The 47,681-nt window shown below is 62.4% G+C and carries 30 protein-coding genes; 14 read left to right on the top strand and 16 right to left on the bottom strand.

What is annotated here, in order from left to right; translation table 11 throughout:
• Positions 1-316 (bottom strand): cyclic nucleotide-binding domain-containing protein (locus OUZ52_RS06820; RefSeq protein ID WP_266157629.1); only part of this gene is annotated, 316 nt, incomplete at its 3' end.
• 435 nt (positions 317-751) lie between these two features.
• On the opposite strand from OUZ52_RS06820, the gene OUZ52_RS06815 reads away from it, so the two are divergent.
• A complete protein-coding gene (locus tag OUZ52_RS06815) occupies positions 752-1,060 on the top strand; it encodes a UBP-type zinc finger domain-containing protein (RefSeq protein WP_266157628.1) in 309 nt (102 codons plus the stop codon).
• A gap of 214 nt (positions 1,061-1,274) precedes the next feature.
• A complete protein-coding gene (locus OUZ52_RS06810; RefSeq protein ID WP_266157627.1) occupies positions 1,275-2,408 on the top strand; it encodes an FAD binding domain-containing protein in 1,134 nt (377 codons plus the stop codon).
• 62 nt (positions 2,409-2,470) lie between these two features.
• Here the strand turns inward: OUZ52_RS06810 and OUZ52_RS06805 are convergent, their stop codons facing one another.
• The 6 genes from OUZ52_RS06805 to OUZ52_RS06780 all read right to left on the bottom strand — a co-directional run bounded on the left by OUZ52_RS06805 (position 2,471) and on the right by OUZ52_RS06780 (position 13,414).
• The gene (locus tag OUZ52_RS06805; RefSeq protein WP_323135321.1) at positions 2,471-4,747 is read right to left on the bottom strand and encodes a TonB-dependent receptor; all 2,277 of its coding nucleotides are present in this window, start codon (positions 4,745-4,747) and stop codon (positions 2,471-2,473) included.
• A 541-nt stretch (positions 4,748-5,288) separates the two neighbouring features.
• Positions 5,289-5,738: a hypothetical protein gene (locus OUZ52_RS06800; RefSeq protein ID WP_266157625.1), complete on the bottom strand. Its 450-nt coding sequence runs from the start codon at positions 5,736-5,738 to the stop codon at positions 5,289-5,291.
• 451 nt (positions 5,739-6,189) lie between these two features.
• Positions 6,190-6,510 (bottom strand): hypothetical protein, encoded by a 321-nt coding sequence (locus tag OUZ52_RS06795; protein ID WP_266157624.1) that lies wholly within the window; start codon positions 6,508-6,510, stop codon positions 6,190-6,192.
• A gap of 723 nt (positions 6,511-7,233) precedes the next feature.
• Positions 7,234-9,630, bottom strand: coding sequence for a GH92 family glycosyl hydrolase (locus OUZ52_RS06790; protein ID WP_266157623.1), 2,397 nt, complete (start codon positions 9,628-9,630; stop codon positions 7,234-7,236).
• Positions 9,631-9,764: 134 nt separating this feature from the next.
• Complete coding sequence (locus OUZ52_RS06785; RefSeq protein ID WP_266157622.1) at positions 9,765-12,959, bottom strand: TonB-dependent receptor; 3,195 nt, start codon at positions 12,957-12,959, stop codon at positions 9,765-9,767.
• A gap of 167 nt (positions 12,960-13,126) precedes the next feature.
• A complete protein-coding gene (locus tag OUZ52_RS06780) occupies positions 13,127-13,414 on the bottom strand; it encodes a hypothetical protein (RefSeq protein ID WP_266157621.1) in 288 nt (95 codons plus the stop codon).
• A 144-nt stretch (positions 13,415-13,558) separates the two neighbouring features.
• Between OUZ52_RS06780 and OUZ52_RS06775 the strand changes: the two genes are divergently transcribed.
• The gene (locus OUZ52_RS06775) at positions 13,559-13,684 is read left to right on the top strand and encodes a hypothetical protein (protein ID WP_266157620.1); all 126 of its coding nucleotides are present in this window, start codon (positions 13,559-13,561) and stop codon (positions 13,682-13,684) included.
• A 398-nt stretch (positions 13,685-14,082) separates the two neighbouring features.
• On the opposite strand, the gene OUZ52_RS06770 is transcribed toward OUZ52_RS06775, so the two are convergent.
• The 3 genes from OUZ52_RS06770 to OUZ52_RS06760 all read right to left on the bottom strand — a co-directional run bounded on the left by OUZ52_RS06770 (position 14,083) and on the right by OUZ52_RS06760 (position 16,267).
• Positions 14,083-14,514, bottom strand: coding sequence for a hypothetical protein (locus tag OUZ52_RS06770; protein ID WP_266157619.1), 432 nt, complete (start codon positions 14,512-14,514; stop codon positions 14,083-14,085).
• Positions 14,515-14,838: 324 nt separating this feature from the next.
• Positions 14,839-16,128, bottom strand: coding sequence for an HD domain-containing phosphohydrolase (locus OUZ52_RS06765; protein WP_266157618.1), 1,290 nt, complete (start codon positions 16,126-16,128; stop codon positions 14,839-14,841).
• A complete protein-coding gene (locus tag OUZ52_RS06760; protein ID WP_266157617.1) occupies positions 16,100-16,267 on the bottom strand; it encodes a hypothetical protein in 168 nt (55 codons plus the stop codon). Before OUZ52_RS06760 ends, OUZ52_RS06765 begins: the two co-directional genes overlap by 29 nt.
• Positions 16,268-16,446: 179 nt before the next feature.
• Here OUZ52_RS06760 and OUZ52_RS06755 point away from each other — a divergent pair, with 179 nt between their 5' ends.
• From OUZ52_RS06755 to OUZ52_RS06705, 11 genes are all read left to right on the top strand, one after another.
• Entirely contained in the window at positions 16,447-17,217 is a 771-nt protein-coding gene (locus OUZ52_RS06755; protein WP_266157616.1) for an alpha/beta hydrolase, read from the top strand.
• Between the two features lie 267 nt (positions 17,218-17,484).
• Entirely contained in the window at positions 17,485-18,741 is a 1,257-nt protein-coding gene (locus tag OUZ52_RS06750; protein WP_266157615.1) for a patatin-like phospholipase family protein, read from the top strand.
• A gap of 338 nt (positions 18,742-19,079) precedes the next feature.
• Positions 19,080-19,892 (top strand): hypothetical protein, encoded by an 813-nt coding sequence (locus tag OUZ52_RS06745; protein ID WP_266157614.1) that lies wholly within the window; start codon positions 19,080-19,082, stop codon positions 19,890-19,892.
• A gap of 397 nt (positions 19,893-20,289) precedes the next feature.
• Positions 20,290-20,901, top strand: a complete 612-nt coding sequence (locus tag OUZ52_RS06740) for a hypothetical protein (RefSeq protein ID WP_266157613.1) — start codon at positions 20,290-20,292, stop codon at positions 20,899-20,901.
• 199 nt (positions 20,902-21,100) lie between these two features.
• Positions 21,101-21,520: a hypothetical protein gene (locus OUZ52_RS06735; RefSeq protein ID WP_266157612.1), complete on the top strand. Its 420-nt coding sequence runs from the start codon at positions 21,101-21,103 to the stop codon at positions 21,518-21,520.
• 72 nt (positions 21,521-21,592) lie between these two features.
• Positions 21,593-22,189, top strand: coding sequence for a TolC family protein (locus OUZ52_RS06730; RefSeq protein WP_266157611.1), 597 nt, complete (start codon positions 21,593-21,595; stop codon positions 22,187-22,189).
• Positions 22,190-22,310: 121 nt separating this feature from the next.
• A complete protein-coding gene (locus OUZ52_RS06725; protein ID WP_266157610.1) occupies positions 22,311-22,856 on the top strand; it encodes a TolC family protein in 546 nt (181 codons plus the stop codon).
• Entirely contained in the window at positions 22,853-24,151 is a 1,299-nt protein-coding gene (locus tag OUZ52_RS06720) for an efflux RND transporter periplasmic adaptor subunit (RefSeq protein ID WP_425493808.1), read from the top strand. Before OUZ52_RS06725 ends, OUZ52_RS06720 begins: the two co-directional genes overlap by 4 nt.
• A complete protein-coding gene (locus OUZ52_RS06715) occupies positions 24,148-27,357 on the top strand; it encodes an efflux RND transporter permease subunit (RefSeq protein WP_266157609.1) in 3,210 nt (1,069 codons plus the stop codon). Before OUZ52_RS06720 ends, OUZ52_RS06715 begins: the two co-directional genes overlap by 4 nt.
• A gap of 84 nt (positions 27,358-27,441) precedes the next feature.
• Positions 27,442-28,317 (top strand): alpha/beta hydrolase, encoded by an 876-nt coding sequence (locus tag OUZ52_RS06710; RefSeq protein WP_425493807.1) that lies wholly within the window; start codon positions 27,442-27,444, stop codon positions 28,315-28,317.
• 213 nt (positions 28,318-28,530) lie between these two features.
• A complete protein-coding gene (locus OUZ52_RS06705) occupies positions 28,531-29,151 on the top strand; it encodes a hypothetical protein (RefSeq protein ID WP_266157608.1) in 621 nt (206 codons plus the stop codon).
• A gap of 89 nt (positions 29,152-29,240) precedes the next feature.
• On the opposite strand, the gene OUZ52_RS06700 is transcribed toward OUZ52_RS06705, so the two are convergent.
• From OUZ52_RS06700 to OUZ52_RS06675, 6 genes are all read right to left on the bottom strand, one after another.
• Positions 29,241-29,555 (bottom strand): hypothetical protein, encoded by a 315-nt coding sequence (locus OUZ52_RS06700; RefSeq protein WP_266157607.1) that lies wholly within the window; start codon positions 29,553-29,555, stop codon positions 29,241-29,243.
• Entirely contained in the window at positions 29,482-30,750 is a 1,269-nt protein-coding gene (locus OUZ52_RS06695; RefSeq protein ID WP_266157606.1) for an MBL fold metallo-hydrolase, read from the bottom strand. The genes OUZ52_RS06700 and OUZ52_RS06695 overlap by 74 nt, the downstream gene beginning before the upstream one ends.
• A gap of 89 nt (positions 30,751-30,839) precedes the next feature.
• Positions 30,840-38,810, bottom strand: a complete 7,971-nt coding sequence (locus OUZ52_RS06690; protein ID WP_266157630.1) for a non-ribosomal peptide synthetase — start codon at positions 38,808-38,810, stop codon at positions 30,840-30,842.
• Positions 38,726-42,268 carry a non-ribosomal peptide synthetase gene (locus OUZ52_RS06685; protein WP_266157605.1) on the bottom strand — a complete coding sequence of 1,181 codons (3,543 nt, stop codon included), beginning with the start codon at positions 42,266-42,268 and terminating at the stop codon, positions 38,726-38,728. The genes OUZ52_RS06690 and OUZ52_RS06685 overlap by 85 nt, the downstream gene beginning before the upstream one ends.
• A 5-nt stretch (positions 42,269-42,273) precedes the next feature.
• On the bottom strand, positions 42,274-45,453 hold the full coding sequence (locus tag OUZ52_RS06680; RefSeq protein ID WP_266157604.1) for a non-ribosomal peptide synthetase: 3,180 nt from the start codon (positions 45,451-45,453) through the stop codon (positions 42,274-42,276).
• A gap of 15 nt (positions 45,454-45,468) precedes the next feature.
• A partial coding sequence (locus OUZ52_RS06675) for a phosphopantetheine-binding protein (RefSeq protein ID WP_266157603.1) occupies positions 45,469-47,681 on the bottom strand: 2,213 nt, incomplete at its 5' end.

Here is a 47,681-nt window from a genome sequence, read left to right as displayed (position 1 = left end):
ACACCAGGATCATGCGCTGATTGAAGTGGTCAAGCTCGCCGGTGAATTGATGGCGCGTATGCGTCGTCACCGTTCGCGGATGACCTTCATCATCGAGGTCGATGATTTCGATGCCACCGTCCAGCACAAAAAAGAAATCTGCGCCGCGTTGGCCGCGCTCAAACAGCAGCGTGCCCGCCGGCACGTGCTCGGCCGCGCCATAGAGCGCGATACGTTCGGCCATATCGTCGGTCAGGCGCGGAAATCGCTGCGCATCGCGCGAGCGAGGGTCCGGATCGGCCGGATTGTACGGAGCGTTGTGCGTATCGTCTTGCATCGTGCATCTCACTGGCGGGAGGCGAAACCGTGAAGCATGGATCAGGCTGACGCTACCGAATGAAGCGCCGTCATATGCTGACGCCGCCGGTTCACAGGAATGACATGAGCATGCCTGGTGTGAGTGCCTTGCAGTCGTCATGCATTCGTTCAAGATAACGCAGCGCATGCGGCGGGATACCCCCGATCGAGTAAATCGTCAGGTCCGCAGCAAAGATGCGGGTTGGCGAAGGTTTCTTTGCAACAGCCGATACCTCCCATGGCCACAGCGGTCCTCGCGCGATGGGGGGCACGGCGGCCTGGTGATAGGGGTAAGCATGACAAATGCGCAGAGAACCGCACATTTGTTCAAGCCATTCAGCGTCACTAGAAAGACCATAGCCGGCAAAACGATTAAGCCTGAATCACCTCATTATGCTGACAACGGAGTTTCTCAATGTCCCGTCATTGCAGCCATCTCGATTCGATTCGTGACGTCATACCAAGTGCCCGTGGTTGCGAGGAATGCCTCAAAACCGGCGACACCTGGGTCCACCTGCGCATCTGCCGTACCTGCGGTCACGTGGGTTGCTGCGACGATTCACCGAACCGGCACGCGCGCAAGCATTTTCAACACACCCAGCATCCGATCATCGAAGGCTATGATCCACCGGAGGGCTGGGGCTGGTGCTATGTCGATGAGCTCATGTTCGACCTGAGCGACCGCATGACGCCTCAGCTCGGCCCCATTCCGCGCTACGTCTAAGCCGCCCACGAGAAACCACCCGCGCAGCTCGGCCGTAGCGGCTACGGCGTCAACCGCCGGTGCTTCGCCGCATCGCCGCGGCCGTAAGTCAAGGCTGCGCTACCCCCTTACTTGGCCCTTATCTGGATACTTTCAGCATGCTTGGCAGCCACGCGTCGTCGCCGCTCTTGTCCACGATATCTTGCTTTGAACAAGCTCCGGGACGAAAACCAGCATGAGTCTGCGCATCGGTATCGTCGGCGGCTCGGTCGGCGGCCTGTTTGCCGCCGTGCTGCTGATGCGGCAAGGTCACCAAGTCACTGTGATGGAGCGTGCCCGCCATGGCCTGACCCGGCGCGGCGCCGGCCTGGTCGTGCAAGAACAGGTCACCCGCATTCTTCACGAAGTGGGGCTTCCGCAGGTTGCGGAGACCGGCGTCTGGGCGAACGAGCGCATCGTGCTGGACCTGCACGGCAAGGTGATGACGCGTGAACCCCGTCCGCAGATGCAAATGTCCTGGGACTTGCTCTATGACGGTTTTCGCAAGTTGCTGCCGGAGCGGCACTACCTTACCGGCGCTACGGTCAGCGAGGTCGCGCCGTCCGATCAAAGCGTCAAGGTCATGCTGGCCGATGGGCCTGGCTTCGAGTTCGACCTGCTGATCGGCGCGGACGGTCAGGGCTCGATCGTGCGCAACGTGGTGAACGAAGATGCGACGAACAGCCTGCGGCCCGACTACGTCGGTTACGCCGCATGGCGCGGGCTGATCGCCGAAGATGCCGTCCCGCGCCACGCCGCCGACATACTCTTCGAGCGCTTCGCCTTTCATTTTGATGAAGGAACGCAAGCGCTGGGCTACCTGGTGCCCGGTGCCGACGGGCAAATCGCCAAGGGCGAGCGCCGCTACAACTGGGTTTGGTATCGCCAGCTCCCGGCGGCATCACTAAGCGATCTGTTCAAGCGTGCCCAACGCGCTGGCGCGCTATCCCTCGGCCCCGGCGAGCTGCCGCGCGATGTGCGCGACGCGCTAATCGCCGATGCCCAGTCGCAGCTTCCTCCACCGTTCGCGGCAGCCGTCGCGGCGGAGCCGCAACCGTTCTTACAGCCGATCTACGACTATGAAAGTTCGCGCATGGTGAACCGCCGCGTGGTGTTGCTTGGTGATGCGGCGTTTATCGCGCGCCCTCACACCGCCATGGGCGTGGCAAAAGCCGCGGCCGATGCGATGGCCTTGGCTAGCGCCCTGGCCGCGCAACCGGTAGACGAGGCATTGGCCTCTTATGAGCGCGCACGCCTTCCGCAGGGCCAGGCCATGGTCGACTACGGACGCCGGCTGGGCCTGTCGCTATCCAGGCCACTCGCCCGCTAAAGTGATTCACCCGGCTAACGAAAGAGGCATCGGGGCTTGCCCCCGATGCCTCGTGGATCTCCTCAGTACTTGGCAGTGACGGTAAACATCACCTGTCGTGGCGCGCTGCGCTGCAAGGTCTGGTAGTCGCCGGAAAAGGGGGAGCCCGCAATGGTCGACGTGCCGATATTTTTCCTGTCGAGAAGATTGCTGATATCCAGCCTGAAGCTCCATTCCGGCATGGATTTGCTCGCCTTGAGCGTATAGGACGCATACGTATTGACCTGCCAGTAGTTCGGCACGTAGATATCGTTCTGGTAAGAAAACGGTTGGCGAAGGTATTCCACGCTGGTGGCGCCAAACCGCCAGGATTGAAACTTGGCCGACAGGTCACTGACCAGAGACACGATGGGGTAACCCGGCTGCGCCTTGCCCTTGATCGGAAACACGTTACCGTCCACGACGAAATCCTTGTCGTAGAACGAACGGGCAACCGCCACGCCCTGATAGAACTGGACGTGACTGGAGAGATCGGCGGTCAGACCGAGATCGGTGCCGATAATGTGCATCCTGGGCATCAGCCCAACCGTGTTGATCTGCGCGAACTGACTACCGATGGCGGCTGACAGCAACCGGTTGCGTATGGCGCTGTAGAACGCATCGTAAGTCAGCGTAAGGTCGCCAAAGCGATGAGTGAACCCGGCCGTGATATTCCAATCTTTTTCAGGACGGATGGTTTGGCTGACCTTATCGAATTCGTCCTGGTTCGATACCGTCCATGCCGAAGCCGTGTATCCGATGTTGCCGCGCTGGGCCACGCGATAACCGTTCTCGGTTTCGGCAAGATCCACGAACACATCGGTTTGCGTGCTCGGGCTCCAGAAAAGCGAGACATGCGGAAGGAAATTATTCTTCACTCGCAAGGTTCCAAACGGCGCCTGATCCGGCCCCACGCCACCACCCGTGGTGGAGAAGTCCACCGCCTTAAAGCCCATGCCCAGCGTCAATTGATCGGTGATGGCGTAGTCGTCATGCAAGAAGAACTGCCGCGAACGGAGACGCCACCTGGAGTTGTTCGCCATCTGGAAAGCCGGCCCATAGACCTCGTAGGGGCCGGTCGTCTTGAGCGGCGCGCCCGCACCCAGAAGCGGCTCGTCATACCAGGATGTATTGACGGCGGACCTCGTGCGCTCTTGCCACAGACCCGTGGTAATGACGTGGCTGCCCAGCGTGTAAGTGAAATTCAACGTTCCGCCAAAACGATTCACCCGAGGCCGCTGAACCTGCTCCGAGAACGGCGCACCCGAGGGTGACGGCGTAGTCGGATCCGCAAGACTGGCTGCGGTCTTGCTGCTTGCGCCATACAACTGCACGCTGCCGATAAGCGACGGCGACAGCTTGAAATGATGAGCGATGGATTCGATGTAATCGGTGGTGCTCTGGCCCGTGTCGTAGGGAATCAGCGACGACAGCTTGCCGCAGGTATACGCGCCGCAAGAAGCGCTGGCGTTTTCCGGAAGCGCAACCTCATACGCGCTCGCATAGTTCGGATACCAGCTATCTGCATTCCAGCCGAGCTTGCGAATCATGTCGAAAGACAGATTGTTGTAACCCCATACCGCCGCATGACTTGCGGAAACGAACAGCGTGAAGTCGCCCCACGACACGTCCTGCTTGACCTTCAAGTCGCCGCGAAGAAAGTTCTGCGTTCCGCCTGCCTGATACTTGTCCGCCGAAACACGCTGCAGATCGACCATGACTTGCGGACCATCCGCACCCAGCCGCCCGGTCTGACCGGATAGGGTCGTCACCAGGGTCTTGTTGCTTCCATACGTCTGCTTGATCAGCAGGCTTGGCTTTTCCTTGAGCTCGGCCAGCGAGTAAATCAGGCCGCCACCATTGGCACTGCTGGAGAAAAGGCTTTCACGCGCGGTTCCGGGCGTGACATCGATGGAGCCGATAGCATCGGGGACGCCGACATTGACCGCGCTGGTGCCGGTCATGGAGAGGAATCCATTGTCGTTCAGTGGCACGCCTTCGAAGACCACGCCCATTTCGTTCATGCGAAAACCACGAACAAAAAGGCTGGTTGCCGAGATGTCCAGGCCAAGGCTATCGGTCGCGGTATACGACGCCCCCGGAACATTCTTTAGCAGGGCCAGCGCATTGTTTCCCGTCAGGGCGCCGTCGAGATCGCTGCGATTGATCACATATTCATTGGGGCCGACGATTTGTATGGCGGCCATCCCCGCGCCACTCGATGACGCCATGACATCGACGCCGTTCAAGGTCACCGGCGTGTCCTTGCTCTGAGCGTCGCTCGGCACAGCCTTGGCTTTCCCGGCGACGTCGCTGCTCATGCCTATGCTGGAGTGGGCACTGGCATCCTGCGCCTGCGCCGTTTGGACGCCCAGTCCAACAAGCAGCACAGGCAATTGAAAACCGAGCCGGGTGAAAGGGTGATACAAAAATCGCTTACAAGGATCGAGGTTCGAGGCGCGTACGTAGTCGAACTTCTGGCTTTTTATCTTGCGGGAAATCATGGGTAAATCCAGGCATTTTCAGAAAAGGCGCCGCACACGGGTGCGAAGAAAGGGAAATGCAGCTGCGCCTCGGATCAAGTCTGCATGTGGCATCGGGCTCTCTCGTTGGAAGGAAGGTGGATCGTCCGGGCAACGATTCGACCTCTTTGCTGCTGTTCTCAAGATCTCGGACGCAACGCTCCCTGCAGCAAGCGCGCAAGCGCTAGCTGATCGGAGCGGTGCGTGACCGCGGTATGGGTGGGTGTTGCCGTGTCCTGGCGGCTGCTCGCTCCGGCACGGTGGCGATCAGCGCGTACTGATCCGTGGTTGGCAGTTAAAAGACTTGGAAGTAATGTGAGCCCTCAGTGGTCTTATGCGATTAGCCCACGCGCCTTAGCGGCGTCGACATCAGCACCTCGGTCGGCGCGCGCGGCGTGCGCCCCTGACCGGGAAGCGTTGCGCCAACCAGCGCCTGGCCACATGGCTGCACGCGATGCAGAAGTGCGCGCATAGGGCGAAACTCGTCGCGCAAGCTATCGAAAACGCGCATGGCGGCACTGATTTCCGCAGCCTCTTCCTGATCGGCATGTAAATCGGCAATCACGGTGTTGTCGCGCGGAAAGGTCCGCAGCACCAGGTGAATGCCCTTGCCCGTCATGGCGCCGATGACACCGTCGCTGGCCGAGGTGGTGAAGTGCGCATAGCTGATCGGTAGATGGCGACCGGCGATGTATTGCATGCAACGCGCCTGAATCGCCTGCGGATCAGCCAGCACGCCCGCGGGCGCGCGGCACTCGAACCATTCGCCTACAAAATGGATGCTCTTCATAAAATGTCTTCGCGGTTGAGTACCGGCGTCTATGGCGCCGGCACTGCATGGAAAGTCTCGCCCGCCCAGCGGATGGCCAAGGCGCGGGCTATCGGCTCAGCGCGTCAGCGCTGGGATATCCATCGACGGGTTGCGCGCAGGCTGGCTATCGACGCACGCCATAAGCTAATCGCGAGTCCAGGCGAAGACGATCGGATCGGCGTCCGGCACGCGAGATACGCGTTGAGCAACCGGTCGGGCGTATGCACAGGATGACGGCTGTGCTGCAAAAAAGATGGGAACTGCATGATTCGGTCCTGATGGTCGCCGCATGGGGCGCCACGGACGCGAACCGGCCTTAAGTCATGATGACTTGTGCAAGCTGCATCGCGCGTGCGTCCACACGGTCGGCGTGTTACGCCGAAGGGTGTAAAGGTCGCTATCGCTACTAGATGGCGGAGGGCGCATATCGCTATCCATGGCCGTGCTTGCACAAAGGGGGACGCATACTGACGCGACGCGCGCGCCGATGCATGCGGATCATCGAGGGGATGCGCGCGATCTGCCGTGGATGGGCTCGCCGCGCCGTTTCCAGCGGAACCCAGCGGCATTCCAGCGCGCCGGATAGCGGATGGCGGAACCATTGGGCGCGCAGCGGCAAGGCGGCATCGCCGCGCGGCATGGAGACGGCTACGGCACGATACGAACGGCTCGATGCGCCATTCGATGCCTTGCGACGACGAAACGTGTTGGCCGCATGGCGGCGAACTGCATGCAAATGCAGGTTATTCATGACTCACCTCATCAAAACGCCAGTGGCAGCGCGATGAGGTGAGCCGGACTTTCCTAGTCGTGGAAAGTACCGGCGAACCGCAGGCGATTGCCGCTGAGGTCTGCTCTGGATATATGGCGCGCCAACACCGAATGCATGCATTCGAGGCCGGCGCATCGACTAGGAGGGTAACTGTCCATTTCTCACTGTTTGATTATCTGAAGAAGTACCAGGGGCCCTGCCCCGTGGCGTGCGCAAGGTACCCATGGGGATGCATGGGTGTCAACCGAAATCGGCTAAAAATGACGAAAAAAATACGCCATTGAAAATGGCCCCATCGAAAGAGAGCTTGCCCGGCTGTTTTTATGAGCCCGACAAGGGATGCTCCCACCCATGCAGGCGCGATTGCAGCGCGTATAGCTCGGCGTAGCGACCTTCCAGGCCCAGCAATTGCGCGTGCCTGCCCTGCTCTACCACCGAGCCACTCTCGACAAAAAGTCACATCCGCGTTGCGCACGCTGGCCAGCCGGTGAGTCATCAAAACCACGGCCTTGTCTTTGGCGAGCTTGCCAAGCGACTCGTACACCGCGAACTCCGACTTGGCGTCTAAGAACGACGAAGGCTCATCGCAGATCACGATCGGCGCGTCCCGGAATAGTCCGCGCGCCACCGCCATCAGCCAAGACCATGCCCATCCACGTGACTGCGCTGCCTGCCTTGATGCTGTTCGTCATACGCCATGCCTCAATGGCTTTCGCCCGCAGCCGACATGGAAGGCGGCGCATCGTTCGCGTCGGTACCCCAGGCCTTGTTGGGCTCGGGCCCCATGGTGAGCACCAGCGTGGCACCGTTGGCGATGTCGGCATGGCTAAACCAGGGTTTGCTCCAGCGCTTGCCGTCGAGCGTGGCGGACTGAATGTAGATGTTCTCGGCCGAGTTATTGCGCGCGACGATCTGGAAGATTTTGCCGTTGCCCATGCGCAGGCGAACCTGGTCGAAGATTGGACTGCCGATGATGTAATCGGGGCTGGACGGATCGACCGGATAAAAGCCCATGGCGCTGAGCACATACCAGGACGAGGTCGAGCCCTGGTCGTCCATGCCGGGAAAGCCGTAGCCGCTGGCATCGCTGCCATACAGCTCGGCGAGAATGCGACGGGTCAGCGCCTGGGTCTTCCAGGGCTGGCCGCTCCAGGCATACAGATAGGCCGCCTGCTGATCTGGCTGATTGCCATGCACGTATTGCCCGATCAGGCCGGTGCAGTCGCGGCAGATGCCCTTGGCCGTGTAAGGCGTAGTGAAGAAGGCATCGAGCTTGGTATTGAACGCTTCGCGCCCACCAAGCAGATTCATCAAGCCCTGCACGTCATGCGGCACCAGCCACAGCGTGGACCAGCCGGAGGCTTCCTTCATCATGAAGTTGTAGTACGGCTCACCCGGATCGAACGGCGACATCCACTGGCCGTCTTCGCTGCGGCCACGGAAGAAGCCCACTGACGGATCGAATACCTTGCGGTAGTTCGCCGCGCGGCGCATGAACATGTGCGCGTCGTCGGTCTTGCCGAGCCGGCGCGCGACATCGGCCAGCGCGTAGTCGTCCCAGGCGTATTCAAGCGTGGTGGCGACGCCCGCCTTGCCGCCCGCATAAGGCGGGCTGGGATTCCCCGCGGGAACGATGTCAGAGATCCAGCCGCTCTTCATGTATTCGGCGAGGTAACCGCGCGGCCCGTGAGGATCGGTCGCGTTCTTGCGCAGATACTCGTACGCAGCGGCGTAGTCGAATGGAATACCGCGCTGCCACGCGCCATCGTAGAGGAACACGGCATGATCGCCATGGAACGAGGTGTCCATGTAGCCGTGTTCGCGCGCGCGGTCCAGCTCGGAACGCATGATGTCCTGCACGACCTCCGGCTCAAGCAGCATCAGCAAGGTGATCTGGTTGCGGCCGGTATCCCAGAAAGGCACCGGCCCGTAGCGGTCGTAGGCGGCCATCTGCTCGCGGCCATCCGCGCCAATGATGCGCTCGCCCTTGCGTGCGACCAGACGCGGGCTGGCGAAGGCGTGGTACAGCGTCGAGTAGAACAACATGCGTTGCTTCGGCGTGCCGCCGCTCACTTCGACGCGATCGAACAGTTGCGCCCAGGCCGCACGTGCCCTGGCATGCATACGCTCAAAATCCCAGCCGTTGTCATCGGCACGCAAGCGCTGCTCGGCCTCGTCGGCACTGTGGCCGTGGGCGATCCGCACCAGCACCTGCTCGCCAGCCTTGGTGTCAAAGGTGACGTAAGCACCGGCGTAATGGCCGGACACCTTGCGTCGGCCGGCCTGCACGTCTTCGTCGCCAAGCCCTTCGCTGTTGTCGTTCCGATTCGCGTGGAAAGTGCCAAAGCCGGCAAACGGCCGCGAGAACTCGGCGACAAACCAGGAGCCGCCCGCATCGTCCTCATCGGCCGCCCCTGTGGAGACTCCGCGCAGGATGCGGTCGCCCACCACTTCCACATTGCCGCCCGCGCGGCGCAGATTGACGATCACATTCGATCGATGGCTGGCCTGAAAGGTAAAGCGCATCAGGCTGGTCCACTGCGCTGCGGTCAGCTCGACCCGGGTGCGGAAGCTATCGAGGGTTACTGCGTAATAGCCCGGCGAGGCCTGCTCGCTCGCCTTGTCGTAAATCGACTGCGTATAGTCCGGCGGCACGGTCCAGTCGCCCACTACCGGCATGAGCATCGGTGCCGCGCGAGCGCCGTAGGTCGCACCGCCACCAGTAAAACCGATCATCGTCGGACGGCCATAGCCATAGGAGACAGGGACGCCGGTGGGATAGCTGAGATCGGCATTGACGTTGACCGGCGCGGCTTCGGTCGCGCTTTGCGGCAGGCTTGCGCCGGGCGATGTCATGCCTGAATACAGAGGCTCGCCCGGCGGTGGTGCGTTGCCGATCAGTGCCTGCCGGTCCAACGGCGCGGTACCGACTAGCGGGTTGGCCTGATCGACGGCTGGCTTCGCGGGCGCAAGCGTATCGACAGGCTTGGCATGACCCGCGGCGATACTTCCCAGCGCCGCGATCGCCAGGGCTAGGGCAACAACCGCGGGCCGGCTCGATAAGCCGCGACGGCATAGAGGTGTAAGCGCTGAGTTCATGGGCTTGGCCTGGGAGCAATGAAGACGACCGTCGCTCTGCGTTGCGGCAAGCAGGAGACCCGCAGGAAGAGCAAACGCGAACGGCAGATCGGTCACGGGGTCGAGCACAAAGCCCGGCCCCGTCAGCACGGTCTTCAACCACCATCGCCGAACTTGTAGGTAAAGCCCACGTAGTACTGACGTCCGGCATATTCGAGCAGGTACAGCCGCGCCGTCGTATCGCCGCCCAGATATTGATGAGGCGTGGAGCGCGTCAGGTTGATGATCGACGCGGTCACCATCATGTGCTTGTTGAACTCGTAGTCACCGTTCAGATCAAGCTGGTGATAGGGCTCGGTGTAGATCGGCAGACCCGACGACAGCCCTTGCATGGTCCGGCCCGTCCAGTTGCTGGTGGCGCGCAGCAGCAATCCATTCTTTTCATAGAACAACGAAAGGTTGGCCGCGAATTTGGCGCTGCCGATCAACTCCGACTTGCCCACCTGTGTATCGCCAAGCGTGACGGGGGTTTCGTTGGTTTTGTTGAGCGTGTAGTTGGCGATATAGCCAAAGCCGGTCTTAAAGGTGTGCTGGGTGTAGATCTCCACCCCCTTGGATGTGCCCGAGCGGCCATTGGCATTGGTGCTGTACTGCATGAAGTTCTGCTGCGTGCCACCGACGTTCACGTCAATGTTGTTGACGGTGACCGGCACGACGAAGTTCTTCACCTTCTTCTGGAACAGGTCCACGCCGACCACCGCCTCGGGCGCGTAGTACCACTCGCCCGCCAGGTCGAACTGGGTGGCGGTAAAGGGTTTCAGGTCGGCATTGGCGCCACTGCCGTACCACCCGGGTAGCGGTGCGCCGAACTGCTTGCGGTCGTTGTAGTACGCCTGAGTGTTATTGGTGAGGCTGCCGAGCTGGGCCAGGTCGGTGTAGTTGGCGCGGGACATCGCCTGCGACCCGGCGGCGCGCAGCACGATGTCATGCGGAAGGGTCCAGGCGATATTGAAGCTCGGCAGAAGCTTGTTGTATCGCTTAGAGGTGGAGGCATTGGAGTACGTCTGGATCACCGACTGCTCGCGCGGCAGGTACTGGAAGTCGCCGGGCGCGCAGGGACCGCCGGCGACGTTCACGCCGGTGGTCGGACAGATCAGGATGTTGCCGCCGGTGTCGTGGTAGTACACCGCGTTGTTCGTGGTGATTTGATCGGCAACGGTCAGATTCTGCTGGGTACTGACAAAGCGCAGGCCCAGGTTGCCGCGCAGCGTGCCGGTATCGAAGTTAGCCTGGACATAGGCGGCCGAGATCTTTTCCTTGATCGTGGATTTGTCTTCGGGGTGGTTGTAGAGCACTCGGTCGTAGCTGGAGTTGAGGTGGTTGTAGTAGGCCGGGAAATTGATCGCCGGGAAGGCGTTGTCGTTGTAGGCCTGTGTTTGGCCGTCCAGCGAATTCGGCATGAGGAAGCTCGCCGGTAGCTGGCCCGCATTCGGATCGCAGGTCTGGAACTGCAAGGTCGTGCCCTTGCAATACCAGCGCAGCTCGTTGCTCTGCTGCTCGGCGTGGTTGTCGCGGTATTTCACGCCGAACTGCAGCGATTTCATCCAGCTGTCTTCGAAGGCCCAGCTGAAATCCAGCTGGGCGAAATTCTGCGAATTGCTGGTATTGACCATGTTGGAGCCGGTCGAACCAAGATCCACTTGCCCGCCGCCGGCCAGCATGTTCCGCAGCACATCGGGCGAGGTCGTCAGGGTCGGCTTGCCGTTCAATGTCCAGGCGGCTCCGTTGCTGCCGTCCAGCCATTGGCCGTTGACGAAGTTGCGCGGCTTGGCGGCCATGCCCAGCTCCACCGAGGGACCGCCCGTCGCCCAGGTACGGCCGAGGTTGAACGACCCGCTGAGGCTGCCGCCGCTATCCCATTCGCCTTCGAGGTTGAGAGTTTGCGAGGTGGTCTTTTCGACCGAGTAGTTGCCGTTAAGCCACGGTATCTCGGTGGAGCAGACATCGACCGCTTGCCGTTGCGCGCCGGTGACGGGATTGGTCAGCGAGTTACAACCACGCCCCGCAGGCGGCAGCACATAGTTCGCTCCTGTGACGATGGTGTGCGACGGGTCGAAGCTCAGGCCATTGGCAGCGAGCAGCCGGCCCTGCTGGTCCGCGTAGCTGCCCGTAGGCAAGCCCCACTCGGGAACTTCCAGCGTATTGGTGATCTGGGTCTGCTGCCGCTGAAAGCGGAAGTAGTTGCCGGTCAGCAGCAAGTGGTCGCTGGGCTTGAACTGCAGAGTCGCCTGAGCGCCCTTGGTCTTCAGATCCAGCTGGTTCTGACTGGTGGCGAACTGTTGCGGCATCCAGTAGCCCGAATAGCTATTGCCGGCCTGGTCGGTCACGCCGCCACCCGGCCATAGCGCGAGGTTGGGCGACACCGCGCTGCCATACTGCTGGTGATGCACGTCCACCGGCTGCGAGGTGCAAGTGGCGTGGTCGGTGCAGTTGTTGTCCCACCAGTGCCAGCTTGACGCGTTGGCGGTGTAATCGACATCCCGGCGCTTCAGATATGAGCCGGCGAGCAGGACACCAAAGGTCTCATCCTTGTTTTTCCAGGACCACAGCGCCGAGCCCTGTGGCGTGATCTTGCCGCTATTGTCGGAACCCGCCCCGTTGACCGAAACGAAGCCGTCATTCGCCTTCATCTCCAGCGGACGACGTGTGCGCAGGTCGACGTTGCCGCCGATGCCGCCTTCGTCCAGACGCGCTTCCAGGCTTTTGTAAAGCTTGATATCCGAAAACATATTGGCCGGCATCAGCGTGTAGTTGAACGAGCGCGTCAGGCCCGCCGAGGTATCGCCCGAGGCGACGTAGTTGCCGTTCAACTCGGTAAGCGTCAGCTCAGGAGCAAGACCGCGAATGCTGACGGTTTTTCCTTCGCCCGATTCGCGCGTGATCACCACGCCGGGCACATGCGCCAGCGCGTCGGCGATGTTCTTGGCGGGAAACTGCGCGATGTTCTGCGCGTTGATCACCTCGACGATGGAGTTGGAATCGCGCTTGTCCTCCATGTTCTGATTGATCGACTGGCGATAGCTGGTGACGACGACCGCCTGCAGATTGGTCGGATCGGCCGGGTTTCCTTTCTTATCCTTATCGGCTGGCTTGTTCTTGTCGCCAGGCCTTGCCGTTGCGCTATCGGGCGCCGGTGTTGCCGGTGCTGTGATCGCTGGCGTGGCAGCCGGCGCAGCTGCCTGCGCAAAGGCAGCCGCGGGCATGCCCAGGCAGCCGCCAAATGACAGGGTCGCCAAGGCGAGCGCGAGGTACAACGGCTTGTGCGTAAACACGTGTGGCAGGTAAGTCATTTTTCTTGATTCCCCTCAGATGTGCGCCCTTCAGGAGTCGGCGCGGTGATCCCCCATCACTGCTGCTATGCGCGATTCATGGCTATTGGCGTGCCCCTCCCTCTCACTAGGATCGATCTAAATTTTCAGCAGCCGACAGCCACTCCGTGCGTCGGCGATAGCTGTTTTTAAGGTCTTGGATCTACGGCGGCGAAGACCTCACCCCGCTCAAGCAGCAGGCCGCCGCTGGCGATGGCGCCATCGGCGCCGGGCAGATGGGCGAGGCCAAAGCCGCGAACGCGCGCGCTATAAGGCAATGGCTGCCGTCGTTGCAGTCGTCGGTCGACGGATGGCGCGAATCGCCAGAACCTGCTGCCGCCCGCCCCATAACGGCTATCCCAGCCACTGGCAACAGCCCGCGCGCATATGGCGCGTGGGCTTGCGATCACAGGAATACAGACGGCTTCTGCTTTCATGCGGCGACTTCCCCAGACCCTCAACCGGTTTGACGGAAAGCAGCGACATCCCGGGCGCCGCCTGATGCGCGCGTCCCTAGCCCCTCCCCGCCCCTCTCAAAGTCATTCAGATCCCTCACGGCCACTATGTGACCAGGATCACTCTTGACTTGGATCGATCTAAATCCCCTGGGGCGGATTAACGCGCTGAAGACTCAAGCTGTCACGCTGCGACGCAAAAAACTCAGCGTCGGATCCATCGGGTTTCGCGCCAGCCAGGTCGCCAAGTGAGGGCTATATCCGCGATGAGGCGACGACTGTCCCGCTACGAGTACGAGTTATCGGGACTGAATCGCCGATGGCGTTGATGCTCGGATTCCTCGGCGTACCGGCCAAGGAATCCGAAAATAAACCATGTCACGCAAATAGCCGTCCGTGTCGACTCACTAAACATTTGTACAGAAATCTGCGTAAAACCTCGCTCTCTTTAATCATGGCGATTCCGATCACCATGAACATGAGCGTGGTTAATCTCTGATGCGAACAGTGAAAGGCAAGGTGCTGGTGTCGATCCGTGGCTACCCAGCCACTGGATGTCCTCGCCCAGTTCAGGGCCGTCCACCACAGAGCAGGCCCTCTATGGAGCAGGAAAGCCGTCGACCTCCATCCCTGAGATCGACTGTTCCGGCTTATTTTCCTGCGATTTCCGCCTCACAAAATTGCTTTATTTCGGCCACCTTGGCTGCATAGTAGTCGCTTCCAAATTCATCCTCAGCTTCTTCAAAGGGATGGCTCTTTGCGGCTGACAATATTTGATTGCACTTATCTATCGCCTCCTTGAAGGCTCCAAGCTGATGTGCCATGAACATGGCAAAATGTAGCTTAGGCTGTAGTGAGCTCGCGTCCGCCTTTTCGGATAAAAGGTAATATTCGAGACTCCTATCTATCTCGCCCTCAAGAAAGAAGATATCGGCTACGCGTTTCAACAAGAAAGCCTTTTGATAGGTCGTATCGCCGAAGTCCTGTATGGACCGCATCAAAGCAGCTCTGGCCTCAGGATAATCTTCAGCCCCAAAGAGCCTCATGTAATCCAGATAGTTCGTGTTTTCTGAAAAATTCACGACATGTACTCACAATCTAAATGGTTTTGAAGACTCACCCGGTCGATACAGCAAAAAGCCATCTCGACGATTTGCTCGAACATGCATGTACCAACAAAGTGAGCACTACAGAACGTAAGTCTTGCAAGTACGAGGAACCCGCAGGCCCATCGGCAAGTCGCTTCCTTCCCTGGCCTGTCTGGCCCTGCCAGTGGGTTGCATCACGCAAGACCGCACTCAAAACCGTATACGCCCTGCACTCATCTCACGCGCATTACCTATCGGTCTTGAAGCCAAAGTACGTATTGTCACCACTTACCACTATTGCTTCTGCAAGCCCTAGCGCTACAGCAAGCCCAGCTGAGTCGCTTTTAGCGTAGCGGCCGCACGCGTTGAGCACTCCAGCTTGCGGAATACACTTTCAACGTGGGTGCGCACGGTGCTGGGGCTGATAGCGAGCTTCTGTGCGGCGAGCTTGTTGCTTGCGCCCAGGCTGATGCAGCGAAGCACGTCCCGCTCACGCTCGGTAAGAAGACCGGCCGATGGCGCCGCTGGCAACCTGGCAGCTGAAGCACCTGGCCTGGCCACAAGCACGCGAACAATGTCGACGTCATAGCGGCCTGCCTGGGCCTCGGCCATCAGCAGTTGGCTGGCAGCGTGTTCCGTGTGCGCCTCGCGCCAGGGGCGCGCCGCACGCAGTGAAACCAGCGCCGCCGCCGCCGCGAGAATGCGCCCTTCGAACGGGATGCTGACTTCTTTCACTTCGCGGAAGTAACCCGATCCATCCGGCCGCTCATAGGCATACGATGCGACCTCGGCCTCACCTGACAGCGAACCGATCTGGCGCGCGGCGCGGCCGGTCCAGTACGGCACCAGTCGCACCCGCTCCCACGCTGACTGCGCCAGCCGGCCCGGCGTGTCCCACACCATGTTAGGTACCGAGGCCCGCCCCATGCCGTGGATCAGCGCAGCCCGATAAACACGCTGCTGGCTTGCTTCGTTCAGCCCCAGCTGGCGCGCGGCATGACGCGCCAGCTGAGCTACGTCACGCGAATACCCGGTCATCCAGGGCAGCTTCAAGTCGATCACATGGGCCAGGATCTCCAGCGAGGTCGTGCGACCTGCCAGCGTCGCGTCCAGCGAGCATGGGCCGGACCATGTCGGGTCTTGCTCAAGCGCCGATAGCCACGGCTGCGCGTGCTTCAATAACACGTTTGCGAGGCTTCGCGGATACAGCACATCGGCCCGCTCATCGATGACCCGGCATGCCCGCTCGATACCGTACAAGCGATGGAAGATGTCGAGGTCACCGGCCAGCGAGGCCATATAGACGGCCATGGGAACCTGATCGCCACGCAGGCCATCCGGTGCGCCCGTGCCGTCATGGCTTTCGAACAGATGCTGCAACGCGAACTGGGTTTCGTCATCCAGTTGCAGCTGTGCGGCGATGTCGCCCGATACTTCGCAATGGATACGCGACAGTGAGAGAAAGGCCGAGCCCTTGCCGCGGCTGCCGTGACGAAAGCCACTGCCAGGGGACTGGATCGCGAGCAAGGCCTTGCGACCGCTGACGTCGTCGCCGAACAGCTGGGCGAACTCCGGCGCATTAGCGGTACAGCATGCACGCGGCGTCATCCGCACCGGCTTCGCGGGCGAGTTGTCCGGCCATCCACCCGGCCCGCGGCGAGTGATCGGTAGGCTGGCCCATGGCGAGGTCGCCCACGAAGGCGAGCGAGCGGATCACATCCAGCAGGGCAACGGCAGAGTCATCCATGGCGTTCATGGCCGGTAGACAAGGGATGGGAAGTCTAGCGCCGCCACTCCCGCGCAGGCCTCGGTCATTCAACCGATGGTGCGCGCAAAAGGCAGACGGCAATCTGTGTTCCAAGGCTGGTTCACCCGCCCCTCCGACGAAACACCGACCCGTATCACTACCCGCTGCTGGAGAATCCCATGAAACTGAAGACCCTTGCGCTCGCTGCGGTTGCCGCCCTGTCCCTGGCCGCTGGCGCCTATGCCGCCGAACCCACCCCGGCCTCACCCGCCGTCAAAAATGTCGTGCTCGTCCACGGTGGTTTCGTCGACGGTTCCGGCTGGCAGCAGGTCTACAACCTGCTGACCAAGGACGGCTATAACGTCAGCATCGTGCAGAACCCGACCAGCTCGCTGGCCGACGACGTAGCCTTTACCCGCCGAGTGCTGGAGCAGCAGACCGGCCCGGTCATCTTGGTGGGCCACTCTTATGGCGGCGCCGTCATTACTGAGGCGGGCAGCGCCGACAACGTCAAGGCACTGGTCTACATCACCGCGTTCGCTCCCGACGCCGGCGAATCGGTGCAGACGCTGATCTCGCACCCGGCACCCGGCGCGCCGGTGCCGCCGATCCTTCCGCCGAAGGACGGCTGGCTGATGCTGGACCATGCCAAGTTCGCCGCCGCGTTTGCCGGCGACCTGCCGCCGAAGGCAGCCCAGTTCATGGCCGACTCTCAGGTGCCGTGGAATGTCGCTGCGCTTGGCGGAGCGATCTCCACGCCGGCATGGAAATCCAAGCCCAGCTTTTATCTGGTGGTTGACGGCGATCACATGATTCCGGTGGAAGCGCAGCGAGCCATGGCCAAGCGCGCCAACGCCACCGTCATGAACACCAAGGGCAGCCACGCCATCTATGTGTCGCAACCGGCCGTGGTCGTGAAGCTCATCGAAGCCGCCGCCAAGGTCAAATAAAGGGCAACAGCGCGGCGACGTCGGTGCGTGCTGCCGGGCCGACACCTCGGGTATCGCGTGCCGACCAAGCGGGATGAATCAAGCAGGAAAAAAAGTACCCGGGATAGAGGCGCCATCAGGATCTATGATGGCGCCGTTCGACCACCGAATGGCATTGCAGGGCACACCCACGGCGGATAGGCGACATAGCTCGTCTATTCGCCGTGGGTGCAGGTACCCACAAAATGAGCGCTACCGAAAGTAGCGTTGCGAGCTCAAGGAACACCCATGCATATCGGCAAGTCACTGCTTTCCCTAGTATGCCTGGTCCTGCTGGCCGGTTGCGTCACGCAAAGCCGTCAGCCGCCGCCACCGACACTCATCTCCAGCGCCTTGCCTGTCGGCTTCGATGCCAACGTACGTATTGTCACCACCGACCGGTCCCGCTTTTCCACCAGCTCGCCGCCGCTTATTCAAGGATTGCGACGCGCCGCACATGGCGGCGCGGTAAATATCCTGGCGTTGTCGGGCGGCGGCTCCGGTGGTGCGTTTGGCGCCGGCGCCCTCGCCGGCATGAGCCGAGGGAACGCCCGTCCCGATTTTCAGCTGGTTACCGGAGTGAGTGCCGGCGCCTTGATCGCGCCGTTTGCGTTCCTCGGCCCCGCATGGGATCCGGCACTGCAAGATGCCTTCGGCGGTGAGCGGAGTTACTTGATACATTCGGCGACATCGAGTTTTCTGGCCCGGCTGGCCTTTCCTTCCGGCATGGCAAACCACGGGCGGCTGTACGAACTCGTGGATCACTTTGTCACCCCGGAGATGGTCGCTGCGGTGGCCGCCGAAACCTTGAAAGGGCGAAGGCTGATCATCGCCACGACTGATCTCGACAAGCGCGAAACGGTGCTCTGGGATATGGGGGTTATCGCCGCGCGCGGCGACGCTGCGGCCAGGCTGCTATTTCGCGATGTGCTGGTCGCCTCCGCAAGCGTGCCAGGCATGTTTCCACCGGTCATCATCCACGTCAGCGATGGGCTTCATTCCTACGACGAACTGCATGTGGATGGCAGCGTGACCACGCCCTTGTTCATCACCCCGCTGGTCGCCGACATCGTATCGACGAGTCTCGATCAGCTGAACGACTCGAACGTCTATGTGATCGTCAACAGCCAACTGGCCAGCCCACCGCATAGAACATCGCTGCAGACTCCGCAGTTGCTCGGCCGAAGCTTCTCGGCGCAATTGATGTACAAAACCAAGGAAACCATTGCCTTTATCGACAGCGTGGCAAGAGAGCATCACATGCATCTTCGCATTGCCGTGATACCGGCAGACTATCCAGATCACAGCTTTGCCGATTTCCGTCCGAAGAGCTTGCAGCGGCTGTTTGACTATGCCGCCGACTGCGCCGCTCGCGGAAGGCTTTGGGCAACCCCGGCAGAAGGCGTCCAGCGGGACCAGGTCGCCGTTATGGGTGACCCACATGCCGCGGCGTCTTGTCCAGGTTTGGCCACCACCGCGTCTGACCAGGATCGCGCCACTCAGTGACCCGATAGCAGAATAACGCCCGGTCGGCTGGCTCTTGTTGCCTGGGCACGGCAACCCGCTACCCCAGCGGCTACGATGACAGCCACCCGCTAAAAGTACGGCGTGACTAAAGCTGCGCAGATATCGTTTACTCTTCAGCGCGGCAAAATCTCTGGCCTTGTATTTAATCCTACTGACGGTTCGCGAACGGTGGCTTGATGAACGACAACGGCAAGCCAGCTCGAGGCCCCGAGCGCAATCGCTCCTTCGGTCACGATCGGAATTCGTTTGAACCCTTAGGCCCTGAATGCACGCGAATCGCGGTCAAGCTGCCGATGCCAGCCGCCGACTTGGAGAAGGTGGCAGACCTGCTCCAGGGACGCCCTGAAATCACGCTTCACTTTCACAGCTGGCCAGGCGCAGATCTTGAGTTCCTCAAGTATTTCCCCGACGTGCGGCGCCTGAGCGTGCACTTGTGGAACCTCGAGGACATCAGCGGATTTTCGTATCTGCAAAGCCATCTCGAGCTGCTCAGTTTTGGCAGCACAAAAAAACGGCATTCGCTAAATTTCCTACAAGGCATGCCCACGCTCGAGACACTTTTTCTGGAAGGCCATAGCAAAGACATAAGCAGCATCAGTCGCCTCACGCGACTCACTTCGCTGGCGCTGCGGCGCATGACGCTGCCGAACCTTTCCATCCTGGCGCCGCTAGGCGAATTGAGCAGCCTAAGCCTGTTGCTGGGGGGCACACGGAATCTCGTACATCTGGCGGATCTGCCCAAGCTGGAAACACTCAACTTGCTGCGGGTCAACCTGTTGGACGATTTATCCATCCTGGCCAAGCTCAAGCCCCTCAGGCGGCTTGATCTCGATTCGATGCGCAACGTCACCTCACTGCCGCGCCTGGACTCGCTGACGCGTCTCGAAGAAGTAACCCTCGAGACCATGAAGAGTCTTACCGCGCTCTCTGCCGTAGCGGCCGCACCTGCCTTGCGCCGGCTGACCATCGCAGGCATGCCACAGCTCGACGTCGACGCCTTCCGCTGCCTGGTCGATCATCCAAGCCTGCAAGAGCTCCGTTTGTGGAGCAGCCTTGAAGGCGCGGTGAACCTCAGAAAATCGGTGCGCGAGGCCGTCAAGCAGCTGCTGCCGAACGTCACCAAAACCTGATTGATAGCTAGCGCCACTCGCCTCGATCGATATCGAATCCAGCCATCCAAACGTGCAACCGCACTTGGCATCGAAAAGCAAACCGGCAGCCCTCGCTCGGGCGACTGTCTTCCAGCGGTAATCTGTCGACCCTATTTGTGACAAGCTCGCAGCCATTCACGTATACGCCTTGCCAGCGCGCTCTTGCCATCGAGCGACGACCGCTACGCAGATCATGGAAATGGGCAATCCGTGCCACTAGAATCACGCGGCCATGTATCGGCTGACCGTAAGCCCATCTGGGGAAATAAACTGTAAGTCGATAACTAAAGAGTGCCGACGAAAGCTTCGCGGCACGCTTAAAACATGGCGGTTAATCACATTTCATAACGCAGGAATACGAACAAGGAGATTCTTCATGATGAAGCAGATCGTTCGCAGCGTTTATGCACTTGCATTGGCTTCCGCCGTCGTCACGCCGGCGATCGCCAGTGAGTCCGTGGCACCGGGTGGCGGCACTTACTTGACCGGCGCGATCAGCCTGGCCGTGGTCAACGCCAGCTCGCAACAGGCCGAGTATTCGGCAAGTTGCACATTTAGTGCGCATGCCAATCTCAATCCGCTCGATGCCACCTTCACCATCGATAGCGTGGCTTTCTCGCAAGAATGCGGGCAGGCCGCGGGAAGCGGTGGCGTGGCCGGCACCGTGGTGGCAGCCAGCCTGCCGTGGCATGGCACGACCAGTGCCGCGCAGGGCGGTACCCCCGGCCCTGCGGCACGTATCACCGGGGCGGAAATCATGATTACCGGCGCCGGCTTCGGCCCGGTCTATTTCGCCGATTGCCAGGGTGGCATGAGCAATCTTTATTGGACGAATGGCGGTTCGCAACTGAAAACGGTGACCGGAGTCACTTGGTTTCCCTCAATGTGGGATGGGCTTGATCGCTTTGGAAACACGACCAGCGGCAGAGTGTGTTTTGCCGACGTATCGTTGTATGTCTCACCATTCCAGACATTCACTTCGCAGTGATGCACGTCGTGGCCAGCAAGCCGACGGCCACCTCCGTTTTATTTAGCATCCGTTTTATTTAAGTAGCCTTTCATGATCGTGAGGGGCGTGATCGTGAGGGGCATGGAAATCTCCATGCCCCTTACTCAGCAGAAAGCACCCTGCCACTTCATCACCCCTTGACAGGACCCAGATCCAGCTGCGCTATGATGCGCGCACCATGTCCAAGCGCCACCACCTCAGCCGCCGTCAGCGTATCCTCTGGATAGCGACCGTGCTGTTTTGCCTGTTGTTTCAACAGCTGGCCATGGCGAGTTATATCTGTCCGCTACCGGCGGCACCGGCAAATACGGCCTTGACCGGTGACTGTGCCGCCATGGCGGCGGCCTCGAAAGCGCCATCCGCGTCCAAGCAAATCCATTCGAGTCTGGATGCTCGATGCGCGGAACACTGCAGCAACAACACGACCTCGACACCGGATGCGCGTGTACCGATGGTTCCGCCGCTGCTGTTGCCTCCCGTACCGCCTACCCTGCTGGGAACGATCGCGCATGCACCTGAGCATGTCACGTTGCCAGACCTCGCGTTGCGCCCGCCCGATCTACCGCCCACGCTGCGGTTCTGCACCCTGCTGATTTAGCCCTCGATCGCTAGCCACTCGATGGTCATGCCTGCGTGCATGGCCCATACGGTTTTGTGATCGGAGCCTTCCATGTTTTCGCATCGAATGTGCACGCGTGCCTTGCTGGCACGCCGCTGGCTGTGCCGGTTGTCGGCCGCCATGTTTTTCTTCGCCACCCAGGCCTGGGCGGATGACCCCGCGAAGGCCCTGACACTTGCGGCCGCGACGCGGCAAGCCGTTGCTCAAGCGCCGTTGCTGCAGGCGCGACGTGCCCAGCAGACGTCCGCCCATGAGGAGGCTGGGCGCGCCGGCGCCTTGCCAGATCCTCAACTCACCGTGGGTATCGACAACCTGGCCATCCAAGGGCCAGGTGCGTTTACCGCCGGTGGTGACAGCATGACCATGCGCACCGTCGGGCTTAGTCAGGTGCTGCCGTCGCAAGCCAAGCGACAGGCCCAGCGTGAGGCTGCCGGGGCCAATGTCGATCAAGCCGCGTCGACGACAGCGATGACTCGCCTGGCCATCGAGCAGCAAGTGGCGGCGGCCTGGATTACGGCATGGGGCGCGCAGCATGAGGGCGAGATGCTGCAAGCCATGCGGCGCGAGTGGGCGGTGGACGTGGTGGTGGCCGAAGCACGCTTGCGCGGCGGCACCGGCTCCGCCGCCGACGTACTCGCCATGCATTGACGACGCAAGCTCGCGCGAGGCCCAGGCACGAGCCGCCCTAGGGCGATGGTTCGGCGCTCCAGTCAATCAACCACTCGCTGACGCGCCCGACTTCAGCCTGCTCGCCCATGACGAGCGCAGCTTGCTGACCAGTCTGGATCAACAAGGCAACCTGCTGGACTGGCCAGCACGCGAACGCGCCGCCGAAGCTGCCCTGGCGATCGCTCGAGCCGAGAAACACCCCGAGTGGAACGTCGGCTTGAATTACGGCTCCCGTGTTCGAGGCTTGTCCGACATGGTGTCGCTGCAGCTCGGGGTGAGCTTGCCGTTGTTCACGCGCAATCGGCAGGACCGCGGCATCAGCGCGCGTGCCGCCGATCTCGATGCGGTTCGTGCCGAGCACGATGATGCACGGCGGCAGCAAGCCGAAGCCGTGCAAGCGGCCTGGGCGCAATGGGACGCACTGGCAAAGCAAACGCGTCGTCATCTCAACGAGCTACTGCCGCAAGCCAACGATCGTGCCGCGCTGGCCTTGGCGGCCTATCGCGGTGGCGGTGATATCCAGCCGCTGCTGGAAGCGCGTCGCGATGAAATCACTCACCACACCGACTACGCCCGCATGCTGACCGAATACGGCCGCGCCTGGGCAGCCCTGACCTACTTGCTGCCTGAAGGGGATACCCCATGAAACGCGCACTGTTGATTCCCTCCGTGTTTGCGGGGTTGCTGGTTACCGCGATCGGTGCGTATTGGGCAGGTCGCCACCATGGCAATGCGGCAGCATCATCCGCGGACCATCCAGATAGCACCGCGTCGCCAGCGCCTGCGGCAAGCGCCAAGGTGCTCTATTGGTACGACCCGATGCTGCCGGAACAGCATTCAGATAAGCCAGGGCTGTCATCCATGGGCATGCAGATGGTGCCGAAGTACGCCGATGGCGGTACCGACACCAACACGGTACGCATCGATGCCGCGACCGTGCAAAACCTCGGCATACGCACGGCACCGGTCGAGCGCCGGGTGTTGGCAGCGACGGTGCAAGTGCCCGGCACGGTCAGCTGGGATCTGCGCCAGGCGGTGATCGTCAGTGCCCGCGTAGACGCGGTGGTAAGCAAGCTGTATGTGCGTGCACCGTATACGAGCATTGCCGCGGGTGCTCCGTTGGCCGATGTACTCGCGCCGCAGTGGAGCAGTGCCGTGGCCGAATCCCAGGCCTTGCAGCACGTACAGTCGGCCGAAGCCAAAGCCTTGCGCGCTGCCTCGCAACAACGCCTGCAGGTGCTCGGCCTGTCGTCGATGGATGCTCGTGCGATAGGGCGCGGCGGCCAGATCACCTTGCATGCCCCTCAGGCCGGCGTGATCAGCACGCTGGATGTGCGCGAGGGGCAGCGCGTCACTGCCGGCCAGACCATGATGACGATCAACGGGCTGTCCACGGTATGGGTCGAGGCAGCGTTGCCGCAGGCTGTAGCCGGCACGGTGCATGCGGATATACCCGTGACCGTCCGCGTCGATGCGTTACCAGGGCAAGTCTTTCGCGGCCACGTAGAAACCTTGCTGCCCGATATCGACATGACCACCCGTACGCAGCGTGCGCGCATCGTGCTGGCCAATCCGCAGGGCGCGTTAAGCCCCGGCATGTTTGCCACCGTGCAGCTCGACCCCACACCCGGCAAGGCCGTACCGGTGGTGCCCGACGATGCGCTGATCGCCACCGGTGATCACACCCGGGTCATCGTCGCCGAAGACGGTGGACGCTTCCGCGCCGTGGCGGTAAGCATCGGTCGTGCAGCGGGTGGCTATACCGAAATTCTCGATGGCCTCATCGGTGGCGAGAAAGTGGTGGTGTCCGGTCAGTTCCTGATCGATTCGGAAGCCAGTCTGTCGGGCGCGCTGGAGCGCTTGAATGACCCCATGCCGAAGCCGGCAGCCGCGACCAGCGCGCCGATGTCCGGTATGAACATGCCAGGAGAACAACCATGATCGCCGCGCTCATCCGTGCAGCGATCAAGCACCGCGTGTTCGTGCTGCTGGCTGCGTTGGCGCTGGCCCTGGCCGGCGTATTCGCCGCGCTGCACACACCGATCGATGCCTTGCCGGATCTATCCGACACCCAGGTGATTATCCGCACCAACTGGTCGGGCCAGTCGCCTCAGCTGGTCGAGGATCAGGTCACCTATCCGCTGGCGACCACCATGCTCTCGGTGCCGGGGGCCAAGACGGTTCGTGGCTACTCGTTCTTCGGCGACTCCTACGTCTATGTACTGTTTGACGACAACACGGATCTCTACTGGGCGCGTTCGCGCGTGCTGGAGTACTTAAGCCAGGTACGCGATCGCCTTCCCGCAGGCGTGAGTCCGACGCTGGGCCCGGATGCGACCGGCCTGGGCTGGATCTACGAGTACGCCTTGATCGATCGCACCGGGCAACATGATCTGGGTCAACTGCGTGGCCTGCAGGATTGGTTCCTGCGCTACCAGCTCAAGACCGTACCGGATGTCGCCGAAGTGGCGAGTCTGGGTGGCATGGAGCGCGCCTGGCAGGTCGTGCCCGACCCGCAGCAACTCGCCGCCCGCAGCATCACGGTGACCCAACTCATCGAGGCGATCCGCGCCGCCAACGGTGCGAACGGTGGCTCGGTGATCGAGCAAGGCGAGGCGGAATTCATGGTGCGCAGCGAAGGCTACCTGCGCAGCCGCGAGGATTTCGAGCGCGTACCGATCACCGCCAACGCTGGCGGCGTGCCGGTACTGCTGCGCGATGTCGCCACCGTACGGCGCGGCCCCAGCTTCCGCCGCGGCATCACCGAACTGGACGGCCAGGGCGAAGTCGCCGGCGGCGTAATCGTGCTGCGTACTGGCAAGAACGCCAAGGCGGCGATTGCCGCCGTCAAGGCCAAGCTCGCCGAACTTCAACACAGCCTGCCGGCCGGCGTGGAGATCGTGCCGACCTACGATCGTTCGCAGCTGATCGATGCGGCGGTGGAGAACCTGTGGGGCAAGCTGCTGGAGGAATTCCTCGTCGTCGCGCTGGTCTGCGCCCTGTTTCTCGGCCATCTGCGTTCGGCGCTGGTCGCCGTGATCACCCTGCCCTTAGGTGTGTTGACCGCCTTTATCGTGATGCATCTGCAAGGCGTCTCGGCCAACCTGATGTCGCTTGGCGGCATCGCGATCGCGATCGGTGCGATGGTCGATGCCGCGGTGGTGATGATCGAAAACACCCACAAGCACCTGGAACATTGGCGCGACGCCCACGATGGGCAGGAGCCCCAGGGCGCCGCGCGCTGGGCGCTGGTGGGCGAGTCGGCCACCGAGGTGGGGCCCGCGCTATTCGTCAGCCTGTTGATTATCGCCTTGTCGTTTGTGCCGGTGTTTGCGCTGCAAGGCCAGGAAGGCAAGCTATTCAAGCCGCTCGCTTTCACCAAGACTTATGCCATGGCGGCGGCAGCCGGACTTGCCGTGACCCTGGTGCCGGTATTGATGGGATATCTAGTGCGCGGGCGCATCCGCGCCGAACACGACAACCCGCTCAATCGCGGCCTGATGGCGCTGTATCGGCCGATCTTGAATGCGGTGCTGCGTTATCCAAAGGCAACCTTGATGCTGGCCGCTGCCCTGCTGCTCAGCGCCGCGATGCCCTTGAGCCGGCTGGGCAGCGAATTCATGCCGCCGATGGACGAAGGCACGCTGCTGTATATGCCGACCGCCTTGCCGGGCTTGTCCGCCGGCAAAGCGTCGCAGTTATTGCAGCTCACTGATCGCATGATCAAGACCGTGCCCGAGGTCGATCACGTATTCGGCAAGGCCGGACGCGCGGAGAGCGCCACCGATCCGGCGCCGCTGGAAATGTTCGAGACCACCATCACCTTCAAGCCGAAGCATCAGTGGCGGCCAGGCATGACGATGGCCAAGCTCAAGCTCGAGCTGGACAAGGCCGTGCACGTGCCGGGACTGACCAATCTGTTCGTGCCGCCGATCCGCAATCGCATCGACATGCTGGCGACGGGCATCAAAAGCCCGATCGGCATCAAGGTGCTCGGACCCGATCCATCCTCCTTGCAGACGGTGGCCGATCAAATCGAAGCCATGGCCAGGAAAGTACCCGGGGTCAGCTCCGCGATCGCCGAGCGCGCGGCGGGCGGCCGCTACGTCGATGTGCATATTCGCCCCGATGACGCAGCGCGCTATGGGTTGACCCAACAGCAAGTGCAGGCACTGATCGCGACCTTGGTGGGCGGCGATCCGATCGGCCAGACCGTCGAAGGGCGGGAGCGTTATCCGATCGTGCTGCGCTATCCGCGCCTCGCACGTGATTCGGTGGCGGCCTTGCGGCAGTTACCCATCGTCGCCGCCAATGGTGCTCAACTCACGCTCGGCCAGGTCGCCGACATTACGCTGGCTGTGGGACCGCCGATGTTGAAGAGCGAGAACGGCCAGCTGGCCACCTACGTCTACATCGATACCAACAGCGGCGACACCAACAGCGGCGATACCGGCGGCCGTGATCTCAGCGCCGTCGTTGCCGATCTGCAACGCGCGGTGTCACAGCAAGTGACGCTGCCGCCGGGCATCACGGTGGCGTGGTCGGGTCAGTTCGAATATCTGGCCAGTGCCATGCAACGCCTCAAGCTGGTGGTGCCGATCGCGCTGGTCATCATCTTCGGGCTGATCTACGCGGTGTTTCGTCGCGCGATTGAAGCCGCGATGATCATGGCCAGCGTGCCGCTCGCCCTGGTCGGCGGCCTGTGGTTGATCTGGCTGCTGGGGCATGCCGTGTCCGTGGCAACCATGATCGGCTTTATCGCCCTCGCCGGTGTCGCCGCCGAGTTCGGCGTCGTGATGTTGCTGTACCTGGACCAAGCCTGGCAGCGACACCTCGCGCTTGATCCGCAGGCCGGCCCCGCCGCGCTGGACGCCGCGATTCGCGAGGGTGCCGTGCAGCGTGTGCGGCCCAAAGCGATGACGGTGGCGGTGATCCTCGCCGGCCTGTTCCCGATTCTTCTTGGCCACGGAGCCGGCTCCGAAGTCATGCAGCGCATCGCCGCACCGATGATCGGCGGCATGGTTACCGCGCCGTTGTTATCCATGCTTGTCATCCCCGCCGCGTTTCAGCTGCTGATCTCGTATCGATTGCGCAAGACCGGCGAAACAAACGTGGCCCGCACCCCTCAGCCAGGAACATCTCCATGAACATGATTCTTGTCGTCTCAAAGCACGCCGAGCTACCTTGCTAAATCGAGCCATACCTCCGAGCCCTTGACATGATGAAACGACATGCCGCAATGCAATGATCTGGTTCCCACCGATGTGAAGCCAGGAAACGAAGCCAGGGTGTGCTGGCGGCGCGGCGAAAATGTGCGCACCGAAGTGGCCCTGCTTTTTTTACATGGCTTCACCGCCAGCCCTGGCGAGTGCGGCGACCTGCCAGACAGCATGGCTGCCGAACTCGATGCCAACCTGTACATCCATCGGTGGCCGGGACATGGATTACGGTCGCCCGATGCCCTGCAGGGCCTGACCCTGGATCTACTGCAAGCATCCGCGCTAAGCGCACTATCGAAGGCTGCTGAACTAGGTGACAACGTGGTCATCGTGGGCTCGTCGCTGGGGGCTTCGCTGGGACTCTGGCTGGCATCGGTTCGAGTCGCCGAGGTGGCTGCCGTAGTGGCGTGGTCGCCGGGTGTTCGTCCGGCCCATCCTGTATTACTAGATCAGCTTTGCGCGGCACACCAGCCGGTGACCGACCCTCGGCCCAGGACAGCGGACGTGTTGGCGTACTGGTCGCAAACCGTGCATCCGGATGGCTACCGCGCACTCAGAAGCTTGCTTGACTCCTTTGCTCACGCCCCGCCCTGGCCGCGTGTCGTTTGCCCGGTCTATCTCGGTTTCTATCGTGCTCCAGACGGCGAGCAGGATCAGACAGCATCGGTTGCCGCGATGCTCGATATGTTCGACGCACTCGGCACGGCCCCGGCGCTCAAGCAAGCCATGCCCTTCGCTAGTGCGGCGCACAGCATCGGCTCACCCTATAAATCGGCCCTGGCCGCCGAGGTGGCGCGGGCTTCGGTAGCGTTTGTGGCCAGCAAGGTCATGGCGTTCGCATCGCGTGACCATCCGCCATACAGGGCGCCATCAGACCGCGACGACTGACCTGGATCGAGCCGATCATCGAGCCGGGTTACCGCAAAGAAACCTCACTTGCCGACCCTTCAGTATCCGACTGCCGCTTACCGTTGAGTGACGGGATTCCCACGCCTTATTGGTTCGCACCAGGCGTCTTTTACTTTTGACTGCAAGCCCGGCAAAGTCTGCGATAACGCATGGCCTTCGGCTAACATCAAGAATCGTTCAGGGGGAATCACCATGTTGCTTGACGTAGAGCCGCCGGAGCCGCGCAAGACCGGCCACCATAAGATCGACTTGATTATTGCCGGATCGGCGCTGTTCCTGTCGCTGATATCGCTCGCTATCGCCGTATTGCATGGGCACACGATGGAGAAGATGGCCAATGCGAACGCACAGCTGGTGCAAGCCAATTCGTGGCCCTTCTTGCAGGTGACTACCAGCAATGAAGGAGATAACGGCAAGAGAGTGATCTTGCTAACAGTGAAGAATGCCGGTGTAGGTCCGGCAAAAATCTACAGCTCGGAACTTCGCTACAAGGGAGCAAGCATTCATCAGTGGGGCAAATTCCTCGACGATTGCTGCAATGTTCCCGGCACCGCAAAACTGCCCTACTCCTCTTCGAATGACGCCGATTTCGGGGTGGTGCGAGCCGGTGAAGCGGTCAATGTGCTGAGCGTTCCCGGCTCCGACGAAACCCGGCTGGCCTGGAGCAAACTGGACCTGGCACGCGAGGATGTCAGCTTCAAGATTTGCTACTGCTCGGTATTTGACGACTGCTGGACGACCAATGGGAAAACCTTGTCGCCGACACCGGTCAAAACATGTAGCGCCAAAGATGAGGCCGCTCCGCAGGCCTGACCTGCTTGCATGGTCCAGGAGAAGGGAGCCTCGACGCCTCCCTTCTCCGGCCAGCATCGCGCGGGCTCATTCCCGTGCTGGGCCATGGCTTAGAAAATCATGCTGCGGCAGCCATGCAAACGCTCGGCGGGAATCCCGGCATCGCGACAACGCGCGACGAATTTGTCCGACTCGATGATTTGCTTGTTTTGCGGGGTGTACTGCAAACCCACCACAAAGCGCAGCCACGGCTCCTGCCCCATGGCATAGACAAAAGCCTGGCTACAGCCGGATTCTTCGGCGATAGCCCAGGCGTGTTCGCTGTCGGAGCCCGACAGCCGTCGCGAATCGTCATCCTTGCGGCTGATCGGGTTGCTCAGGTAGGGGCCATAAAGCCAGCTTAGCGGCGCCCCGTCGCATTCCATGCCGATGAAAAGGCAGTCTATGCGTCCAACACGCTGGATGATGCGCCGGTACAGCATGTTCGCCATAGAAAGGCAGGCTGGTCAGCCGGCCGCCGGCAAAGTCGACGCGATCCATCGGATCCATGACTCGGACCTTGTCGTGACCGATCCCCTGCAAGGTCAGTTTCATCGATGGATCGGCCAGATTGTTGGCATTATTTCTCGGCACCAGGATGGTGCCGATACGATTGCGCAACTGCAGTAGCGCCTCGATGCTGAAATGATCCTGATGGTTATGGGTGAAAAAAACGTAGTCGATATGGTCGGGCAAATCGTGAAAAGTAAGCCGCCCCTCGGCATCGTCACGGTCCCAGGTGAGAAAGGGATCGACCAGGATGCTTACCTCGTTGCTCTGAATAAGCACGCAGGCGTGCCCGAAGTAGCGCAAACGCACGCCCTCGCCATGAAACTCCGGCGCGTTGCGCGGCGGCGGCTCAAGCTGAAAGTAACCACGCAGGCGTTCGCGTACCGCCGCATCCGCGCCCAGTGCATCCGCCAGTTCGCCGAACGGCACCGGGGTGATGCGGCTGGCTGAAAGCAGGTCGAAACAAGCGTGAGCAAACGCCGCCGGCAGTATCAGCCGCTCCTGCGTTTCGAGCCTGGGGGTGTTCAAGAAGAAGTTGCGCATGTCGTCGCGGGTACGGCTGAAACCGATCTCTTGCGCCGGCACTGACAGCTGCGCATCGTGGTAAGCCAGCTCCTCGGCAATACGCAGCGACGAGCGGTTATTGAGATCGTAGCCGGCCTCTACCATGCCGGCGAGCGAGGCCGGCAGCTTGCTGTACAGGTGATCCAGGCTGAAGCCGGTTTCGGTTTTATGCAGCTGGCGATCGAGCGCCAGCAGGTCATCGGCGAAGCCCAGCAAAGCCGCCCCTTGCTGGAGCATGGTCTGTTGCAACGCGCGCACCTGGCCGATGTCTTGCTGCCGTAACTCGAGAAACGAGCCGCCGAGCATCTTCGGATTTTTTGCCGCCGCCTCGTGTACCCCGGGATTGGCGATAAAGGACTTCAACATAGGCAGATACCGGTACGCCAGATTGAGCGCCAGCGATACCGGCGAAACCAGGTGGCTCCAGGCGTACCAGCGAAAAGTGAGCGGCTCGATCTTGACGTTGCTGTCGAGAAATACCGGTACGGATGCGTCAATAGCGTTCATACAGCTTCCTGGCAAAAAGAGAAAACGGCTCGATGCTCCGCCGCGGCATGCTGCCGATGCGGAGCCGTCCATGCTTATCGGCATGCTTGTTAGGCGTTAAGCGTCCTGGTCAGAACCCGGCCGATCGGTGCGCGCACATCCTGGTCCAGCATGCCGAAGTGATCGGCCTGGACGTCGTGGATTTCGATACGCCCCGTGACATAGGGAGCCCAGGCATCGACCGAGGGTGTCCATTGCTCGTCCGGTACCACCGCCGCACGGAAAAACAGCAGGTCGCCGTCGAAGGGGCTGGGCTCGAAGGTGCCGGCAAGCGTGCTGCTGCGCTCGAAGGCGTGCAGCATGCGGGTGATGATCGGCCGGTCATCAGCGGGCAATGCCCCCTTGCCCACCAGGCTGTCCAGCAGCTGGCGATGATCGTCCGCGTGCTCCGGCCACGCCTCCTCGCCGACACCGAATCCCGACAGGATGCTTTTGAGCGCATTACGCCGTATCGAGCGCGTATGGCCTGCGGCCATATCCCCGTCGATCGCCAGCTCGGCCATCGGATAAGCGTCGATGATTACCAGCGTACTCACCTGCTCTCCCGTGGCCTGCAAGGTGGTGGCAATGGCATGGGCTACGAGCCCGCCGATCGACCAACCCATCAGACGATACGGCCCCTGCGGCTGGACCCGGCGGATCTCTTCGACGTAATGCCGCACATCGTCTTCGATGCGGGCATGCGGCATGGGCCCCCCATCCGCCTCGGGCGGCTGCAAGCCGTAAATCGGGCAATCGGCGCCGATATGGCTGACCAGCCCGGCGTAACACCAGGAAAGGCTGCCGCCGGGGGGCAGACAGAACAAGGGCTGATCCGCGCCGGCCGAGCGCAATGGCAGCAGCGTCTGTGCATGGGTGGCGCGGCGTAGTTGCAGGGCAAGGCCGGCAACCGTGGGCGCCTCGAACAGCGTTCGCACCGACAAATCGATCCCCAGCGTGCTGCGCATCTTGCCGACCAGGCGCATGGCCAACAACGAATGGCCGCCCAGATCGAAGAAGCTGTCGTCGATGCCGACCCGCGGCAGACCAAGCACCTCGGCAAACAGGCCGGCCAGCACCTGCTCCTGTGGATGACGGGGCGCACGATAGCGTTCGCCGGAAAAATCCGCGGCGGGCAAGGCTTGCCGATCCAGCTTGCCGTTCAAGGTCAATGGCAAATGGTCGAGCAACACGATGGCCGACGGAATCAGGTAATCCGGCAACTGCTCGGCGGCATAGCGGCGCAGTTCGGCGAGCTGGTCGAAGTTGGCCGGATCATTGGCGCAGGCAGCCAGATCGCGCGGCGCGGCCAGCGGCAGATAAAGATCGGTGAGCGCCACATCGGCACGACTGGCCGCATGGATCTGTGCCGGATCGACGAACAGCGCCTCCATGCTGCCGTCGGCGGCGCCAGCCCAGGTAAGCCATACGCGATAGCCGGCCTGCTTACCCAGTGCATGCAGCGCTTCCGGCTCGATGCCAGTGGCGCTTGGTGGCGCCTTGCGCAACGACTCCGTACTTTTGGCCGTCTGAATGTCCCGGGCCCGTTCCAGCTCGCCGGCCAGGTGGGCATTGGGGATCTGGCATAGACGCAAGCTGGCAGGGCGCCGCTCGCTAAGCCAAGACATCAGCGTGCCGAGGTCACCCATGTCATGCCAGGGCTGTCGGGGCGCGTCAGCCAACGACAAAGCCGACACCGGCGCCTTGCGCAGCACCACCTCGTAGCGATAACGCGTCAGCTCATTGGCGGCATGGCCGCGCTTGAGCTGGATATCCACCGCCGCGATGGCCGGCAAACGGGAAGGCAACAAGGAGAAAAACTCCGCGGCGAGCAGCAGCTCTTTTTCCGCCAGCACGCTTTGCCGGATACGTCGGCGCAATTCGTCTGCCGACGTATCCGCCGCCGCCCGACTCGATTCGACCGCACTGGCGAAGCTCATCAGCAAATCCAGGTTACGCACATCGCCCAGATACAAGGCACCGCCCGGCACCAGCAGTTCCATCGCCGTCTGGATCACTTCGAGCAAATAAGCTGCATTGGGAAAATATTGCGAGACGGAATTGATAACCACCGTGTCGAAGTAGGCCGCAGGCAGGCCGGCGGACTCATGCTGGGCACGCAAATGAACGCGCCCGCCCAGCTCGCCCTGCTGCGCCAGCTGACTGCGCAAGGTGTCGATGGTCGGCGCGGAGAAATCCGTGCCCCAGTAAGCTTCGCAATGCCCTGCCAGTCGTGACAACAGCAAGCCGCTGCCGACACCGATCTCAAGCAGGCGACGCGGCTGCAACATGCGGATGCGCTCCACCGTGGCGTCACGCCACTCGCGCATCTCCTCCAGCGGTATCGGCTCGCCGCTGTAGCTGCTTTGCCAGCCGCTGAAGTTTTCGCCAAAGGGCAGTTCCCTCGAATCGCCGTAGAGCTTGTCGTAGATGTTTCGCCATTCGTCGACCTGCCCCTGCTCCTGCGCAGTGTCACGCGGGCGTTCGCTTTCATGGCCGAGCACCACGTAGCCGACTAGCTGCTTTTCACCCGGCTGGTCCTCGCGCACCACGACCGCCGCCTGGGCCACGGCCGGGTGCCGCCGCAGCACGGCCGCGGCTTCGTCGGGCTCAATGCGGAAGCCGCGAATCTTCACCTGATGGTCGCTGCGGCCAACAAAGTCGAGCGCGCCATCGGCACGCCAGCGCACCAGATCGCCGGTGCGATACAAGCGGCCACCCACGCTGAAAGGATCCGCCACAAAACGTTCCGCCGTGTGAGCCGGGCGGCGCAGATAACCACGCGCCAGACCTTCGCCGGCGAGATAAAGCTCGCCGGCAACACCTACCGGTACCGGCTGCAAGGCTTGATCCAGTACGTAGGCGCGGCGGTTGTCCATCGGCATGCCGATCGGCGTGCCAAGCTCGGCGCGATAAGGCGCCTGCATGGCGAAGGCGGTGGCGAAGGTGGTGCTTTCCGTGGGGCCGTACACATGCATCAGCGTGAGGCCGGTCTGGCTGGCCATCAATTTCTGGAACGCCGAGGGGTCGGCGGCTTCGCCGCCGGTCCAGACTTCACGCACCCGTTCAAAACAGCTCGGCCGCTCCTGCACCAGCAGACCAAACAGCGCGGTGGTCAAAAACAGGGCGGAGACCTGGTGCCGCACCATGGCCTGGGTCAGCGCGTCCAGGTCCAGCTCACCGGGTGGCGCGATGGCAATGCGGCCGCCGCCCAGAAGAGGCACCCACACCTCGTAAGTCGAGGCATCGAAGGCCTGCGCCGAATGCATCAGCACACACTGCTGCCCTGCCCCCTGGAAGCGCCGATCGAATGCCAACGCCACGACATCCTGCTGGCTTACCGCCACCCCTTTGGGCGTGCCGGTCGAACCGGAGGTGTACATCACATAAGCCAGTTGCTGCGGATGCGCTGCCGGCGAACTGAAGGCCGCGGATCGCTCTAAGCGGCTAGCGGACGCATCGAGTTCGAGCTGGTCTATATCGAGCTGATCCACGCGGATCAGCATCGCTTGATGCTCGATCTGCCTAGCCTCGATGCTGTGGTCCGCCAGCAGTACCACGGCGCCGGTTTCCTGTAGCACCTGGGCGAGTCGATGGTCGGGGTACTGGGCATGCAACGGCACATAAAAGCCGCCGGCCTTGATCACGGCGACCAACGAAATCACCAGCTGCGGCGAGCGCAGTTGCAACAAACCGACGCCACGCTCGGGCCCAACGCCATGCTCGAGCAACTGCCTGGCGAGCCATCCGGCCTGGTGATCAAGCTGGCCGTAAGTAAGGCTGTGTTCCCCGCAGACCACGGCGATGGCATCGGGATGACGCGCGGCCCGCTGACCGAACAAGTGGGCCAGATCAGGCTGGGGCAGCGGACGTGCCGTGTCGTTCCAATCCAGCAGCAGTTGCCGGCGCTCATCGCCATCGAGCAAATCGATCGCGCCGATCGGTTGCCGGGCATCCTGCGCCACCGCTTCCAGCAAGCCGAGCAGACGCTGGACCAGTCGCTGCACCGTCTCGCGTTCGAATAGATCGGAGGCGTACTCGACCTCGCCTTCCAGGCCTTGCGCCACACCCTGCTCGGCCGGCTTTTCGGCCAGCGCAAAGAACAAATCGAACTTGGCGGCGCGCGTGCCGGTGGGCTCGGCGGTGACCTGCAATCCCGAGAACGCAAAATCGGCCCGGCTCAGGTTTTGCAGCGCCAACGCCACCTGGAACAAAGGATGATGCGCGGTCGAGCGCACCGGGTTGATCAACTCCACCAGCCGCTCGAACGGCGCGTCCTGGTGTGCATAGGCGGCCAAGGCGCGCTCGCGCACCCGCGCCAGCAAGGTGACGAAATCCGGATTGCCCGAGGTATCGGCGCGCAGCACCCAGGTGTTGACGAAAAAACCCACCAGATCAGTCAGTGCATCGTCCATCCGTCCGGCCAGCGGACTGCCCAGCGGGATGTCGGTGCCGGCGCCCAGCCGCGTCAGCAGGGCGGCAAGCGCAGCCTGCAACAGCATCGACAAGGTCGCGCCGTTGGCCTGTGCCAACGCCAGCAGCCGCCGGTGCAGCTCAGCATCGATATCGAAACTCAAAACATCGCCGCGATAACTGGCCACCACCGGGCGCGGGCGATCGCTGGGCAGCGGCAACTGCTCCGGCAGATCGGCCAGCGCGGTCTTCCAGTAATCGAACTGGCCGGCGATGACGCTACGCGGATCGTTTTCGTCGCCAAGCAACTCACGCTGCCACAGCGCGTAGTCCGCATACTGCACCGGCAACGCGGTCCAGTCCGGCGCAAGGCCAGCCAGACGGGCAGCGTAAGCACTAGCCAGGTCGCGGGCCAGCGGCGTCATCGACGCGCCATCGCCGGCGATGTGATGCAGCAAGAACAAGCAGACATGCCGCTGCGCGTCGACGCGGAACAGGCTGACACGCAACGGCAGTTCCGTGGTCAGGTCGAAGCGGTGACCCGCGGCTTCTTGCAACGCGGCAGCCAGCGCAGCCTCGCCGTCCACATGATGGACGGTGAGTCGTGAAAGTGCGGTTTCTGCCGCCAGAATGCGTTGCGACGGCTCACCCTCACCATCGACGATCAGGGTGCGCAGGCTTTCGTGGCGCTCGATCAGGTCTGCCAGTGCCAGCTGCAAGGCGCCTACGTCCAGGCTGCCGTTCAAACGCAGGGCCAAAGGAATGTTGTAGGTCGCGCTGGGCCCCTCGAAGCGATGGATAAACCAAAGCCGGCGTTGCGCATACGACAACGGAATGCGCGACGGTCGCGGCATCGGCCGTAGCGCCTGGCGAAGCGCGCCCTGGCCGCGCAAACGCCGAGCAAGCGCGAGCACCGTCGGCGCCTCGAATAGCACCCGTATCGGCATTTCCACTTGCATGACCGAACGAATCCGGCTGACCAGCCGGGTCGCCAGCAAGGAGTGCCCGCCCAGATCGAAAAAGTTGTCGTCGATGCCTAGCTGCTCCAGCCCAAGCACTTCGGCAAACAGTTCGGCCAGGGTGGCCTCCTGCGGATTGCTTGGCAGCCGCAGATCGGTTGCCGCATAAGCGGGGGCTGGCAACAGCGCCCGATCGAGCTTGCCGTTCGCGGTCAATGGCAAGGCATCCAGCTCGACCACTGCCGCGGGCAGCATGTACTCAGGCAGCTTCTCGGCCAGTTGCCGGCGCCAGCTATCGGCCTCCCCTTCACCGCTGCGGTGCGTCGTGTCGGCAATCACCACATAGCCGACTAATTGGCGCTGGCCGGGGCGGTCTTCACGCATCACTACCGCGGCCTGCGCCACCCCCGGCAAATGCCGCAGAGCCGCTTCGACTTCACCCGGCTCGATGCGGAAGCCACGGATTTTCACCTGTCGATCGGTGCGATCGAGATAGTCCAATTGACCATCGCCGCACCAGCGCACGCGGTCACCGGATCGGTACATGCGCTCGCCGGCGACGAATGGGTCGGCCACGAAGCGCTGCGCGGTCAAGCCGGGGCGATGCAAATAACCTTGCGCCAGACCTTTGCCGGCGATGTAGAGCTCACCGGCCGCCCCAACGGGTACCGGCTGCAAGGTTTGATCGAGCACATAGAGTCGAGTGCCGCCGATGGGGCGCCCGATCGGCGCGCGGGCACCGGACAACCGATCGCTGATACTCGCGCACACCGTCGATTCGGTCGGACCATAGGCATTGAGCATGATGCGTCCGTCGGCCCAACGCTCGACCAAGGCCGGCGAACAGGCCTCGCCACCTACCGCCAGCATCAGCGAAGTCGGCAGCGTTGCGGGGTCGAGGGTTTCCAGTAGTGCCGGCGGAATCACGATATGGTCGATGGCGTGCTGACGCAGAACCTCGGCAAGTTCATCGCCGGCCAGCGGACCAGGGCGTGGCAGCACCAGACAGCCGCCGCCGGCAAAGGCAGCCATCAGCTCCCACACCGAGGCATCGAAACTGGCCGAGGCAAGTTGCAACACCCGTGCCGGGGCAGCGCCAAGATGCTGGCGCTGACTGGCGGCCAGACTGGCAAGGCCCTGGTGGGTGACCACGACGCCCTTGGGGCGTCCGCTGGAGCCGGAGGTATAGATGACGTAAGCCGGCCCAGCCAGGTGTCGCCGGCCGACACGCTCGGTTTCGTCCAGGTCGCGCTCACTGGCGGTTGCCAGCGCCGCTGCCGTGGCTTCCTCATCGAGCCGCATCGTCGGCACGAGGCTGCCATCCAGGCCGGCGATGGCATTCCCCGCGTAAAGCAATTTGGCCGGATAGGCGTCCATCAACATATGGCTGAGCCGGTCCAGCGGATAATTCATATCCAACGGCAAATAAGCGGCGCCGCATTTAAGCGTTGCCAGCAAGGCCACGATCAGCTCGATCGAGCGAGGCAAGGCCAGCGCGACGATCTGTCCGGGACGCACGCCTTCGGCAAGCAGCACCCGGGCCAGGCGGTTCGCCCTGGCGTTCAAGGCCCGGTAACTGAGCGTGCTGCCAGCGCAGGCGACGGCATCGGCTTCGGGCGTCTGCCTCGCCTGTCGTTCGAACAGCTCGGCGAAATGCTCGGGCGGCGCGCCGCCATCGGCGCCAGCCGTGGCATGGCCGTTTTGCAGTAGCCGCAGCCGCTCGCCCTCACCCAGCGCACTCATCCGACGAATGGGTTGCTCGGCTTGCCCGGCCATGGCTTGCAAGACCCGTTCGTAGCAGTCGGCGTAACGCTGCAGCGTCGGCATGTCGTAGCTGGTGCGATGGCCACTGATCCACGCCGCCAGGCCCGTCTCGCTAAGCTGAAAATTGACCTGCAGAGCAAAGCTGTTGTCACCGCCGGCGCCGCCCTGCGCGCTCAGGTGCCGGCCCAGCTCGCCAAGCTTGTCGTAGGCGTGGAAATTGGTGTAGTTGAAGGCCACGCAGAGCAGCCCACGCTGCCCGATGTCCGCCATGATCCTGGCCAGCGGATAGCGGCGATGCGGCAGCAGGTTGCGCTCTGCCTCCATCGCTCGCCGAACCAGCCCACTCCAGCTGTCACCCTCCACCCGCAAACGAAACGGCACCGAATTGAGGAAGAGTCCGATCAGCTTTTCGCCATCCGCTACCTCGGGCCGGCCATGGATCACCATGCCGGTGAGGACATCGCAATGCCCGGTCAGCATGCTTAAGGCCGCCATATGCGCGGCCAGCAGTACCGACTTCAGTGGCGCCTTCAGTCGCTGACCCAAGGCCAGCAGATCCGCTGTCGTCTCGCTGCTGATGTGCAGCGGCACGGTCAGGTTGAGACGAATGGCAAGGTCGGCAAGCGAATCCTCGGGCGGCAGGCATAGGGGCTTTCTTGGCTCGACCCCTTGCAGCCATGTGCTCCAGAAGTCGCGGCTTTCCTGCGAAACCATCGCCGCACGCTCCAGCGCGATGTAGTCGCGGTAATGCGCCGACAGCGGCGGTGCCGGTAACGCCGCACCTTGCAAGTGCGCCTGATAGCGTTGCATCAATTCGGCGATCAGGCAGCTGTCGCTCCAGCCATCGACGATGGCATGGTGGCAACTGACCGAGAGATGAAAAGCGCCTTCGCCAAGCCGATGCACGCAGGCACGGAACAGCGGCACGGCTTGCTTATCGAACGCATGCACCTCATCGCATGCACCAGCTGCAAGGGCTCGCTGAAACCATCAAGCGCAAAGCTGGTGCGTAGCATTTCATGACGGCTGCTTAGCTCGTCCAGCGTATGGCGCAGCGCATCCCGATCGAAAGGCAGCTCGATCGCGAAACCCAGGCAGGCGTGATAAAGCGTGGAATGGCTGTCGTAGTCGCTGTGAAAAAACATGCCGAGCTGCAGCTGGCTGAGCGGATAGGCGTCCAACACATCGTCAGGCAGGCGTTGCCGGTCGGCCGTCGATATCATGGCGAACGCTGCGGTGGCGCCGACTGCCTCGATAGAATCGAAACTGGCCATGCCGGCCAAGGCGGCGACACTTTGGTGATCAAACAGCGTGGCCAACTCGAAACCAATGCCCTGCTGCTGGGCTTGCGCCTTCAGCTGCAAGGCCAGAATCGAATCGCCGCCGAGGTCGAAAAAGCTGTCCTCGATAGCCACCGTTTCGCGCCCCAGCACAGCGGCAAACAAGCCAGCCAGCATGCGCTCCTGTGGGTTGCGCGGCTCCGTGCCGGCTTTATCGCTGGCGAAGGTAGGCGCCGGCAGGGCCTTGCGGTCGAGTTTGCCATTGGGTGTGGTGGGCAAGGCCTGCAATGAAAGAATCGCCGCGGGCACCATATAGTCGGGCAGTTGCGACGCCAGCGCGGCGCGCAAGACGGCGACATCCACGCCATGGGCAGAGGGCACCACATAGGCCAGCAACTGCTGATGGCCTGGACGGTCCTCGCGCATGACCGCCACCGCCTGCGCCACGCCCTGGTGCTTCATGAGTTGCGCTTCGACTTCGCCCAGCTCGATGCGAAAGCCGCGCAATTTCACCTGCTGATCAACGCGTCCGATGTAATCGAGTTGTCCATCGCTGCGCCAGCGCGCGAGATCGCCGGTGCGATACATGCGACTGCCCGGCTCGCCAAACGGGTTGGCCACGAACCGCCCCGCCGTCAGCGAAAAACGATTGAGATAGCCACGCGCCAGTCCGATGCCGGCGAGATACACCTCACCGGTGACCCCTTGCGGGGTCGGACGCAGGCCGGCGTCGAGTACGTAGATCTGGGTGTTGTAGATAGGCCGGCCAATCGGCGGCGTTTCATCGCCCTGCAAGGCCTCGCTCAAGGTCGCGCAGACGGTGGCCTCGGTAGGGCCATAGGAGTTGAATATCGATAGCCGTCGAGACCAACGCTGGACCAATGCCTGGGAACTCGCCTCGCCCGCCACCACCAGCGAGACCGTTGCGGGCAGCCCATGCTCCGGCAGCAGGCTAAGTACCGCCGGGGTCAATGCAAGGTGGGTAATCCCCTCGCGCGCAATCAGCTCAGTCAACGCCGGGCCGGGTTGCAACTGGGTCGACGAAGCCAGCACCAGGCGTCCACCCGAGAGCACCCCCATGCACAATTCCCAGAACGCCGCGTCGAAACTGGTCGAGGCAAATTGCAGTACGCGCGCCTGCCGGCCCGCCCCCAACACATCGACCTGGCATGCCAGCAAATTGGGAATGCCGAGATGCGTCACCGCCACGCCCTTGGGCTGCCCGGTCGAGCCGGAGGTGTAAATCACATAGGCCAAATGGGCGGGCTGCAGGCCGGTATCCGGCGCGCTCGTGGGCTGCATGGCGATCTCGGCGCCGTCGGCATCGATACGCAACCACAAGCCCCAGTGTGCCGGCAGTTGCTCAACCAGGGCGTCCTCGGTCAACAGCACCGGCACCATGGCATCGTTAATCATGTAGGCCAGTCGTTCGGTGGGATATTCCGCGTCCAGCGGCAGATAGGCGCCGCCCGCCTTGAGCACCCCAAGCAAGCCCACCAGCAGATCCAGCGATCGTCGCAGGCAGACCCCGACCACGACGTCAGGCCCCACGCCCAGGCTGCGTAGCTGATGGGCCAGCTGGTTGGCCCTTGCCTCCAGCTCGGCGTAGCTGAGGCTGGCGCCGTCGCATACCGCCGCGACGGCGTCGGGGGCTTCCAGCACGCGCTGCGCAAACAGCTGTGGCAGGGTTTGCACTGTCGACGGGTGTGCGGTGTCATTCCATTCGCGCAGCACCTGCCGACGCAAATCGCTGTCATCCACTTCGATCGCGCCGATGCTCAGGTCCGGGTCGTGAGCAACCACCTCCAGCAGACGCAACATGCGTCGGCCATGCCGCGCCACGCTATCTTTTTCAAACAAATCGCAAGCGAATTCGATGATGCATTCGAGCCCGCCCGGCGTGCCATCCGGCAGAAAGTTCTCCAGAAAATTAAAGCCCAGGTCACAGCGCGCGGTATCGCTGTCCAGATGCTGTTGACGCACCGTCAAACCCGGCAATTGCCAGGTCGAACGGGTATTGTTTTCCAGCATCAGTTTGGTCTGGAACAACGGGTGGTGCGAGGACGAGCGTGTCGGATTGACGATTTCGACCAGCCGCTCGAAGGGCAGGTTTTGATGTGTGTACGCTTCCAGGTCGGTATCGCGTGCGCGGGCGATCAGCGTGCGGAAGCTCGGCTCACCCGAGGTATCCAGGCGCAGCACCAGGATGTTGACGAAAAAGCCGATGAGCTCTTCCAGGGCCTCGTCGTTGCGACCGGAAACCGGCGAGCCCAGGACGATATCGTTGCCTACGCCCAACGAAGACAGCAGCGCTGCCACCGCGGCGTGCAACACCATGAACAGGCTGGCATGGCTTTCACGCGCCAGCGCCAGCAGGCGGCGATGAATGTCGGCGCTGATCGAGAAACCGAGGTGAGCTCCCACGTGACTCGGCAGCGGCGGCCTGGGCCGATCCGTCGGCAGGTTCGACAGCTCCGGCAGGTCAGCCAGGGCAGAGGTCCAATAGGCCACGTCTTGGGCGGTCTCGCTATCCGCTTCGGTCTCCTGCGCCATCCATTCGCGCTGCCATAAACTGTAATCGGCATACTGCACCGGCAGCGGCGTCCAGTCCGCTAGCTTGCCGTCGCGACGAGCCGCATAGGCAGCGGCCAGGTCCCGACCCAACGGCCCCCAGGACCAGCCATCACTGGCGATATGGTGGGTCAGCAGGCAAAGCACATGCTGCTCCGAGCCAAGCTCGAACAGACTTGCCCGCATCGGCAGCTCGCGACGCAGATCGAAGCGATAACTCACCGCATCGCGCAGGGCCTGGTCGAGCGCCTCGGCCGGCACGATGGCGCGTTCGAGCATGAGCCGCGCCGCGGCCCCTTCGCGTATCAGCTGCTGCGCAATGCCATCTGTCTCGGTAAATACCGTGCGCAGGCTCTCATGCCTGGCGACCACATCGGCCAGCGCAGCGTCCAGGGCCGGCACATCCAAAGGGCCGTCCAGATGCAAGATCAGTGGAATGTTGTAGATGGCGCTTGGCCCCTCCAACCGATGCAGAAACCACAGACGTTGTTGCGCAAACGACAAGGGAATCATCGTCATTACTCCTTGATCCGCATCGGACGCAGCGGCTTGCGCGTCACCGGCTTTGCCTGCTGCAGGCGCAGTGCCAGCTCGGCCACCGTCGGCGCCTCGAACAAGCTGCGGATCGGCAGCTCCACGCCTAGCCTGGAGCGGATACGGCTGATCAGCTGGGTGGCCAGTAGCGAGTGGCCGCCCAAGTCAAAGAAACTGTCTTCCGCCCCGACTCGTTCGAGCCCGAGCACCTCGGCGAACAATGGCGCCAAGGCGATTTCTTCCGCCGTCTGCGGATCCCTGCCGCTGCTTATCTGGAAATCCGGCGCGGGTAGCGCACGGCGATCGAGCTTGCCGTTGACAGTCAAGGGCAGGCTTTCCAGCGACACGATCGCCGCCGGCACCATGTACTCCGGCATCTTGCTGGCCAGAGCACGGCGCAAGGCGGCCGGGTCGATGACCGCGTCGGGTGCCGCCACGACGTAAGCCACCAATTGCCGCTGGCCGGGCTGGTCTTCGCGCACGATGGCTAGCGCCTGGCGCACGGCGGAGTGTTCGCTCAACGCCGCCTCGATTTCGCCCAATTCGACCCGGAAGCCACGAATTTTTACCTGCTGGTCGGTACGGCCGACGTAGAGCAATTGGCCGTCTATTCGCCATCGCACCAGATCGCCGCTGCGATACATGCGCTCGCCAGGCTTGCCAAAAGGACACGCGACGAAGCGTTGCGCGGTCAGCATCGGGTGGCCCAGATAGCCTCGCGCCAGCCCCTCACCGGCCAGATACAGCTCGCCCGCCACGCCCATCGGCACCGGCTTGAGGGCGGCATCGAGCACATAAACCCGCGTGTTATCCATCGGTGCGCCAATCGGCACCGGCCCGGCAGCTACCCGATCGGCGGCCCGCATGCTGAAACTGGTGACGAAGGTGGTGGTTTCGGTGGGGCCGTATACGTTCACCGCCTCGATCTGTGGACAATGCTGCAGCAACCGCTGGAACACCTGCGGTACCGCCGCCTCGCCGCCGCTCCACACGGTACGCAGCCCGGCCAGGCATGCCAGGTGATCCTCCACCAATAGCCGGAACAGTGCCGTGGTCAGAAACAACGCGGTGACTCGCTGCTGCTCGATCAGCCGAGCCAGCACCGCGACATCGGTCCGGCCGGGCGGCGCCAGCACGATTTGCCGGCCCGCCAGCAATGGCACCCACATTTCATAGGTATGCGCATCGAACACCTGCGCAGAGTGCATCAGCACCCGCTGCTGGCTGTCGCCGCGCCAGCGTCGATCCTGCGCCAGTTCGATCACATTGCGGTGATTGACCGCGATCCCCTTGGGCATGCCGGTAGAGCCGGAGGTATACATCACGTACGCCAAATGCTCTGGCTGCAAACCCTGCGTCGATGGCGCGCTATCCGGCTGCCGCTCGATATCCTGACAATGACTATCGAGCAGCACCTGCTCAATCCCCTGGAAAGACAATCGCCCGGCAACATCGGCACGTGTCACCAGCACCGATGCCCTCGCCTGATTAAGCATATGCAGCAGGCGCTCGCTGGGATAATCCGGATCGAGGGGAAGATAGGCGCCGCCCGCCTTGAGAATGCCTAAGGTCGCTACCAGCGATTCGAGCGAGCGCGGCAGACACAGACCGACCAGCACGTCGGGGCCCACGCCGCGCTGGCGCAGATGATGCGCCAACCGGTTAGCGCCGGCATCGAGTTCGCGATAACTCAGCGCATGGGAACCCTCGCTGGCCGCGATGGCGTCCGGTGTGCGCGCCACTTGTGCCTCGAACCACTCGGGCAAGGTGCCGGAGGGAACGGCATGGCTGGTATCGTTCCAATCGTGCAGCAGCTGGCGGCGTTCCTGCGCGTCGAGCAGATCGATTTCGCCAATCGCTCGATCCGGATGATCGATGACTTGTGCCAGCACGCGCAGCAAGCCATTGGCGAAACGCTGCACCGTAGCGGGGTCGAAAAGCTCGCTGGCGTACTCAAGCTGAAAATCCAGACCGGCCGCGCGACCATCCCGGTCATACAGCTCGCTGAAGTCGAAGGTCAGATCGTACTTGGCGGTATCCGTCACCAGGAACTTCGGCTGTACCGACAGGCCGGGTATGTCGCACACCGCGTCCCGATTATTCTGCAATACGACCGCCACCTGGAATAGCGGATGCTGCGATGAGTGGCGTGCCGGGTTGACGATATCGACCACGCGTTCGAAGGGCAGATCCTGATGTGCATAAGCATCCAGATCGGCATCGCGGATGCGCGCAAGCAGCTCGCGAAAGCTCGGGTTGCCGGAAGTGTCCGTTCGCAATACCAGCAGGTTGACAAAAAAGCCGACCAAATCATTCAAGGCTTCGTCGCCGCGCCCGGCGACCGGGGTGCCGATCGGCAGGTCGTAGCCGGCACCCAGTTTGGAAAGCAGCGCCGCTACCGATGCGTGCAGGGTCATGAACAAGCTGCCACGCGCGCTTCTCGACAAATCGTGCAGGCGTCTTGTAGTGGCTTCATCGATATGCACGCGGATCGCGTCGCCGTGTTGGCAGGCACGTGCCGGGCGTGGCCGGTCGAAAGGCAGATTCAATTGCTCGGGCAGCTCGGCCAGCGTCTTTTTCCAGTAGGCAAGATGCCTGGCGATATCGTTGTCCGGGTCGGACTCCTCCAGCATCCATTCGCGCTGCCACAAGCTGTAGTCGGCATATTGCACCGGCAGCGGCTGCCAGCCCGGCGCCTGCTGACTTCGTCGCGCCGTATAAGCCTGGGCGATATCGCGCACCATCGGCGCCCACGACCAGCCGTCGCTGGCGATGTGATAAACCAGCAGCAACAGCACGTGCCGTTCGGCCGCCAGCCGGAACAAGCCGGTGCGCAGCGGAATGTCGCGCTCCAAGTCGAAACAATATGCGTTGAAGCGCCGCATCGCGTCATCCAGCGCATCTTCGGGCACATCGAGCTGTTCGAAAACCAGATCGACTTCTTCTGCTCGAAGAATGATCTGCCGCCCGATGCCATCGTCATCGGCAAAGCAGGTACGCAGGCTTTCGTGTCGTTCGATCAGGTCCAGCATCGCGGCCTTTAACGCCGCCGCGTCCAACGGGCCATCCAGGTAGAGCGCCATCGGCACGTTGAAGGTGGCGCTAGGCCCATCGAGTTTGCTGAGAAACCACAAGCGCTGTTGCGCAAAAGACATCGGGATCATGGTGGGCTCCTGCCCTTAGGTTCGCATGGGGCGTAGCGGGGTGCGGGTCGAGCGTCGAGCCCGTTCGAGTTGCGGCGCAAGCGTGGCCACGGTGGCGGCCTCGAACAGTGCGCGAATCGGTAAGTCGATACCTAACGCCTGACGAATCAGGCTGACCAGGCGGGTAGCCAGTAGCGAATGGCCACCCAGATCGAAGAAGTTGTCATCGATGCCTACACGCGCCAGGCCCAGAACCTCGGCAAACAGCGTCGCCAGGGTTTGTTCCTGCGGCGTGCGGGGAGCGCGACTATCGTGCCGCCCGGTTTCAGGTGCCGGCAGCGCGGCGCGGTCGAGCTTGCCGTTCGCCGTCAACGGCAAGCTTGGCAACACCACTATCGTCGCGGGCACCATATGGTCGGGCAGCCGCTCGGCAAGCTTGCGCCGCAGCATGGCGACCCAGGCGCGAGCATCTCGCCCGGTATCGGGCCGGTTGGCATAAGCGCTTAGCGATGCAGCAGCATGCCGCGGGCTGCGATAAATATCGGTGAGCGGCCGCCATCGCTGCGTGTCCTGCGCGAAAAACACCGCCTCGAAGCGATCCCCTGCCCCGTCGCCGGTCCAGGTGATCGCGACGCGGTAACCGACGCTTTCGCCAAGCGCACACACGTCTTCCGGATCCAGCGCTGCGGCGACCCGATCGTTGTTGGCCAGCTGCTGTGCCAGATCCTCGCCGTCGATGGCCGTCCAAACCGCATGCATGGTAGCGATCTCGTCAGCCAGGCGGGCATTGGAAATGCCAGTTAAGCGCATAAGCGCCGGCCGCACGCGGACGAGATAGTCCCGCAGGCCATCCAGCGAATGCACCTCCTTCAGCCAAGTCAGTTCGGTGCCACCGGCCAAGGACATCGCTGCGGCGCCTTGCTTGTGCAGCACTACCTCATAGCGGTGTCTGGTCAGTTCATTGTGGAAACGACCGCGCTTGAGCTGGATGTCGACGCCGGCGATGCCTTCGATGTGCTCGGTCAACGCAGTGAAGAAAGCCGGGTCAAGCAGTAGTTCGGTTTCGAGCAGTACATCCTGATCGATGGCGCGCCGGGTTTCGCTCAGGCTGCTTGGCGCGTGCATCGCGCGCGGCCAGGCAGTCGCGGTGGCGAAACAACGCAGCAGGCGCAAGTTGCGGATGTCCCCCAGATAGATGCGCCCTGCTGGGGCGAGCAGCGCCATGCATTGGCGCAACACCCGCAGCAGATAATCCACACTGGGGAAATACATGATCACCGAGTTGATCACGATGGTGTCGAAATAATCGCGTGGCAGGCCGCTGAGGTCATCCGCCGGTTGATGCCGCAGTTGTACCCGCCCGCGCAGCGGCGGGTCACGCTCAACCCGTTCGCGCAGCGAATCGATCACCGGCGAGGAAAAATCCGTGCCCCAATAGCTGCGGCAATGCGGCGCCAGCTGCCACAGGATCAGCCCTGAGCCCACGCCGATTTCCAGCACATGGCCCGGCTGCAGTGCCAGCATTCGATCGACCGTGGCTTGTCGCCATTCGCGCATGTGCTGCAAAGCAATCGGTGCGCCGTCGTAGCTGCTATCCCAGCCGGTAAAATCTTCCGCGCCGGCCAGTTCGGCCTGCTCGGCGTAGAAGCTGTCATGCAAGGCCTGCCACTCGCTGAGCTTGGCCGATTCGGCGAGCTCGCTAGCTGGCGCGGGATCATGCTCCCGCGCTGCGCGTACCACATAGCCGACCAGTTGCCTGTGGCCTGGGCGATCTTCGCGCAGCACGACCGCCGCCTGGGTGACGTCCGGCTCGCGCAACAGGCCGGCCTCGATCTCACCCGGCTCAATGCGCAAGCCGTGCCATTTGATCTGCTGGTCCGCGCGGCCGACAAAGCTCAGCTGGCCATCCTGCAACCGAACCCGATCGCCGCTTCGATACATGCGCGTACCCGGCGGCCCATATGGGTCGGCGACAAAGCGTTCGCTGCTCAGCGCCGCGCGATGCAGGTAACCGCGCGCGAGTCCCGGGCCGGCCAGGTACAGCTCGCCCTCCTGACCGTCAGTCACCGCTTGCAAGGCTTGGTCTAACACATAGGCGCGAGCCAGCTGTACCGGCTCGCCGAGTGGCACCGGCGTGGCCGATCCATGTTCAACCGCTGCCGCGTATTGGATCGGCGCGGAGATCAACGCATCCACGGTGACTTCGGTGGGACCGTAGCAATTGATCAGGCGCCGACCGGCCGACCATG

The organism is Dyella silvatica (assembly GCF_026283955.1).
Lineage (GTDB): Bacteria > Pseudomonadota > Gammaproteobacteria > Xanthomonadales > Rhodanobacteraceae > Dyella_C > Dyella_C silvatica.
Note: the sequence above shows the minus strand (reverse complement) of the source record. Positions and strands in the feature narration are given on the sequence as shown.

Bases quoted from the DNA above. Each gene is read 5' to 3' on its own strand.
- OUZ52_RS06815 (WP_266157628.1), top strand. From the start codon at position 752: ATGTCCCGTCATTGCAGCCATCTCGATTCGATTCGTGACGTCATACCA.
- OUZ52_RS06810 (WP_266157627.1), top strand. From the start codon at position 1,275: ATGAGTCTGCGCATCGGTATCGTCGGCGGCTCGGTCGGCGGCCTGTTT.
- OUZ52_RS06805 (WP_323135321.1), bottom strand. From the start codon at position 4,747: ATGAGCAGCGACGTCGCCGGGAAAGCCAAGGCTGTGCCGAGCGACGCT.
- OUZ52_RS06800 (WP_266157625.1), bottom strand. From the start codon at position 5,738: ATGAAGAGCATCCATTTTGTAGGCGAATGGTTCGAGTGCCGCGCGCCC.
- OUZ52_RS06795 (WP_266157624.1), bottom strand. From the start codon at position 6,510: ATGAATAACCTGCATTTGCATGCAGTTCGCCGCCATGCGGCCAACACG.
- OUZ52_RS06790 (WP_266157623.1), bottom strand. From the start codon at position 9,630: ATGAACTCAGCGCTTACACCTCTATGCCGTCGCGGCTTATCGAGCCGG.
- OUZ52_RS06785 (WP_266157622.1), bottom strand. From the start codon at position 12,959: ATGACTTACCTGCCACACGTGTTTACGCACAAGCCGTTGTACCTCGCG.
- OUZ52_RS06780 (WP_266157621.1), bottom strand. From the start codon at position 13,414: ATGAAAGCAGAAGCCGTCTGTATTCCTGTGATCGCAAGCCCACGCGCC.
- OUZ52_RS06765 (WP_266157618.1), bottom strand. From the start codon at position 16,128: ATGACGCCGCGTGCATGCTGTACCGCTAATGCGCCGGAGTTCGCCCAG.
- OUZ52_RS06760 (WP_266157617.1), bottom strand. From the start codon at position 16,267: ATGGATGACTCTGCCGTTGCCCTGCTGGATGTGATCCGCTCGCTCGCC.
- OUZ52_RS06755 (WP_266157616.1), top strand. From the start codon at position 16,447: ATGAAACTGAAGACCCTTGCGCTCGCTGCGGTTGCCGCCCTGTCCCTG.
- OUZ52_RS06750 (WP_266157615.1), top strand. From the start codon at position 17,485: ATGCATATCGGCAAGTCACTGCTTTCCCTAGTATGCCTGGTCCTGCTG.
- OUZ52_RS06740 (WP_266157613.1), top strand. From the start codon at position 20,290: ATGATGAAGCAGATCGTTCGCAGCGTTTATGCACTTGCATTGGCTTCC.
- OUZ52_RS06735 (WP_266157612.1), top strand. From the start codon at position 21,101: ATGTCCAAGCGCCACCACCTCAGCCGCCGTCAGCGTATCCTCTGGATA.
- OUZ52_RS06730 (WP_266157611.1), top strand. From the start codon at position 21,593: ATGTTTTCGCATCGAATGTGCACGCGTGCCTTGCTGGCACGCCGCTGG.
- OUZ52_RS06720 (WP_425493808.1), top strand. From the start codon at position 22,853: ATGAAACGCGCACTGTTGATTCCCTCCGTGTTTGCGGGGTTGCTGGTT.
- OUZ52_RS06715 (WP_266157609.1), top strand. From the start codon at position 24,148: ATGATCGCCGCGCTCATCCGTGCAGCGATCAAGCACCGCGTGTTCGTG.
- OUZ52_RS06710 (WP_425493807.1), top strand. From the start codon at position 27,442: ATGCCGCAATGCAATGATCTGGTTCCCACCGATGTGAAGCCAGGAAAC.
- OUZ52_RS06705 (WP_266157608.1), top strand. From the start codon at position 28,531: ATGTTGCTTGACGTAGAGCCGCCGGAGCCGCGCAAGACCGGCCACCAT.
- OUZ52_RS06700 (WP_266157607.1), bottom strand. From the start codon at position 29,555: ATGGAATGCGACGGGGCGCCGCTAAGCTGGCTTTATGGCCCCTACCTG.
- OUZ52_RS06695 (WP_266157606.1), bottom strand. From the start codon at position 30,750: ATGAACGCTATTGACGCATCCGTACCGGTATTTCTCGACAGCAACGTC.
- OUZ52_RS06685 (WP_266157605.1), bottom strand. From the start codon at position 42,268: ATGATTCCCTTGTCGTTTGCGCAACAACGTCTGTGGTTTCTGCATCGG.
- OUZ52_RS06680 (WP_266157604.1), bottom strand. From the start codon at position 45,453: ATGATCCCGATGTCTTTTGCGCAACAGCGCTTGTGGTTTCTCAGCAAA.